Annotated in this window: 42 protein-coding genes and 2 tRNA genes (1 of these 44 cut by a window edge); 15 read left to right on the top strand and 29 right to left on the bottom strand. The window is 54.5% G+C overall.

Going from position 1 to position 40,865, the window contains the following annotated elements; all coding sequences use genetic code 11:
* Positions 1-120: 120 nt before the first annotated feature.
* The 6 genes from OGV50_RS22760 to luxS all read left to right on the top strand — a co-directional run bounded on the left by OGV50_RS22760 (position 121) and on the right by luxS (position 4,019).
* Positions 121-197 (top strand) — tRNA-Arg (locus OGV50_RS22760).
* 193 nt (positions 198-390) lie between these two features.
* Positions 391-467 (top strand) — tRNA-Arg (locus tag OGV50_RS22755).
* Positions 468-732: 265 nt separating this feature from the next.
* Entirely contained in the window at positions 733-1,299 is a 567-nt protein-coding gene (yqaB, locus tag OGV50_RS22750; RefSeq protein ID WP_012134803.1) for a fructose-1-phosphate/6-phosphogluconate phosphatase, read from the top strand.
* Complete coding sequence (locus OGV50_RS22745; RefSeq protein ID WP_012134802.1) at positions 1,296-1,724, top strand: YqaA family protein; 429 nt, start codon at positions 1,296-1,298, stop codon at positions 1,722-1,724. Before yqaB ends, OGV50_RS22745 begins: the two co-directional genes overlap by 4 nt.
* Positions 1,725-1,797: 73 nt before the next feature.
* Positions 1,798-3,354: a glutamate--cysteine ligase gene (gene gshA / locus OGV50_RS22740; RefSeq protein WP_012134801.1), complete on the top strand. Its 1,557-nt coding sequence runs from the start codon at positions 1,798-1,800 to the stop codon at positions 3,352-3,354.
* Positions 3,355-3,503: 149 nt separating this feature from the next.
* Complete coding sequence (luxS, locus tag OGV50_RS22735) at positions 3,504-4,019, top strand: S-ribosylhomocysteine lyase (RefSeq protein ID WP_012134800.1); 516 nt, start codon at positions 3,504-3,506, stop codon at positions 4,017-4,019.
* Here luxS and OGV50_RS22730 read toward each other — a convergent pair.
* The 15 genes from OGV50_RS22730 to OGV50_RS22660 all read right to left on the bottom strand — a co-directional run bounded on the left by OGV50_RS22730 (position 4,016) and on the right by OGV50_RS22660 (position 18,575).
* A complete protein-coding gene (locus OGV50_RS22730) occupies positions 4,016-4,303 on the bottom strand; it encodes a hypothetical protein (RefSeq protein WP_200092756.1) in 288 nt (95 codons plus the stop codon). The genes luxS and OGV50_RS22730 overlap by 4 nt on opposite strands.
* Positions 4,303-5,841 carry a multidrug efflux MFS transporter permease subunit EmrB gene (emrB, locus tag OGV50_RS22725; RefSeq protein WP_012134799.1) on the bottom strand — a complete coding sequence of 513 codons (1,539 nt, stop codon included), beginning with the start codon at positions 5,839-5,841 and terminating at the stop codon, positions 4,303-4,305. Before emrB ends, OGV50_RS22730 begins: the two co-directional genes overlap by 1 nt.
* 16 nt (positions 5,842-5,857) lie before the next feature.
* Positions 5,858-7,030, bottom strand: coding sequence for a multidrug efflux MFS transporter periplasmic adaptor subunit EmrA (emrA, locus tag OGV50_RS22720; protein ID WP_024130884.1), 1,173 nt, complete (start codon positions 7,028-7,030; stop codon positions 5,858-5,860).
* A gap of 128 nt (positions 7,031-7,158) precedes the next feature.
* Positions 7,159-7,689: a transcriptional repressor MprA gene (gene mprA, locus OGV50_RS22715; protein WP_012134797.1), complete on the bottom strand. Its 531-nt coding sequence runs from the start codon at positions 7,687-7,689 to the stop codon at positions 7,159-7,161.
* Between the two features lie 90 nt (positions 7,690-7,779).
* Positions 7,780-8,115 carry an L-valine transporter subunit YgaH gene (gene ygaH / locus OGV50_RS22710; protein WP_047461737.1) on the bottom strand — a complete coding sequence of 112 codons (336 nt, stop codon included), beginning with the start codon at positions 8,113-8,115 and terminating at the stop codon, positions 7,780-7,782.
* Positions 8,105-8,842 carry an AzlC family ABC transporter permease gene (locus tag OGV50_RS22705; protein ID WP_200092758.1) on the bottom strand — a complete coding sequence of 246 codons (738 nt, stop codon included), beginning with the start codon at positions 8,840-8,842 and terminating at the stop codon, positions 8,105-8,107. Before OGV50_RS22705 ends, ygaH begins: the two co-directional genes overlap by 11 nt.
* A gap of 124 nt (positions 8,843-8,966) precedes the next feature.
* On the bottom strand, positions 8,967-10,151 hold the full coding sequence (locus tag OGV50_RS22700; protein WP_286488793.1) for an MFS transporter: 1,185 nt from the start codon (positions 10,149-10,151) through the stop codon (positions 8,967-8,969).
* A 191-nt stretch (positions 10,152-10,342) separates the two neighbouring features.
* A complete protein-coding gene (proX, locus tag OGV50_RS22695) occupies positions 10,343-11,338 on the bottom strand; it encodes a glycine betaine/L-proline ABC transporter substrate-binding protein ProX (RefSeq protein WP_012134793.1) in 996 nt (331 codons plus the stop codon).
* 189 nt (positions 11,339-11,527) lie between these two features.
* Positions 11,528-12,592, bottom strand: coding sequence for a glycine betaine/L-proline ABC transporter permease ProW (gene proW / locus OGV50_RS22690; RefSeq protein WP_047461746.1), 1,065 nt, complete (start codon positions 12,590-12,592; stop codon positions 11,528-11,530).
* Entirely contained in the window at positions 12,585-13,787 is a 1,203-nt protein-coding gene (proV, locus tag OGV50_RS22685; protein WP_012134791.1) for a glycine betaine/L-proline ABC transporter ATP-binding protein ProV, read from the bottom strand. The genes proW and proV overlap by 8 nt, the downstream gene beginning before the upstream one ends.
* Before the next feature lie 354 nt (positions 13,788-14,141).
* On the bottom strand, positions 14,142-15,101 hold the full coding sequence (gene nrdF / locus OGV50_RS22680) for a class 1b ribonucleoside-diphosphate reductase subunit beta (RefSeq protein ID WP_012134789.1): 960 nt from the start codon (positions 15,099-15,101) through the stop codon (positions 14,142-14,144).
* A 10-nt stretch (positions 15,102-15,111) separates the two neighbouring features.
* A complete protein-coding gene (nrdE, locus tag OGV50_RS22675) occupies positions 15,112-17,256 on the bottom strand; it encodes a class 1b ribonucleoside-diphosphate reductase subunit alpha (RefSeq protein WP_110493910.1) in 2,145 nt (714 codons plus the stop codon).
* Complete coding sequence (gene nrdI / locus OGV50_RS22670) at positions 17,229-17,639, bottom strand: class Ib ribonucleoside-diphosphate reductase assembly flavoprotein NrdI (protein WP_198448580.1); 411 nt, start codon at positions 17,637-17,639, stop codon at positions 17,229-17,231. The genes nrdE and nrdI overlap by 28 nt, the downstream gene beginning before the upstream one ends.
* Positions 17,636-17,881, bottom strand: a complete 246-nt coding sequence (gene nrdH, locus OGV50_RS22665; protein ID WP_024130882.1) for a glutaredoxin-like protein NrdH — start codon at positions 17,879-17,881, stop codon at positions 17,636-17,638. The genes nrdI and nrdH overlap by 4 nt, the downstream gene beginning before the upstream one ends.
* Positions 17,882-18,143: 262 nt before the next feature.
* Positions 18,144-18,575, bottom strand: a complete 432-nt coding sequence (locus tag OGV50_RS22660; protein WP_024130881.1) for a carboxymuconolactone decarboxylase family protein — start codon at positions 18,573-18,575, stop codon at positions 18,144-18,146.
* Positions 18,576-18,678: 103 nt separating this feature from the next.
* On the opposite strand from OGV50_RS22660, the gene pdxR reads away from it, so the two are divergent.
* Positions 18,679-20,031, top strand: a complete 1,353-nt coding sequence (gene pdxR / locus OGV50_RS22655) for a MocR-like pyridoxine biosynthesis transcription factor PdxR (RefSeq protein WP_286488792.1) — start codon at positions 18,679-18,681, stop codon at positions 20,029-20,031.
* Between the two features lie 33 nt (positions 20,032-20,064).
* Here pdxR and OGV50_RS22650 read toward each other — a convergent pair whose 3' ends face one another.
* Positions 20,065-20,391, bottom strand: a complete 327-nt coding sequence (locus OGV50_RS22650; RefSeq protein WP_024130880.1) for an ElaB/YgaM/YqjD family protein — start codon at positions 20,389-20,391, stop codon at positions 20,065-20,067.
* Between the two features lie 162 nt (positions 20,392-20,553).
* Between OGV50_RS22650 and OGV50_RS22645 the strand changes: the two genes are divergently transcribed.
* The gene (locus OGV50_RS22645) at positions 20,554-20,910 is read left to right on the top strand and encodes a DUF2002 family protein (protein ID WP_012134782.1); all 357 of its coding nucleotides are present in this window, start codon (positions 20,554-20,556) and stop codon (positions 20,908-20,910) included.
* 39 nt (positions 20,911-20,949) lie between these two features.
* Here OGV50_RS22645 and alaE read toward each other — a convergent pair whose 3' ends face one another.
* On the bottom strand, positions 20,950-21,399 hold the full coding sequence (gene alaE, locus OGV50_RS22640; RefSeq protein ID WP_024130879.1) for an L-alanine exporter AlaE: 450 nt from the start codon (positions 21,397-21,399) through the stop codon (positions 20,950-20,952).
* Between the two features lie 508 nt (positions 21,400-21,907).
* Here alaE and stpA point away from each other — a divergent pair.
* Positions 21,908-22,309, top strand: a complete 402-nt coding sequence (stpA, locus tag OGV50_RS22635; RefSeq protein ID WP_114848685.1) for a DNA-binding protein StpA — start codon at positions 21,908-21,910, stop codon at positions 22,307-22,309.
* A gap of 107 nt (positions 22,310-22,416) precedes the next feature.
* Here the strand turns inward: stpA and OGV50_RS22630 are convergent, their stop codons facing one another.
* Positions 22,417-22,944, bottom strand: coding sequence for a rhodanese family protein (locus OGV50_RS22630; protein ID WP_286488791.1), 528 nt, complete (start codon positions 22,942-22,944; stop codon positions 22,417-22,419).
* Positions 22,945-23,134: 190 nt separating this feature from the next.
* On the opposite strand from OGV50_RS22630, the gene lysM reads away from it, so the two are divergent.
* Entirely contained in the window at positions 23,135-23,584 is a 450-nt protein-coding gene (lysM, locus tag OGV50_RS22625; RefSeq protein ID WP_012134776.1) for a peptidoglycan-binding protein LysM, read from the top strand.
* Between the two features lie 6 nt (positions 23,585-23,590).
* Here the strand turns inward: lysM and csiR are convergent, their stop codons facing one another.
* The 6 genes from csiR to glaH all read right to left on the bottom strand — a co-directional run bounded on the left by csiR (position 23,591) and on the right by glaH (position 30,923).
* A complete protein-coding gene (gene csiR, locus OGV50_RS22620) occupies positions 23,591-24,283 on the bottom strand; it encodes a DNA-binding transcriptional regulator CsiR (RefSeq protein WP_047461758.1) in 693 nt (230 codons plus the stop codon).
* A 56-nt stretch (positions 24,284-24,339) separates the two neighbouring features.
* Positions 24,340-25,740: a GABA permease gene (gene gabP, locus OGV50_RS22615; protein WP_024130878.1), complete on the bottom strand. Its 1,401-nt coding sequence runs from the start codon at positions 25,738-25,740 to the stop codon at positions 24,340-24,342.
* Positions 25,741-25,869: 129 nt separating this feature from the next.
* Positions 25,870-27,153 (bottom strand): 4-aminobutyrate--2-oxoglutarate transaminase, encoded by a 1,284-nt coding sequence (gene gabT / locus OGV50_RS22610; protein ID WP_286488790.1) that lies wholly within the window; start codon positions 27,151-27,153, stop codon positions 25,870-25,872.
* 24 nt (positions 27,154-27,177) lie between these two features.
* Entirely contained in the window at positions 27,178-28,626 is a 1,449-nt protein-coding gene (gabD, locus tag OGV50_RS22605; RefSeq protein WP_286488789.1) for an NADP-dependent succinate-semialdehyde dehydrogenase, read from the bottom strand.
* Between the two features lie 23 nt (positions 28,627-28,649).
* Positions 28,650-29,918 carry an L-2-hydroxyglutarate dehydrogenase gene (gene lhgD / locus OGV50_RS22600; RefSeq protein WP_200092769.1) on the bottom strand — a complete coding sequence of 423 codons (1,269 nt, stop codon included), beginning with the start codon at positions 29,916-29,918 and terminating at the stop codon, positions 28,650-28,652.
* A 27-nt stretch (positions 29,919-29,945) separates the two neighbouring features.
* The gene (gene glaH, locus OGV50_RS22595) at positions 29,946-30,923 is read right to left on the bottom strand and encodes a glutarate dioxygenase GlaH (protein WP_200092771.1); all 978 of its coding nucleotides are present in this window, start codon (positions 30,921-30,923) and stop codon (positions 29,946-29,948) included.
* A gap of 254 nt (positions 30,924-31,177) precedes the next feature.
* Between glaH and OGV50_RS22590 the strand changes: the two genes are divergently transcribed.
* On the top strand, positions 31,178-32,653 hold the full coding sequence (locus OGV50_RS22590; RefSeq protein ID WP_227657325.1) for an alpha/beta hydrolase: 1,476 nt from the start codon (positions 31,178-31,180) through the stop codon (positions 32,651-32,653).
* 36 nt (positions 32,654-32,689) lie between these two features.
* Here OGV50_RS22590 and OGV50_RS22585 read toward each other — a convergent pair whose 3' ends face one another.
* Genes OGV50_RS22585 through OGV50_RS22575 form a run of 3 tightly spaced genes read right to left on the bottom strand, consistent with a single transcriptional unit; the run spans position 32,690 to position 35,638 of the window.
* Complete coding sequence (locus tag OGV50_RS22585) at positions 32,690-34,204, bottom strand: tripartite tricarboxylate transporter permease (protein WP_047461771.1); 1,515 nt, start codon at positions 34,202-34,204, stop codon at positions 32,690-32,692.
* Between the two features lie 10 nt (positions 34,205-34,214).
* Positions 34,215-34,649 (bottom strand): tripartite tricarboxylate transporter TctB family protein, encoded by a 435-nt coding sequence (locus OGV50_RS22580; protein ID WP_175479745.1) that lies wholly within the window; start codon positions 34,647-34,649, stop codon positions 34,215-34,217.
* Positions 34,650-34,660: 11 nt separating this feature from the next.
* Positions 34,661-35,638, bottom strand: coding sequence for a Bug family tripartite tricarboxylate transporter substrate binding protein (locus tag OGV50_RS22575; protein ID WP_012134765.1), 978 nt, complete (start codon positions 35,636-35,638; stop codon positions 34,661-34,663).
* 152 nt (positions 35,639-35,790) lie between these two features.
* Here OGV50_RS22575 and tctD point away from each other — a divergent pair, with 152 nt between their 5' ends.
* Positions 35,791-36,459 carry a transcriptional regulator TctD gene (gene tctD, locus OGV50_RS22570; protein ID WP_286488788.1) on the top strand — a complete coding sequence of 223 codons (669 nt, stop codon included), beginning with the start codon at positions 35,791-35,793 and terminating at the stop codon, positions 36,457-36,459.
* Complete coding sequence (locus OGV50_RS22565) at positions 36,446-37,858, top strand: sensor histidine kinase (RefSeq protein ID WP_200092774.1); 1,413 nt, start codon at positions 36,446-36,448, stop codon at positions 37,856-37,858. The genes tctD and OGV50_RS22565 overlap by 14 nt, the downstream gene beginning before the upstream one ends.
* Before the next feature lie 91 nt (positions 37,859-37,949).
* Here the strand turns inward: OGV50_RS22565 and OGV50_RS22560 are convergent, their stop codons facing one another.
* Complete coding sequence (locus tag OGV50_RS22560) at positions 37,950-38,306, bottom strand: KPN_00521 family repetitive protein (protein ID WP_012134762.1); 357 nt, start codon at positions 38,304-38,306, stop codon at positions 37,950-37,952.
* Positions 38,307-38,579: 273 nt separating this feature from the next.
* Here OGV50_RS22560 and OGV50_RS22555 point away from each other — a divergent pair, with 273 nt between their 5' ends.
* Entirely contained in the window at positions 38,580-39,881 is a 1,302-nt protein-coding gene (locus tag OGV50_RS22555; RefSeq protein WP_200092778.1) for an AAA family ATPase, read from the top strand.
* A 15-nt stretch (positions 39,882-39,896) separates the two neighbouring features.
* Positions 39,897-40,583, top strand: coding sequence for an RloB family protein (locus tag OGV50_RS22550; RefSeq protein WP_024130874.1), 687 nt, complete (start codon positions 39,897-39,899; stop codon positions 40,581-40,583).
* A 126-nt stretch (positions 40,584-40,709) separates the two neighbouring features.
* Here the strand turns inward: OGV50_RS22550 and OGV50_RS22545 are convergent, their stop codons facing one another.
* Positions 40,710-40,865: the final stretch of a MurR/RpiR family transcriptional regulator gene (locus OGV50_RS22545; RefSeq protein ID WP_047463948.1), read on the bottom strand. Its footprint extends 678 nt past the window's final position; the window shows 156 of its 834 coding nt (coding positions 679-834); its start codon lies beyond the right edge, outside the window — the gene reads right to left on this strand; the stop codon is at positions 40,710-40,712.

Genomic DNA, 40,865 nt, shown 5'->3' with positions numbered 1-40,865 from the left:
GATAGAGTACTCGGCTACGAACCGAGCGGTCGGAGGTTCGAATCCTCCCGGATGCACCATCTCTTACTTGATATGGCTTTTGTAGCGGTATCAATATCGGCAGTAAATAAGTTTCCCAATGCATCCGTAGCTCAGCTGGATAGAGTACTCGGCTACGAACCGAGCGGTCGGAGGTTCGAATCCTCCCGGATGCACCATCTTCCCCGATATAACAGCTACGCTGTTGTTTCATGGTCTGCGAAGTTATCGCAAGCACCAGGGAGGATAACGTTGCTTCAGCAACGGCCCGTAGGGCGAGGCGCAGCCGAGTAATCCTCCCGGATGCACCATCTCTTACTTGATACGGCTTTAGTAGCGGTATCAATATTGGCAGTAAATAAGTTTCCCGATGCATCCGTAGCTCAGCTGGATAGAGTACTCGGCTACGAACCGAGCGGTCGGAGGTTCGAATCCTCCCGGATGCACCATCTTCTCCGTTATAACAGTTACGCTGTTGTTTCATGGTCTGCGAAATCGTCGCAAGCACCAGGGAGGATAACGTTGCTTCAGCAACGGCCCGTAGGGCGAGGCGTAGCCGAGTAATCCTCCCGGATGCACCATCTTCTTCTCCACCATCTTCTCCTGAATACCTCCATTACCTCTCTACCCTGAACAATCCTCATTTCTCTGTCAGCGACAAAATCAGTCAATTACGATAAAGTAACATCTGGTCATTTGGTTTGTGAGAACACGATGTACGAACGTTATGCGGGTTTGATTTTTGATATGGATGGCACCATCCTGGATACCGAGCCGACGCACCGTAAGGCGTGGGACGAGGTATTAGGGCGCTATGGTCTTCGCTTTGATCTGCAAGCGATGGTGGCGCTTAACGGTTCTCCAACCTGGCGTATCGCGCAGTCGATTATCGAACTGAATCACGCCGATCTTGACCCTCATGCGCTGGCGCAAGAAAAAACTGATGCAGTGAAAAGCATGTTGCTGGATAGCGTAGAGCCTCTGCCGCTGGTTGAGGTGGTCAAAGCCTGGTATGGCCGTCGACCTCTGTCGGTGGGAACGGGCAGCGAAAGCGCAATTGCCGAAGCGCTATTGACCCATCTGGGGCTGCGTCGTTATTTTGATGCAGTTGTCGCTGCGGATCATGTTCTGCACCACAAACCCGCGCCGGACACGTTCCTGCTGTGTGCGGAGCGTATGGGCGTTGTGCCGACGCAATGCGTCGTGTTTGAGGATGCGGATTTCGGCTTGCAGGCAGCACGCGCGGCGGGAATGGATGCCGTGGACGTTCGACTATTGTGAGTGACGGGCTGTCGCTCCTGTCACTGTTTGCCAGCAGTTTTCTCAGCGCCACGCTGTTGCCCGGTAATTCCGAAGTTGTTTTAGTTGCCATGTTAGTCTCCGGGGTAAGTCATCCCTGGGTCTTAGTCTTAACAGCAACAATGGGTAATAGCCTTGGAGGGTTAACTAACGTTATCCTTGGGCGTTTTTTTCCGTTGCGCAAAACATCGCGCTGGCAGGAAAAAGCCACTGGCTGGCTTAAGCGCTACGGTGCAGTCACACTATTATTAAGCTGGGCGCCGGTTATCGGTGATTTGCTGTGCCTGTTAGCGGGATGGATGCGCATCTCGTGGGGGCCAGTGCTCTTTTTTTTATGCCTTGGTAAAGCGTTGCGTTACGTTATCGTCGCAGCCGCTACGGTTCAGGGCATTATGTGGTGGCACTAATTGTGGGATAGACATTTACCGTCACCATTACAATTATGCTAATTAAAACGATTTTGACAGGCGGGAGGTCAATTTGATCCCGGACGTATCACAGGCTCTGACCTGGCTGGAAAGGCATCCTCAGGCACTAAAGGGGATTCAACGCGGGCTGGAGCGCGAAACGCTGCGTGTTAACGCTGATGGCACGCTGGCAACCACGGGTCATCCTGACGCGTTAGGCTCGGCGCTGACGCACAAATGGGTCACGACAGATTTTGCTGAAGCCCTGCTGGAGTTTATTACCCCGGTAGACGGCGATATTCAGCATATGCTCACATTGATGCGCGACCTGCATCGCTATACGGCCAGAAATTTGGGTGATGAGCGAATGTGGCCGCTGAGTATGCCTTGCTATATTGCTGAAGGGCAGGATATTGAGCTGGCGCAGTACGGTACGTCAAATATTGGTCGTTTGAAAACGCTTTACCGGGAAGGGTTGAAAAACCGTTACGGCGCGTTGATGCAAACCATCTCCGGCGTACACTACAATTTTTCGCTGCCGATGGCATTCTGGCAGGCGAAGTGTGGCGTCGTGGACGGGGAAGATGCGAAAGAGAAAATTTCCGCAGGTTATTTCCGCCTGATCCGTAACTATTACCGTTTTGGGTGGGTCATTCCGTATCTGTTTGGCGCCTCTCCGGCTATTTGTTCCTCATTCTTGCAGGGCAAACCCACCACGCTGCCGTTTGAAAAAACGGACTGCGGTATGTACTACCTGCCGTATGCTACGTCGCTGCGTTTGAGCGACCTGGGTTATACCAATAAGTCGCAAAGCAATCTTGGAATTACGTTTAACGATTTGCATGAATATGTGGCAGGATTGAAGCGCGCGATCAAAACGCCGTCCACGGAGTATGCGGAGATCGGTCTGGAGAAGGACGGTAAACGCCTGCAAATCAACAGTAACGTGCTACAGATTGAGAACGAGCTGTATGCGCCGATCCGCCCTAAACGCGTGACGCGTAGCGGAGAAACGCCGTCAGATGCGCTTCTGCGCGGCGGGATTGAATATATCGAAGTGCGTTCGCTGGATATTAACCCGTTCTCGCCCATTGGCGTGGACGAGCAGCAGGTGCGTTTCCTGGATCTGTTTATGGTCTGGTGCGTACTGGCCGATGCGCCGGAAATGAGCAGCGACGAGCTGCTGTGTACGCGCACAAACTGGAATCGGGTGATTCTGGAAGGGCGTAAACCGGGGCTGACGTTAGGGATTGGCTGTGAAACCGCGCAGTTCCCGCTGCCGAAAGTGGGTAAAGATCTGTTCCGCGACCTGAAACGTGTGGCGCAAACGCTGGACAGCATCCACGGGGGAGAGGATTATCAGAAGGTATGTGATGAACTGGTTGCCTGTTTCGACAACCCGGAGCTGACGTTCTCAGCGCGTATTCTGCGCTCGATGATTGATACCGGGATTGGCGGCACTGGCAAAGCGCTGGGCGAGGCTTATCGCAATCTGCTGCGCGAAGAACCGCTGGAAATTTTGCGTGAAGAGGACTTCATTGCTGAGCGTGAGGCGTCAACGCGTCGTCAGCTTGAGGTTGAAGCGGCGGATACCGAACCGTTTGATGCGTGGCTGGAAAAGCACGCCTGACAGAAAAGAAAAAGGCCACTCGTGAGTGGCCAAAATTTCATCTCTGAAAACAGGGATGATGATAACAAATGCGCGTCTTTCACATACTCAGACTCGCCCCGGAACGAAGAGTTCAGTTTATTTTAAAAAATATTATCGGAGGTGGCTAAATGCCGTTGTTAGATAGCTTCACAGTCGATCATACCCGGATGGAAGCACCAGCAGTCCGGGTCGCGAAAACGATGAACACCCCGCATGGCGATACCATTACCGTGTTTGACCTGCGTTTCTGCATCCCGAATAAAGAAGTGATGCCTGAGAAGGGTATCCATACGCTGGAGCACCTGTTCGCTGGCTTTATGCGTAATCATCTGAACGGCAACGGTGTTGAGATTATCGATATCTCCCCGATGGGCTGCCGTACCGGTTTCTACATGAGCCTGATCGGTACGCCTGACGAACAACGTGTGGCAGACGCCTGGAAAGCCGCGATGGCTGACGTGCTGAAAGTGAAGGAGCAGAATCAGATCCCGGAGCTGAACGTTTATCAGTGCGGTACGTATCAGATGCACTCTCTGAGCGAAGCGCAGGATATTGCACGTCATATTCTGGAACACGACGTTCGCATCAACAGCAACGAAGAGCTGGCCCTGCCGAAAGATAAATTGCAGGAACTGCATATCTAGTCGAATGCAATGCCCGGTGGCACGATGCTTACCGGGCCTACAATGTGCGTGTTCTGTAGGCCGGATAAGGCGCCGCCGCCATCCGGCGTTATGCCCGGTGGCGCGATGCTTACCGGGCCTACAACGTGCGTGCTCTGTAGGCCGGATAAGGCGCAGCCGCCATCCGGCATTATGCCCGGTGGCGCGATGCTTACCGGGCCTACAACGTGTGTTCTGTAGGCCGGATAAGGCGCAGCCGCCATCCGGCAAAAAAAAGCCAGTTCATCATGAACTGGCTTTTTCATTAATGCGCGCCTCCGCCGCCGCCGCCCGCGCCGAAAGGTGGTTTGGCGAACCAGACCAGCCCAAGCAGCACGAGGAAGATCCCGGCCGACATCCAGAAGATCTCATTGGCGGAAATAATCAGCCCCTGATTGGTAATCTGCTGGGCGATCCAGCCTGACGCCTGCTGCTGCGTCATCCCCAGCCCCTGTAGCTGATCGTACATCGCCTGGGCATTGGGGTTGTATGGGTTCACCGACTCGGTCAATTGCGAATGGTGCATCGCCTCACGGTTGGTCCACATGGTGGTGGTGATTGATGTACCAATTGACCCCGCCAGCGTTCGCGTAAAGTTAGACAGGCTCGACGCCGCCGCCAGACGTTCAGGCGGCAAGCCGGAGAGCGTGATGGTGGTGAGCGGCATAAAGAAGCAGGCTACGGCGAAGCCCTGAATAAACTGCGGCCAGGCCGATGCGCCGAAATCCATACCCGGTTCAAACGTCCACGCACGCCAGTAAAAGCAGACGGCATACATGATAAAGCTGAACGTGACCAGCCTGCGCATATCCAGCTTGTGGGCGAAACGTCCGATAATCGGCGACAGGATCACCGGGATTACCCCGACCGGCGCTGAGGCCAGGCCGGCCCACGTCGCGGTATAACCGTATACCTCCTGCAATAGCTGCGGTAACAACACAATCGCGCCGAAATAGAGCATATAGGCGAGACTGATACACAAACAGCCAATCGTGAAGTTACGCGACTTGAACAAGGAGAGGTCAACGATTGGGTTATCGTCGGTCAGCTCCCAGACAATCAGGAAACTGATGGCAATGACGGCGACCACGGTCAGGATGATAATCTCTTGCGAGGCGAACCAGTCCAGCTCTTTCCCGCGGTCAAGCATGATCTGTAGACTGCCGATACCAATCACCAGCAGCGCCAGGCCGATAGCGTCGATACGTCGCTGCTCGGTGCGGGTCTCGCGACCGCGCAGGGTTTGCAGCGTCATCAGCACGACCGCAACCCCAATCGGCACGTTAATGAAGAAAATCCAGCCCCAGTGATAGTTATCGCTGATGTAGCCGCCCAGTATCGGGCCGCAGATCGGCGCGACAATCACCGTCATCGACCATAGCGCCAGCGCGATAGAACGTTTTGCGGGAGGATAGTTATTCAGCAACAGGCTCTGTGAGAGCGGGATTAACGGCCCTGCGACGACACCCTGAACCACGCGGAAGAAGATCAGCATGTTCAGACTGTTGGAGACCCCGCACGCCCATGACGCAATGGCAAAGGCGACGGTTGACCACATGAACAGCTTCACTTCCCCGACGCGTTTCGCCAGCCAGCCGGTAATCGGGATGGAGATCGCGTTCGCCACCCCGAATGAGGTGATAACCCATGTCCCCTGGCTCAACGATGAGCCAAGGTTCCCGGCGATGGTGGGGATCGCCACGTTAGCAATGGTGGAGTCCAGCACCTGCATGAATGTCGCCAGCGACAGCGCAATCGTCATAATGACCAGCTGCGCGCCTTCCAGCGGTTTTTGCTGTTGCATTACACGCACCTCAGGATTATCCCGCGTTGGCCTGCACAATCTCTTCGATCAGCTTATTGACCGGAGCGAGATTAATTTCTCGTGCGTTACTCTCAGAAACCGGGGTACTACGAACCTGGCTTGCCAGCACCTGTCCGTCGCGGTTCGACGTATCCACGGTGACGAGGGTTGATAAACCGATACGCAGCGGATGCTGCGCCAGTTGCTGCGCATCCAGTTCAATACGTACAGGCAAGCGCTGCACGACCTTGATCCAGTTACCGGTCGCGTTTTGCGCCGGAAGCAGGGAGAAGGCGCTGCCTGTCCCCATATCCAGACCGACAACCTTACCGGTGTATTTCACGTCATCGCCGTAAATATCGCTGATGACCGTTGCCGGTTGGCCGATACGCATATGGGCGAGCTGCGTCTCTTTGAAGTTCGCGTCCACCCACAGGTTGGTGGCAGGCACGACCGCCATCAGCGGCGTGGTCGGGCTAATCTGCGCGCCAGGCTGTACGGCGCGGCGGGAGACGTAGCCGGTCATCGGGCTGACGATTTTGGTACGCTCCAGCGCCAGCCAGGCGTTGCGCACTTCCGTGGCCGCCTGTTGCACGGCAGGCTGATCTTCCAGCTTGCTGCCGAGGATCATCGCCTGGTTTGCGTTATATTGCTGAATAGCCACATCCAGCTGCGCCTGCGCGCTGGCGACGGCATCACGCGCGTGTTGCAGCTCTTCGCGACCGATCAGGTTCGCATTGCCCAGCGGCACGCGACGATTAAAGTCGCTTTGTGCCTGCGCCAGTGCGGTTTTCTGCACTTCAATGCTGGCCTGGAGCTGCTTGCTATTGATCATTAACTGGTGCGTCTGGCGAACGCTGGAGGCCAGCGCCGTTTTCGCTTTTTCGAATGCCTGTCTGGCATCCGTCTGGTCGAGCGTGACCAGCACGTCGCCCTGTTTTACAAAGTCAGTGTTATCAGCCCAGACTTTCGTCACGCTGCCTGATACCTGCGCCATGATTTGAACCTGGTTCCCTGCCACGTACGCATCATCCGTTTCTTCGATATGACGCAGTACTAAAAACCAATAAATCCCATATGCCACGGCAATTGCGATAAAGAGCAAGGTTAAAAGGATTAGCGCGCTTTTACGTTTGCCATTCTTCTTAACCGGTTGCTGCGGGGTTTGAGTCTCCGCATTTGCGCTCATGTTGTTCTCCACGATCTTATTTTTCATATCGGCTGGGCCGACGTTTTTGTCAGAAAGGCCAGCAGTATGACGTGCTGGCCTGTCAGTTTTTTCTTTTATAAATCTGGATGATTGAGCGTGTCGACGCGTTAGCGTAGCGCCTCAAGAACGGCGCCATCCTGATCCATCTGATCGAGACGCGTCAGGAGCTTACGAGTGATGTGCTCAAGTTGATCTTTTTCGGCGGTGCTGAGAGAGGACCATAGCTGGTGCAGGCAGTGATGCTGAGGCGGTAACACCTCGCGCAAAAACGCGTGACCTTTCTCAGTCAGTTGCAGATGCAGGCAGCGACGGTCGTTATCGCTTTCACGACGTTCGATCCAGCCGCGTTTCTCTAACTCATCTGCGATACGTGTTGCGTTGGTACGGGACGAGCCCAGCGCGCAACTCAGTTCAGATGGCTGAATACTGTGGTTTTCCTGAGACTCCAGCGTAATCAACGCCATAAACAACGTCTCGTTAATCCCTTGAGCTTTCAGCATCTTATTGCGGTTTTCCAGCAGTTTGCCTTGCATATGCATGCAAAGGCGGGTCAGAAGGATCTCCTGGTAAGGAAACTCTTCGTGGCGGCTGGCGCGAAATTTTAGCATTTGTTCAATGGGCGTAAACGAACTATCCATTTGGGCATGACCTCATTAATTTCAGCCGATATAGTAACGACAGTGACAAATAAAGTAAATGTATTATTAATTTAAAATGATTCTTTTGGGTTATAAAATGACCCCTATCTTCCAGGCGAGTCCATAGCCCAGAGCGCTCAGTAGCGTTGGGATGATGATGCTGCGCGTCTTGTAGAAACTGACGCCCAGGACGGCAAACCCGACCAGCGTCGGAATGAACCGGCTGGCGTCGTGCATCACCTCGGGAGCCGTAGACACCACCAGCAGGGCGCAGATGGACGCGATGCCAATGGTGTCGAGCAACACGCCCGTTGCCCCGCGCCTGGCGGGGCGGGTGTTTCCCATTCGCAGACGAAGCGGTAAATAACGAAAACAATAATTGGCGCAGCCGACCAGCAGCCCCAGCAGCAAAACCTCATAACTCATCGGGCGCTCCTTGCCAGAACGACTGGATCAAGGCGGTCAGACACCCGCTGGCGATACCCGCCAGGATAGCCGCAGGAATGGAAAACAGCGTGACGCCTGCCAGCGCGCCGATTAACGCCGCCGTGACGCACAGCGTTTGTTTGCGTTGAAAAGAGGCGAGCAAAAAGCTCATAAACAGGGCTGGCAGCATAAAACCTAATGCCGCCTCAACGGCGGGGAAGCCTTTCAGCAATCCGCTCCCGGAAAATGCGCCAATGACCGTGCCGAGCACCCAGGAGACCCAGGAGCAGAACGCGATGCCGATCATCCAGTTTTCACTCCAGCGGCGGTTATCCCGTACCAGTTTGGCCGTGGCGGCAGCAAACACTTCATCGGTGAGGCCAAATGCCCACAGGGCGGTTTTAGGTTTACTGAGCCGTTGGCTGATGCGACTACGCAGGGAAGGGCCGTACAGCACATGGCGTACGTCCATCGCCATCACGGTCAGCGCGGCGACCCATAATGTGCTGCCCGCCGCGAGCATGGTGGTGATGACGAACTGGCTGGCGCCTGCGTAAATAATGCAGGAGAAAAAAACGCTTTCGAGGGGAGTAAAGCCCAGACGGGTGGCGTTAAGGCCAAACGCAAACGCCACCGGAATATAACTTATGACTATCGGTAAACTGTCTTTGAATCCTTCCGTTAATGTTGCCGGACGGGGCTCAGACTGGGGTGCAGGGCTTTCCATAAGATTATCTGATTCGTCACCGATGTTAAAATAACCAGCATAAATGAATCATATAACCTTAACAGAGTGGGGGACGCCTTAACACCCTGGGGAGCTCAATCAAAGGTAAACGCTTGCCATCTGCTTAATTTGCGGCTTCTTGTCGGTGAAAACCTCGCCACCAGACCAGCAGATTGAGCGCGGCGACGGTGGTACCGGCCAGACAAACGCCGGCCCAGCCGGCATGCTGCCAGGCCGATGCCGAAATCAACGAACCGGCGGCGCCGCCGATAAAGTAGCTGGTCATATACCCGGCGGTGAGCCGGTTACGCGCATCCGGGTGGACGCGGTAAATCACCGTCTGATTGGTGATATGTACGCCCTGCACGGTGAGATCCAGCACCAGGATGCCAATAATCAGCGCCAGCACGGAGCTGTGTCCGTACCAGATAGCCAGCCAGGAGAGCAACAGCAACAGCAGGCCGAAAGTCGTGGTGAGATGGGACTTCCCTTTATCGGCAAAACCGCCCGCCGGACGTGCGCCCAGCGCGCCAGCGACTCCCGCCAGACCAAACAGCCCAATCATCCCTTCGGAATAGTTAAACGGCGGCGCGGCCAGTAAAAAGGCCATCGATGTCCAGAGAATGCTGAAGTTGGCGAACGTCAGGCAGCCTAACAACGCGCGGGTGCGCAGGAGGCCGTCGTGGATAAACAGGCTGAACACGGAACCCAATAGCTGCGGATAGTTAAGATGCGTTTCTGATTTCACCTTTGGTAAACCGCGCCACAGCGCGACGGCCATCAGCGCCATCAGCACAGAAGCGACCCAGAAGACGGTGCGCCAGCCGCCAAGATTCGCCAGCAATCCGGCAACGGTACGCGCCAGTAAAATCCCCAGCAGCAGGCCGCTCATGATGGTGCCGACCACTTTGCCGCGCTTATCCGGCGTGGCGAGCGTCGCCGCCAGCGGCACCAGGATTTGCGCCACGACGGAGAACAGCCCGGTGAGCGCCGTGCCGAGAATCATCATGCCGAGCGACTGGCTGCTGGCGGTAATCAGCATGCCGCCTGCGGCCAGCAGCGTCATGGAGACGATGAGCGTCCGGCGTTCGAACATATCGCCCAGCGGCACCAGAAAGAGCAATCCGGCGGCATAGCCCAACTGAGCGGCGGTAACGATAAAGCCCGCCGAGCTGGCGGAAAGCGAGAAATTGTTTGCGATAGTATCGAGCAGCGGCTGGGCGTAATAGTTACTGGCGACGGCCAGACCGGTTGCCACGGACATTAAAACAATCAGCGCCGGGCTAAGCCCGTGAGTGGATTTGGTCATTATTTTGAGTCAGATATGATTTCCTGGGGTATCAATCATAGCGGATGTTTATGAATGTGAGTGGTTTGTTGAGTGATGGATTGTGCGGTTGGGGGAGGGCGTATAGGCCGGATAAGGCGCATCGCGCCACCATCCGGCATTGGTGTGGTTACTGCGCCTGATGGCGCGCAGCTTTAAGGCCGACGAGTAGGTTATTTCTGCGCGGCCAGCGCTTCTTTTACCCAGCCGTCAAACTGCTGCTGGTGGGCTTTGATCCAGCCGTCAACGTGACCCTGAACATCGGCCTCGGACGATTTGCCTTCATGCATCATCGCGTTCTGCGCGTTGATATCCGCCAGCGGTACCTTCATGATGGCGAACAGCTTCGCCGCTGCCGGGTTTTTCTCTGCCCAGGCTTTGTTGGCGACAATGTGCATGGTGTTCACCGGGAAGCCATAGTTCGCGCCGTTCGGCAGTTTAGTATCAATGTCTTTCTGCTCGCCCGGCAGGGAAGAGAACGGCACCTGTAACCAGACAACATCTTTACCCGGCTTCATCACGTCGCTCACCCAGTACGGCGTCCAGGTGTAGTACAGAATCGGCTTGCCTTCTTTGAAGCGGGTGATGGTGTCGGCCATCATCGCGGCATAGTTACCGTGGCTGACGTCGACGGTTTTTTCCAGATCGAACGCTTTGTTCTGGTGGTTAATCACCGCTTCACAACCCCAGCCTGGCGAACAACCCATCATGTCAGCTTTGCCGTCGCCGTTGGTATCAAAGATTTTGGCGATTTTCGGGTCTTTTAACTGGGCGAGGTTAGTGATCTTGTACTGCTCAGCGGTTTTCTTGTCGATCAGATAACCCTGCGCGGCGCCCGTCACGAATACCCCCTCGCGATAGAACTTTTTGTCTCCGCCCGCAGCGGCGTACATATCATCATGCAGCGGCTGCCAGTTCACGGCGGTAAAAGTTGCATCGCCAGAGGCAATGGAAGTGTAACCGACGTTGTAATCAACTTCGCTTGGCTTATTGACGGTATAACCCAGTTTCTCCAGCGCGCGGCTGACCAGCAGCGTCTGGAAGGTTTCTTCGGTGATGGTGCTCTGCACCGGCTGTACGGTAACGCCTTTGCCCGGCAGGTCGGCAGCGAATGCGCTGGTAGAGACAAGGGTGGCAAACGCTGTGGCAAATAGAATGTTATGTCGCATCGTTGTTCCTTATTACACTTCATCTTTCAGGCTGCCTCTTTGTTGGCTGCACTCATGCACCCCGGTCACGTACTGCGTGTACGCTCCTGGGGATACATTCGTTTGCCGCCGCGATGCAACTTGAACGATTTTGTGTAAGCTAATGAATTGTAGACCCGGTAAGCAATGCGCCACCGGGCAACGGGTGAATTACTTAACGAAAGGGCGAGTGATAAGCCCAACGGGACCGGTGGTATACCAGCGGCGGTTGCCACGGCTGCGTGAGTCGCGACCAACGGCCTGGGTCAGGCGGTCCAGAATGATAGCGAGGATCACAATACCGACCCCGCCGACGGTCGCCAGCCCCATGTCGAGGCGGCCAATACCACGCAGCACCATCTGACCAAGCCCGCCGACGGCAATCATAGAGGCGATTACTACCATGGAGAGGGCAAGCATGAGCGTCTGGTTAACACCCGCCATAATGGTGGGCATGGCCAGCGGTAGCTGTACTTTAAACAGCATCTGACGCGGACTGGCGCCAAATGAGCGTGAGGCTTCGATCAAATCTGCCGGAACCTGGTTAATCCCCAGAATGGTCAGACGCACAATCGGCGGCAGGGCAAAGATAATGGTCACTACCACCCCCGGCACGTTACCGATACCGAACAGCATCACTATTGGCACCAGATAGACGAACGCAGGCGTTGTTTGCATCGCATCCAGCAACGGGCGGACAATTTTCGCCGCACGCGGACTGCGCGCCAGCCATATCCCCAGCGGCAAACCGATGACCACGCAGAACAGCAGGGCGGTCAGCACCAGCGCCAGGGTAATCATCGCCTGTGACCAGGCGCCAATCGCGCCGATGGCAATCAGGGACACCAGCGTGGCGGCCCCCATCCCCAGGCCGGAGATCTGCCAGGCGATCAGTGCGAAAATGATAATCGCCACCGGAGCTGGCATACCCAGCAACAGCTGCTGGAAGCCATTGAGAATGTAATCCACCGGTACACGGATGCCCTGGAAAACGGGGCGGAAATGCGTAACGACCCAGTCGATCCCTTCAGTGACCCAGCTGTCCAGCGGGATCAGCGTCTTATGGAACGGGTCCATAATATTAAAATGTTCTGGCGCAGGCGCGGGAGCGCTGGTCAGCCAGTCTGCGCCGCCGCCATCGGCAGGCGCGCCCGAAGGCGTTCCCCAGGCGTCGGCGGATTGTGCGGCGCTATCCGCCGCTGGCGCGGTATCCCACGGATTAGTTTGTTCAGCCATTGTTTGCCCCCTCGCGATCTAAAGCCTGTAGCAGCATGCGTTTTGAAATAATGCCGACATACTGTTGTTCCTCGTCGACAACCGGCACCGCACAAGGCGCCTGGCCAACATGAGAGAGCAACTCGCTAAGAGGTGTTTGCGCATCCACCGCCAGTGACTCGTCAATAAGCGCTGCTTCAATACCTTGTGCCTGGCTTAATGCCGCTTTTAATGAGTCGATGGAAACAATGCCGACAAACTTATTACCGCGTTCAATCACATAACCAAATTCACGGTCTTCATCCTGCAATAATTTCAGTGCGGAACGCGGACCAAAACCTGGCGTTTTACGAATTAATCCCACCGGGCTGCGGCGGGCAATATCTTTGGCGCTGAACACCTGGCTAATATCGACCCCACGGAAGAAGGTGCGGACATAATCATTCGCCGGGTTATTCAGAATTTCATCTGGCGTTCCCACCTGAACGACTTCGCCGTTTTGCATAATGGCAATACGATCGCCAATACGCATCGCTTCATCGAGATCGTGGGAAATAAAAACGACGGTACGCTGATGTTTTGCCTGTAGTTTTACCAGTTCATCCTGCATCTCGGTACGAATTAAGGGATCGAGCGCCGAGAAGGCCTCATCCATTAACAGAATGTCAGGGTTGATCGCTAATGCGCGGGCCAGACCGACACGCTGGCGCATACCGCCGGAGAGTTCATCCGGGTAGCCGTGCGCATAATTCTCCAGCCCCACCTGGCGTAAGGCATCCAGCGCTTTTTCACGGCGCTCTTCAGCGGCAACGCCGGCTAATTCCATGCCGAATGCCGTATTATCCAGTACGGTCATGTGCGGCATTAATGCAAATGACTGGAAAACCATCGCAATTTTCTTTCTGCGCACCTCGCGAAGCTCGGCGTCAGATATTTTTGCAATATCAACGCCGTCGATCAGCACTTGCCCGCGGGTGGGTTCAATCAGGCGATTGAGAAGGCGTACCATTGTGGATTTACCCGAACCGGATAATCCCATGATGACAAAAATCTCGCCTTCTTCAATGGCCAGACTGGCGTCTTTAACGCCAAGCGATAGCCCTGTTTTATCCAGAATTTGCTCTTTCGAAAGTCCTTTTTCAATATATTTGAAAGCTCGCTGCGGATGCTCACCAAATATCTTATAGAGATTCTTAACTTCTAATTTAATTGCCATGCAATAGAAAGATTCCTGTTATTTATTATGTCGATACGATACCTGATAGAAATAGTCACCTTTTTCTACCCTAACATACTGAGAATCTGAGACAACCCTGAATTTTCCTCAGACACAAATATTGCCGGAGGCCATTTGCCGGGATTTCCCATGATATAAGGGCTGAGCGGGAGTGGGGGGAGAGCGATATTTTTTGTAACGACCACCGAAAATGCGCCTGAATTGCTGAAATTCAGGCGAATAATGTGGCAGATATTGAGTGTAGATCACACAGAAATAATTGTGTGATAAAAACGTGATCCCGTTAAAATATTATCGCGGAAGTGTGATCGATATTTACCGCGATAATCGCCGTCAAAAATTCCAGTCTTCGTCTTCGGTTTCGATGGCTTTTCCCATCACATAGGAGGAGCCTGAACCGGAGAAGAAATCATGGTTTTCATCCGCATTCGGTGAAAGCGCAGCAAGTATGGCAGGATTGACCTCCGCCATTTCTGCGGGGAATAACGCTTCGTAGCCCAGGTTCATCAACGCTTTATTGGCGTTGTAACAGAGAAAGGCGTTAACGTCTGCCACCCAACCGGTTTCGGCATACAGTTCTTCCGTATAGCGAGACTCGTTGTCATACAGCTCCATCAGCAAATCAAGGGCGAAATGTTTCAATTCGTCGCGTTCGGATTCCGACAGTTTCTCCAGCCCTTTTTGGTATTTATAGCCGATGTAATAACCATGTACCGCTTCGTCACGAATAATCAGACGAATCAGGTCGGCGGTGTTGGTCAGCTTGCCCCGGCTGGAAAAATACATTGGCAGCCAGAAGCCGGAATAGAACAGGAAAGATTCCAGGAATACGCTGGCGATTTTCTTTTTCAGCGGATTGTCGGCGGTGTAATGTTGCAGGATAATCTGCGCCTTGCGTTGCAGCGGCGCATTTTCCTCACTCCAGGCATAGGCCGCGTCTACGTCTTTCGTCTGGCAAAGCGTAGAGAAAATCGAGCTGTACGAGCGGGCATGTACCGCTTCCATAAAGCTGATGTTTGACAGCACCGCCTCTTCATGCGGCGTCAGCGCGTCCTGCATCAACGCGGGGGCCCCGGCGATATTCTGAATGGTGTCGAGCAGCGTTAATCCGGTAAACACGCGGATGGTAAGCTGCTGCTCGGCGGCGCTCAGCGTCTGCCAGGCGGGGATATCATTGGAAAGCGGCACCTTTTCCGGCAGCCAGAAGTTGCTGGTCAGGCGGTTCCACACTTCCAGGTCTTTATCATCCTGAATCTTGTTCCAGTTGATGGCGCTCACGCGTGATAGTTTCATCCTGCTCTCCTTATAGCGCGCATGATACGCAGCCTTCTATTTCAGTACCTTCCAGCGCCAGCTGACGCAGACGGATGTAATACAGCGTTTTGATCCCTTTTCGCCACGCGTAAATCTGGGCTTTGTTGATATCGCGGGTTGTCGCGGTATCCGGGAAAAACAGCGTCAGCGACAGTCCCTGATCAACGTGGCGTGTGGCTTCGGCATAGGTATCAATGATTTTTTCCGGGCCGATTTCATAGGCGTCCTGGTACATGTCCAGGTTCTCATTGGTCATAAACGGGGCCGGGTAGTAAACGCGCCCGGTTTTTCCTTCTTTGCGGATCTCTATCTTCGACACGATCGGATGAATGCTTGACGTCGCGTGGTTGATATAGGAAATGGAACCGGTCGGCGGCACCGCCTGTAAATTCTGGTTATAGATGCCGTAGCGCATCACCTCATCCCGCAGCCGTGCCCACATTTCGCGGCCCGGAAGCGTAATGCCGCTACGGGCAAAGAGCGCACGAACCGTGTCGGTTTTCGGCTGCCAGTCGCCCTGCAAATATTGTTCGAAATACTCGCCGCTGGCATAGCGCGATTGTTTGAATCCGGCGAAGGTTTTACCGCGTTCACGCGCCATCATCATTGAGGTATTCAGCGCGTGCCAGGTCACGGTGTAGAAATAGAGGTTGGTGAAATCCAGCGCCTCCGGGCTGCCGTAGGCAATGCCTTCTCGCGCCAGATAACCGTGCAGGTTCATCTGCCCCAGGCCAATCGCGTGTGACGCGGCGTTTCCGGCTTCAATTGACGGTACGCTGCGGATATGGCTCATATCCGATACCGCCGTCAGGCCGCGAATCGCCGTTTCCACCGTGCGGCCAAAATTCGGGGAGTCCATCGTATGGGCGATGTTCAGCGAACCGAGGTTGCAGGAGATATCATGCCCGGTCTGCGCGTAATCCAGATTTTCATCATAGGTGGAGGCGCTGTTGACCTGCAAAATCTCCGAGCACAGGTTGCTCATGTTGATGCGACCGGCAATCGGATTCGCGCGGTTTACCGTATCCTCGTACATGATGTAGGGATAGCCTGACTCAAACTGGATTTCCGCGAGCCGCTGGAAAAATTCGCGCGCGTTGATGTACTGCTTGCGTACGCGTTCGTCGGCGAGCAGCTCATCGTACCGTTCGCTAATGGCGATATCTCCGAACGGTTTGCCGTAAATGCGTTCGACATCGTAAGGCGAGAACAGCGCCATCTGCGCGTTTTCTTTCGCCAGACGGAACGTTACGTCCGGGATCACCACGCCCAGCGACAGCGTTTTAATGCGGATCTTTTCATCGGCGTTTTCGCGTTTCGTGTCGAGAAAACGCAGGATATCCGGGTGGTGCGCGTGCAGATACACGGCGCCCGCCCCCTGACGCGCCCCTAACTGATTAGCGTAAGAAAAGGCGTCTTCCAGCATCTTCATTACCGGGATCACGCCCGAGGACTGGTTCTCAATACGCTTGATCGGCGCGCCCGCTTCACGAAGATTCGAGAGCAAAAACGCCACGCCGCCGCCGCGCTTGGAAAGCTGTAGCGCCGAGTTAACCGCCCGGCCAATGGACTCCATATTGTCTTCAATGCGTAACAGGAAGCAGGAGACCAGCTCGCCGCGCTGTTGTTTGCCGCAGTTTAAGAAGGTCGGCGTGGCTGGCTGAAAGCGCCCGGAGAGGATTTCATCGGTAAGCTGCATCGCCAGCGCTTCATTGCCCTGCGCCAGCGTCAGCGCCACCATTGTCACCCGGTCTTCAAAGTCTTCAAGGTAGCGTTTGCCGTCGAACGTTTTCAGCGTATAGCTGGTGTAATATTTCCACGCGCCAAGGAACGTCTGGAAGCGAAAACCGCTGGCGTGGGCGTGAGCAAACAGCTTCACCACGAAAGCGCGATCGTAGCGGGTTAAAACGCTTTCGTCGTAATAGCCTTCGCGAAGCAGATATTCCAGGCGCTCGTCCTGGCTGGCAAAGGAGACGGAATTGGGGCGGACATGGGTGGCAAAGAACACCTCTACCGCCTGCCGATCCTTGTCGAACTGAATATGGCCTGCTTTATCGTACAGATTCAGCATGGCATTCAGCGCGTGATAATCCATCGTTTCTTGCTTCACACGTTCTGCGGTTGTCGTTGCCAAAATTCGCTCACTCCTTTTCGGACGTTGTCGATGTCGCTTTGCGTTCCCATCAGTTCAAAGCGGTACAGCCAGGGGACGCCGCATTTTTGTGAAATGACCTCGCCAGCGCGACCGTAAGCCTCGCCAAAGTTACGGTTGCCGGAGGCGATCACGCCGCGAATTAACGCCCGGTTATGTTCATCATTTAAAAAGCGGATCACCTGTCGTGGAACCGCGCCTGCCGTACCGCCGCCGCCGTAAGAGGGGACGACCAGAATGTAAGGTTCGTCTACCCTGATTCGCTCGCGTTCATTAAGCGGAATGCGAATAGCGGGCAGCCCCAGACGCAGCATAAAGCGGTGCGTATTTTCGGAGCTGCTGGAAAAGTAGACGAGTTGGCTCATGCGCTGGCCACGCGCGCATCAGGATGCAGACGGTTGATCATATCCGGGCGGAAGCCTGACCAACTGGTATCGCCCGCGATGACCACCGGCAGCTGGCGAAAACCTTTTTCCCGCAGGGTGTCTGCCGCGTCGGGAACCAGATCGACGTTCACCATCTCAAAGTCAAATCCACGGCTTTCCATCGCCCGTTTGGTGGCGTGGCACTGAACACAGTCGTTACGAGTGTAAATAGTAATGCGCATGATTCGTATTTCCATTTAAAATGAGAGAACGGCGCAATGATATGCGTCGGGTTGTGTGTGTCTTGATAGAGAGAATACTAGATGTAGATGAATAAAGTTTCAACCACACAAGATATGGGAAATATCGATTAATTTGCTTCTGCTGATTAGCTCAGCGGGAATGGGGGGGTATGGTTAAACGTCGCCCGATGGCGCTTACGCTAACCGGGCCTACGGTGTAGGCCGGATAAGGCGTTTACGCCGCCATCCGGCAATAGCGGGTTTACATCCGCATCCCAACGGCCAGTCGGTTGAAGCAGTTCATCAGACTGATAGCGAAGGTCAGATCGCTGATTTCACGGGCGCTGAAACTTTCGAGTAGCGGCAGATACGCGTCATCTTCGGCATGCGTTCTTGCGATATCCGTGACGGATTCCGCCCAGGCCAGCGCCGCACGCTCCTGTTCGCTGAAGTGATGGCTTACCCGCCACCCGGCCAGTGCATCCAGTTTGCTTTGCGCCACGCCGGATTTACGCAGGGCTTTGCTGTGCATCTCCAGACAAAATGCGCAACCGTTGATCTGTGAGATACGCAGATAAATCAGTTCCATCAGCGTGGTGTCCAGCGCGCTGTTTTCCAACGCTTTTTTGGCCTGGCCCAGCGCACTATAGACTTCAGGGCTAAGTTCATAATAGGGCTGACGTAATGTCGTCATCATACTTCTCCTCGTTTAGACGTCAGCAATGTAGCACTATAATGGACTGCTAAAGAGAGCCATATTTTTATGAAAAAAGCAGACCATAAAGGATCGTTCACCTGTGCCACGCTACCAGCAAATCGCCCGTCAGTTAAAAAACGCCATTGAGCATGGCGAACTCAAGGCCGGGGCGCGTTTGCCGTCCAGCCGGACATGGTCGCAAGAGTTAGGCGTTTCACGCTCGACGGTCGAAAACGCGTACGGCGAGCTGGTGGCGCAAGGCTGGCTGGAGCGGCGCGGGCAGGCCGGTACGTTTGTCAGCGGGCATGTACGTCCAGAAAAAACGGTCGCTACGCCTGCCGTTTTCGCCGGAGAAAGCCAGACGCCCGATCCATTTCAAATGGGATTACCTGCGCTGGATCTTTTCCCGCGTGAGATTTGGGCGCGGGTGATGGGGCGTCGCCTGCGTACGCAGACCCGTTTTGATCTCGCGTTGGGCGACGTCTGCGGCGAAGCGGTTTTGCGCGAGGCCATTGTCGATTATCTGCGGGTGTCGCGCAGTATTGAATGCCTGCCGGAACAGGTGTTTATCACTTCCGGCTATGCGTCCTCAATGACCCTTATCCTGCGCGCGCTGGCGAAACCTGGAGAAGGCATGTGGGTTGAAGATCCCGGGTTTCCCCTTATTCGCCCGGTGATTGCCCAGGAAAATATCGGGCTGATGCCGGTTCCGGTCGATGATCATGGACTGAATGTGGCGGCAGGCATTCACGATTACCCGCAGGCGCGTTTTGTGTTGTTAACGCCGGCCCACCAAAGCCCGCTCGGCGTGGCGCTCTCTTTAACCCGTCGCCGCCAGTTACTTGAATGGGCGGCGAGCGCGCAGGCATGGGTTATCGAAGACGATTATGACAGTGAATTTCGTTACCACGGCAAGCCGCTTCCGCCGCTGAAAAGCCTCGATGCGCCGCAGCGGGTGATCTATGCCGGAACGTTCAGCAAGTCGCTGTTCCCGGCGCTGCGTACCGCATGGCTGGTGGTTCCGCTTAATCAGGTGGCGCGTTTTCGTCAGCTGGCGGGGCTGATGGCCTGTAGCGTGCCGGTACTGTGGCAGCAGACGCTGGCGGATTTTATCCGCGATGGTCATTTCTGGCGGCATTTGAAAAAGATGCGCCAGCATTACGCCAGGCGACGGCTTTGGATGGAAGAGGCGCTGCGTGAGCAGGGATTCGCCGTTGTCCCGCAGGAAGGCGGCATTCAGCTGGTTGTTGCGGTGGATGCTGATGACCGGTTGCTGACGGCGAAAGCCAATCAGGCCGGATTAGCGGTGCAGGCATTGAGCCGCTGGCGGCTTAAGTCAGAAGGAAGGGGAGGACTGCTGTTGTCGTTTACCAACATCACTTCAGCGGAAATGGCAAAACAGGTCGCACGTCAGCTTCGGGAAGCCATAACCGACACGCCGTCGGCCGGATAAGACGCTCTGCGTCGCATCCGGCAAGATTCCCCGTTAACGGCGTAAACTTAACAGCGCCCCGACAACGATGCCGACAGCGGCGGCTGTCCCCATGCTGCACCAGGGTTTTTCTCGCACAAAGGTATCCGCACATCCCACGGCATCACGCGCCGCCTGTTCTACTCGCGTGCGGCCATGCATACGGGCACGGGTTTCTTTCAGCAATGCCTGCGCTTTGCGCCGCGCGGTTTCCGCTTCATCTTTGGCATCGCTTCCCCATGATTTCAGCACGTCTTCAAGGGTATCGGCTAATTGACTGACATCGTTCTGAATATCCTGAACATTTTCATCGGCGTCTTTTCGGCTCGGTCGGTTAAACATATGATCCTCCATTGATTTCGATGTGAACTTCAGTGTAGTCCATATTTTTTATCTTCTGAGGCGCGTCACGGTATATTCGCGAGTTTATGGATTTTTCTGAAAGCGTTGCTAATGCTGGATCGGGTAAGGTAAGCCCGCAGTAAAGGATAACGAGGATAAAATATGTATTTACGACCCGATGAGGTGGCGCGCGTACTTGAAAAAGTGGGTTTTACCGTAGATGTGGTAACACAGAAAGCATACGGTTATCGACGTGGCGAAAATTATGTGTACGTTAATCGTGAAGCGCGTATGGGGCGTACCGCATTAGTGATTCATCCGACGCTAAAAGAACGCAGTTCTTCACTGGCAGAACCCGCTTCGGAAATTAAAACCTGCGATCATTATCATCAGTTCCCGCTTTATTTAGGCGGAGAAATTCACGAACATTACGGCATACCGCACGGCTTTAGTTCACGGATTGCGCTTGAGCGCTATTTGCATGGACTGTTTGGCGAAGCAAAACCAAATTCAAACTAATGAAGCGACTGGCCTTGCCAGTCGCGAAGAAAGCGGGTCTCAGGCTTTGGCCTGGTGGTAGCTGCTGACTTTGAACAGGCGGCGGCAATAATCAAGGAAGTAGCCGTAAACCGCGCCCATCAGCATGGATATCACGATATTCGAACTGACTGCCGCTGTAATCTGGTGCCAGTCTGCGCCGACCGTCAACAAAATCGCGACATAAACCGGAGACTGGAAGGTGACGTAAGCCAGTACATCCGCCAGATTCTTCACCCAACTCGCCGGGCTCGCCTTACGCGCGACGCGCATAATCGCATCACGATACATTCCATAGGGCCACGCGATCAGAATATTGACCGGAATGGCGACCAGACGGGAAGACAGCGACTGTTCAAAGGTCATTCCAGAGAGGAATATCTCGATCAACATGTTCACGACAGAACAATAAACAACCATCGCGAACGTGTCTGCGACTGCATGACGCAAGCGTGACTGCGGTGAGAACATGTTAATGCTCCTTGTAAAAGGGTAAAAATCGCCATTGAACGTGTGGTTGTAGTGATTTAGCGTAGTGCTTTCGCTAATGCATAGCGTATATCTCTATATAATAACTAGCAACTAGTGTAAAATTTTTATTTATTGTCTTTTTGTCGATAAAATACTCTGCCAGTGTCTGTTTTTTGTTCGTTTCGGGATTTTCGTTGTCCGCCGTGACTAATGTTTTCCAAATCAATGGGTTAACTTTTATTGGTTTTTTCGGCGTTTTGCGCAAGCGAGGCGGGAGCGAAAGGGCATCGACGGCTGCTGTTGTGTTCGCCGGGGAGGGGCCGCTTTTTTAATTTTTCAGGCGTGCGTTATTCAGGCTGAATATATAACGGCGAAGGCGAATAAATATAAGCGGCGGTGTGCAGGCCGGATATTGCTGTATATCCCACTCTCTGGAAATATAATCAATAATCGAATATACTTTCTGGCGTAATACTTGTTTTCCCCTGCGTTAAAAGGTTTTATTGTTATGACTTTGATGTTACAGAATTTAAATAATATCCGTACACTGCGCGCAATGGCCCGCGAATTCTCCATTGACGTTCTTGAAGAAATGCTCGAAAAATTCAGGGTTGTCACTAAAGAAAGACGCGAAGAAGAAGAAGAGCAACAGCGTCTGCGCGCTGAACAGCAAGAGAAAATTAATACCTTTCTGGAGATGATGAAAGCCGACGGCATCAAGCCAGAAGACTTATTAAATATGGGGGCGGCAACGCCGCGTTCAGGTAAAAAACGTCAGCCGCGCCCGGCGAAATATCGTTTTACCGATTTTGATGGTGAGACGAAAACATGGACCGGTCAGGGGCGCACGCCTAAGCCGATTGCCCAGGCGCTGGCGGCGGGGAAATCTCTGGATGATTTTCTGATCTAATTTCGCGGTATTTTGCCGGATGAGACGGTGCTTATCCGGCTGATATCAACCTGGTCAGTACAAACCACCCGGCCCGACGGGGGCTGCGGCGATTCTGGCGCTACCGCTTAATGCGTTCGCCGGTTCCAGGGCATCTTTTCGAGCAGTCGCGCCATGCCGCAGAAACCCGTGAATCCCGCCAGCATTAACCCGGCGCCAACAAAGCCGCTGATCAGGAAGAAACCGCTACTGACGGTGTAACCCAGCGCAACGCCCAGTAGAACCAGCCCTCCGGCGGCAATTTGCACCTGACGCATCAGCGGCAGCGGCTGAGACTTATCTTCCGCCACGGGCAGGCCCGCAGCTTTCCAGCCTTCGATTCCCCCCTCCAGCAGCCAGACTTCTGCGGGGGCGGCGACCGCCTGGAGCGTTGCGGCATTGCCGCTGGTACGCCTGCCTGACTGACAGTGAAAGATGATGCGTTCAGCCCGTAACGCCGCCGGAAAAGCGCCGTGCTTAAGCGTGGAGAGCGGCGCCAGCTGCGCGTCGGGAATATGTTCGCGCAGGTATTCATCGGCGTCACGGATATCAATCAGCGTTGCCCCTTGTGCTATCAGCGCCTGTGCTTCGCGCGGGGAAATCGTCCCGGTTGTCATGGTTTCTCCTGGTGGACAATACGGTGTATTTAGCAGCGTAAATCAGCTTCCTGGCAGCGTAAAGGGTGTAAATGAGGAATGTCTTGTTCGCCTTACAGTTTGCGCCAGCAATATGTCATGCCGTTTCCCTGTTAAGCCGCTTCCCTCTGCTACACTCTCTGGGTGTCTATTGTGTACAACCGAGGTAAATATGGGTCTCTTCAATTTTGTGAAAGATGCGGGCGAAAAGCTCTGGGATGCCGTAACCGGAAATCATGATAAAGATGATCTGGCGAAAAAGGTGCAGGAACACTTAAACAAAACCGGTATTCCTGACGCCGATAAAGTCAATGTGCAGGTGACGGACGGTAAAGCGACGGTAACGGGCGACGGTTTAAGTCAGGAAGCGAAAGAAAAAATCCTCATTGCGATCGGGAATATTTCCGGGATCGGCAGTGTGGAAGATCAGGTTAAAACGTCAGCGCCTGCGGCGGAGAGTCAATTTTATACGGTGAAATCAGGCGACACGTTGAGCGCTATTTCAAAACAGGTTTACGGTAATGCCAACCTGTACAACAAAATCTTTGAAGCGAATAAGCCGATGCTGAAAAGCCCGGATAAAATATATCCTGGGCAGGTTTTACGTATCCCGGAAGAGTAACCGGACTCAGCTCTGTTCCTGCTGAAGTTTACCGGCCATCGCCTGTTGAATAATCGGAATTGGCGTCAGTAAATGCTGGCGCATTAATTCGCTGGCGCGTGCGGCATCGCGCGCCAGAATAGCCTCCATAAGCGCCCGATGCTGAATATGTTTATCTTCGAGCATTTCAACGGACAGAACCGTTTTGCGCAGCCAGATAAAACGGTAGCGTGCCGCCAGATCGAAAAGTCGCTCGCGCATTTGCAGCAGATAATGTGAGCCGCAACCGGCAACAATAGCCGTATGAAATGCCTGATGGCGCTGATCCCACTCATCCAGCATACGTTCGCTGGCATCGCTCGATTCCAGTTTGTTGAGCATATGCGCCCTGGCGAGAATATCGGCTTCCCACTCATCGCCGCCACGCTCAATAGCCAGTTGCACCAGCATGGCTTCCATATTGGCGCGGGCATCGAAAATATCGAGCAGTTCCTGCTCCGACATCGACGCCACGCGATAGCCTTTCTGGTTCACCACCGTGACCAGCCGTTCCGCCACCAGTTGAGAAAGCGCTTCCCGCAACGGCCCCACGCCTAACTCATAGCGTGATGTTAACAGACTCATGCGCAGCTTCTCATCGGGCTGATAAACGCCGCGAATAATATCGTTTTTGAGCCATCGGTATCCATCTATGGCCGTCGGTTGGGCAGAGGCGGTCATGGTACAACTCCTGAATAGCATTGGGCTGATATCCCGGCGCGCGCCGGGACACAGGTCTAACGCGTATTTTGCAACGGCGTTTTTTGCCACAATACCAGTTTTTTCCAGCGGGACATAATCGGCACGGTACAAATGATCCCCAGTCCTAACAGCCCGGTAGAAATCACCTCCAGCTGTTGCGCCGGTCGGAATAGCATCACCACCAGCACAAAGCAGATAAAAGCGATAACCAGCCAGGTCAGCCACGGATAGAGCCACATTTTCAGCTTAATTTCGCTCCCTTCCGCCAGCAGGATTTTCCGCATTCTGAGCTGGGAAACCGCAATCACCAGGTAGACGAGCAGGGCGATCGCGCCGGAGCTGTCGATCAGGAATTTAAACACTTTCGCCGGGGCGTAATAATTTACCACCACCGTGAGAAATGCCGCCCCTGTGGATAACAGCACCGCCACATACGGCGTCCTGCTGCGGTTGAGTTTGCCCATAACGGCGGGCGCATCGCCACGACGGCTGAGGGAGTAGAGCATTCTCGACGCCGTATACAGCGCGGAATTCAGGCAACTGGTGACTGACAATAAAATCACGCAGTCCATGATCGCTTTGGCATAAGGAATATTCAGCAATTCCAGTACCGAACGGTAGGAACCAACGTCTTTGAGTCCCGGCATGTTCCACGGGATGAGCGCGACCACCACGAAAATAGAGCACAGGTAGAAGATTGAAATACGCCAGATCACCGAGTTGGTGGCGCGCACGATATGCTTATCCGGCGTGTCGGACTCGGCGGCGGCAATCGTGACAATCTCTGCGCCCATAAATGAGAACATGGTGATCAGCATCGCGCTCAGTACCGCGCCGAAGCCATTGGGCATAAAGCCGCCGTGATCCCACAGGCGTGAAACGCCGCTCACGTCTGCGTAGGGATAAAAGCCGCTAATTGCCGCCGCGCCCAGCGCGATAAACGCCAGAATGGCAATCACTTTGCACAGCGCCAGCCAGAATTCGAACTCGCCGTAATTTTTGACGCTCAGCAAATTACTGCCGGTTAATGCGATGGTTATCGCCAGAGAGAACAGCCAGATGGGGACGCCCGGTATCCATGAATGCAGGATGATGGCGGCAATATTGGCCTCCAGCGGGATAACCAGCACCCAGAACCACCAGTACAGCCAGCCGATGGTGTAGCCCGCCCAGGGGCCGATGGCTTTATCCGCATAGGTTGAGAAAGAGCCGGTATCCGGCGTGGCGACGGCCATTTCGGCCAGCATTCGCATAATCATAACGACCAGCAACCCGGCAAACAGGTAAGCCAGCAGTACCGCAGGCCCGGCTTGCGCAATCGCGACGCTGGAACCGACAAACAGACTGGCGCCAATGACGCCGGCGATAGACAGCATGGTGACGTGGCGGGATTTCAGTCCGCCACCTAAAGCATGTGATTCTGACAATTGCCCCATCTTCTTACCCCGTTATTGTTATTGAAGCTGTTGGCTGCTCTTGATGCGTAGGCCCGGTAAGCGGAGCGCCACCGGGCATCACAACATTGCCGGATGGCAGCGCAAGCGCCTTATCCGGCCTACAACGACCTAACCTTGCTTCGCCTCATCAAAACACTGGGCGATAATGTCCAGCCCTTGCTGAATTTGCGCTTCTTCGATAGTCAGCGGCACCAGAATGCGCAGTACGTTGTAGTACGGCCCGCAGGAGAGCAGGATCAGCCCTTTATCACGGGCGCGGGCGACGATGTCGGCGGTCAGCTTCGCGTCCGGTTTGCTGCGATCGCCATTTTCAAACAGCTCAATGGCGATCATCGCTCCCGGGCCGCGCACGTCGCCAATCTCGCGGTGCGTTTCAGCAATATTCAACAGCCCTTTACGCAGGGTTTGCCCCAGGTCTTTGGCTTTTTGCAGCAGGTTTTCCTGCTCGAAAATGTTCAGTACCGCCAGCGCGGCAGCGCAGGCGAGAGGATTACCGGCGTAAGTGCCGCCCAGACCGCCCGGCGGGATGGCGTCCATCACATCGGCGCGACCGGTTACTCCCGCCAGCGGAAAGCCGCCGGCAATCGATTTGGCGAAGGTGGTGAGGTCCGGGGCGACGCCCGTCTGCTCCATCGCGAAAAGCGTACCGGTACGCCCCGCGCCGCTTTGCACTTCATCGGCAATGAGTATGATCCCGTGTTCGTCGCAGAGTGCGCGCAGACGCTGCATAAAAGCGGGCGAGGCTGCATAAAAACCGCCTTCTCCCTGTACCGGTTCTATGATGATGGCGGCAATATCTTCCGGCGCGGCATCGTTTTTAAAGATGCGCTGGATGCTGGCAATCGCGTCATCATCACTGATGCCGTGCAGGGCGCAAGGGTAGAGCGCGCGGTAAACGTGGCCTGGCATCAGCCCCATTCCGGCAGAGTAGGGATTGACTTTTCCGGTCAGCGACAGGGTGTAGTGGGTACGGCCATGATAAGCGCCGCTAAAAGCGATGGCGCCGCTACGCTTTGTCGCCGCACGGGCGATTTTCACCGCGTTTTCCACCGCTTCGGAACCGGTAGTCACCAGCAGGGTTTTCTTCGCGAAATTGCCCGGCACCTTCTGGTTCATGAGTTCGCACAGCTCCAGATACGGCTCGTAGGCGAGCACCTGAAAACAGGTATGCGACAGCTTTTTCAGTTGTGCTTCGACCGCCGAGACGATCTCCGGGTGCAGGTGCCCGGTATTCAACACCGCAATACCGCCTGCAAAATCGAGATACTCGCGGCCTTCCACATCCCAGACCCGGCAGTTTTCCGCGCGATCGGCAAAAATAGGGTGGATCTGTCCTACGCCGCGAGGGACGGCGTTACTGCGGCGATGCATTAATTCTTTATTGCTGCTCATCAGGTGTTCTCCAGTATTGTTTTTTTAAAGGCCGATGCACATGTATTTGATTTCTAAATAATCTTCGATGCCGTACTTAGAACCTTCGCGGCCAAGACCGGAGGCTTTAATCCCGCCGAATGGCGCGACTTCGTTGGAGATAATGCCGGTGTTGATGCCGACAATGCCGTACTCCAGCGCTTCACCGACGCGAAACACGCGGCTTAAATCGCGGGCGTAGAAATAGGCCGCCAGACCGAACTCGGTATCGTTCGCCTGCGCGATCACGTCAGCTTCATCTTTAAAGCGGAATAGCGGGGCGAGGGGGCCGAACGTCTCTTCTTTAGCCACTTTCGCGTTATTGGGGACGTCCACCAGGATGGTGGGCTGGAAGAAGTTGCCGCCGAGCGCATGCGCCTTACCGCCGCAGAGCACTTTTGCGCCTTTCTCCAGCGCGTCGGCGATGTGCTCCTGCACTTTGGCTACCGCTTTTTCGTCAATCAGCGGCCCGGTGGTGACGTCTGCTTGCAGGCCGTCGCCGAGATGCAGCTTGCTCACCGCCTGCTGGAGTTTTTCCGCAAAGCGGTCATACACGCCGTCCTGCACATACAGGCGGTTAGCGCAGACGCAGGTCTGCCCGGCATTGCGAAACTTAGAGGCCAGCGCGCCTTCCACGGCGTTATCCAGATCGGCGTCATCAAAGACGATGAACGGCGCGTTGCCGCCCAGCTCCAGCGACACCTTTTTGATGTCTTTCGCACACTGTTCCATCAGTTGACGGCCAATTTCGGTTGAGCCGGTAAACGACAGTTTGCGCACCAGCGGGTTGCTGGTCAGTTCATTGCCGACCGCTCCCGCAGAACCGGTGACGACGTTAAAGACGCCTGCGGGAACCCCGGCGCGGTTCGCCAGTTCAGCCAGCGCCAGGGCGGAAAACGGCGTCTGGCTGGCGGGTTTCAGAACCATCGTACAACCGGCCGCCAGCGCCGGGCCGGCTTTGCGGGTAATCATCGCCGAGGGGAAATTCCACGGCGTGATGGCGGCGGTAACGCCAATCGGCTGCTTGATAACGATCAGGCGCTTATCGGCCTGGTGGCCTGGAATCGTGTCGCCATAGATACGCTTACCCTCTTCGGCAAACCATTCAATAAAAGAGGCGGCATAGCTGATTTCTCCTTTTGCCTCCGCCAGCGGCTTCCCCTGTTCCAGCGTCATCAGGCGGGCGAGATCGTTCTGGTGCTCCATCATCAAATTGAACCAGCGACGCAGAATATTCGCCCGCGCTTTGGCGGTGAGCGCGCGCCAGGCGGGCAGCGCGCGGTTAGCGGCGTCAATGGCTTCGCGGGTCTCTTCTGCCCCCATTTTCGGTACGCTGCCTAACGGCTGGCCGTTCGCTGGGTTGGTTACGGCGATTGTGTCGCCGCTTCTGGCGTCGCGCCATTGCCCCTCAATAAACGCCTGCTGGCGGAACAAGGTGGGATCGTTAAGTTGCATGATTGCTTCCTGTCTTAAAAGGGTTAACGGGTGAATGCGGCGTTTAATGAGTCCACGCGACGTGCCGCACGTAGCGTGCGTCCGGGATGACTCTGGCTTGCCAGCAGCGTCTGCACTTTGCTGACGATATGCGCCCCGATGGGAATGGCTGATGTGGCCGCCGGAGAGGGCGCATTGCAGGTGTGAATGGATCGTGGCGTGGTAACAAACAGGAAATCGTCGATCAGCTTGCCATCCGGCGACACCGCCTGCGCCCGCACGCCAGCAGACCACGGCTGCAAATCTTTTAAGGTCAGGCTGGGGCAATATTTTTGCACCAGCCGCAGATAGCCGCTTTTGCACAGTGAGTTCTTCATCTCGCCAAGCCCTGAGCGCAGATTGTTTTGCAGCACGCGGCGGATGCCGGACGAACCGAAAATTTCCAGCGTATCGGATAATGAAAAATCGCCTTTCCGGTAGCCTTCTCGTTTAAAAGCCAGCACGGCGTTAGGCCCGACGGTAACGCTGCCGTCGATCATCCGGGTGAGGTGGACGCCCAAAAACGGCATCGCCGGATCGGGAATGGGATAGATCAAATGGTTAACGATTTGATTATGCTGCGACGCCAGACGGAAGTATTCGCCACGGAACGGGCAGATGATAAAACCGGGATCGACCCCCAGCATTTTAACCAGCCGGTCGGCCATCAGCCCGGAACAGCTAATCAGGGTTGAGGCTTCGTATATCTGCCCGCCCCGGGTTGTGATCACCACGCCCGCCGCATGTTCCTTCAGCGCGCTGACCTCCGCGTTGTAGACAATCTCACCGCCTTTGGCCTGGAAGATTTTCGCCATCGCCGCCGTCACGTCCCGGTAGCTGACAATTCCGCTGGAGGGGACAAAAATCCCGCCCAGACCGGTGATGTTCGGCTCCCGCTCCCGCAGTTCCGCCGCGCTTAACCACTCGCGTTCCAGGCCGTTTGCCGCCGTGCGATCCCACAGCGCCCGCATCCGCGTCATTTCCAGTTCGGATGTCGCCACCAGCATTTTTCCGCAGGTGTCGTAGCGAATGCCGTTTTGATCGCAAAAGGCTTTGGTGGCGCGATTTCCGGCGAGGCAAAACTGCGCTTTGAGGCTACCGGGAGTGTAGTAGACCCCGGCATGGATCACGCCGCTGTTGTGACCCGTCTGATGACAGGCCGGTTCGGACTCTTTTTCCAGCAGGGCGATGCTGGCGTCTGGATACACATCAATAAGCTGCATGGCGGTCGACATGCCGATAATGCCGCCGCCAATAATCACAAAATCATACATCCGCTTAATTCCTTCGTCTGACCGCGCTTATTGATGAGTCTGGTAGCAACGGGTGGAATAAGCGAAATAACCGCGCTGGCGCATCAGTTCACGGCGCAGATCCGGGTGTGGCGTAAAACGATCGCGCCCGTGCAGCCAGAACAGGTTGTTAATCAACAGGAATTTACCGACCGGCACCGGAACAGAGAGGATGTTTTTGCTGGTTTCCAGCGCATCGGAGAGATCGCTGAGCCAGACGCCCTCTTCAAAATCTTTTGGCTGGACGAACTGGTCGATATAGCGCATGACCGGGCGCCCCTGCTGGTCAACGTCAAATACCGGATGATAAACATCGTGGCTGACGTTTTTGCTCGGCGGCGCGGCAAAACGCATGGAGCGACGCGCCAGCGGGTGGCTGAAAAAGCGCTCCAGATGCTCCCAGTCATCAAGGTGTAGCAACAGTGAATTTCCGCCCGCCATATTTTGTTCGTCGATTTTCATCATCAGCACGTAGTCGGTAACTTCCTCAACGTAGGTGCCGTCGTTATGCAGCTCCATCACGCGGTGCGGTTGTCGCAGGTAGCTGTCTGAATTATCGACGTTCTTCACCACAAAGCGCGCGTAGTACTGGCCGCTCATCGCATCGTAATTAGAGCGCCCGATAAGGTGCGCCACCGCCGTCGCCAGCTTGACCATCTCGTCAGCCTGTTCTACGTTGTCGATCCCTTCGGCGTTGATCAGCAGTGCGCCTTCGGCGCGGTTCAGCAGCGTTTTAATAAGCAGCGGCTGTAGCTGGTTGCCACATAAGGCGTCGAGGATCTGACCGACCTTAAAACGTAAAAAGGATTTGTATTCCAGCGCCTGTACCGGCCACTGTTCCACCTGCTGCAAAAATTGCGCCGTCGTTTTTGCGCTAAAGGTCAGTTCCAGCAGACGCGGCGACTGTACGGAAGGGGCGAAGGTAAATCCGGCGTCGCTGCGGGTGACACTATCAGCATTTGTTTTTACGGCGGTCAGTGCATTCATCAGAATCGATCCTCTCAGTAAATGGTCAGGGAGACATGGCGATGCTCATTTCGTAGCCATAAACTAAAAATATCTACATTTTTTATAAACGCATACAAAACTGACGATTTGTTTAATTTTTGTGATCAAAAACAACAAATATTTAACATTATAAATATCAGGGATTAAGAAATGAGACAGGATTTACATCCGCAACCTAAACTGATTCTGTTTGTGAAATAGCAGATGAGCGGGAGACAGGGATTAAGCCATTGATAAAAAATCTATTCCGACGCCTTAAATGGATGAGTACCGGACTGGCATCGCTCATCAGGCATGTGGCGTTGACGCTGCTTGTGGTCCTGATCGTTTTTCTTGGCGTGCGGGTTTACCAGACAGAAAGCGGGCCCGATCTTCATCTCTGGCATACCTGGACCGGTAGCGAAATGTCTGCCAAAGCGCTGGATAAGGCCACTTTTTCGCAGTACCTGGCGCGGGAAGAGGCGCTGTTTAGCCATCTGAAAACCGGGGTGACGGATAAGCTGAAGCCGGATGAGCAGACGCCCATCAACCGTTTTTACCATAACAGCCGGGTCTGGCCGCCGCAGTTTTCGCCTAACGGCAACCGCTCGTACGTCCTCATGCCGCAGGGTAAACCGCGTGGCGTCGCCGTGTTACTGCATGGCTTAACGGATTCGCCCTACAGCATGAAATACGTTGCTAAGGATTATCAGCAGCGTGGCTTTATCGCCGTTGTGCCGCGTCTGCCTGGGCACGGCACTGCGCCCGGCGCGTTAACGGCGGTGGAGTGGGAACAGTGGCTTGCCGCCTCGCGGCTGGCGGTTCGGGAAGCGACGCGGCTTGCGGGGCGAGATGTGCCGTTGCATCTGGTGGGCTACTCAAACGGTGGGGCGCTGGCGCTCAAGTACACGCTGGACGCGCTGGAAGACAACACGTTGCGGCGTCCTCAGCAGCTTATCCTGCTGTCGCCGATGATCGGCGTGACGGCATTCGCCCGTTTTGCCGGACTGGCGGGTTTACCTGCGCTCTTTCCAGCGTTTGCCAAAGCGGCGTGGTTGAACGTCACGCCAGAATATAATCCGTTCAAATATAACTCGTTTCCGGTTAACGCCGCGCGTCAGTCTTATCTGCTGACAAAAGCATTACAACAGCAGATTTCGCGGGATGCGCGAAGCTCCCGCCTTAACGAACTGCCGCCGGTGTTGACCTTCCAGTCAATTATGGATTCCACGGTGAGCACCCGTGCGGTGGTGGCGTCGTTCTATCGCTGGCTGGGCAATAACGGCAGTGAGCTGGTGTTGTTCGATATCAATCAGGCCGCCAGTCTGCGTCCGCTGTTGCGCACCTCATCGTATACCGCCATTACTCAGTTGTTACCGCCTGCGCCGCGCAACTATCGCACGACAATTATCACGAATGCGACGCCGGAAACGCTGAATGTCGTGGCGCGCGATACCCCGGCCGGGGAGCATGTGGAGCAGGTTCAGCCGTTACCGTTGGCCTGGCCGCAGGAGATGTATTCGCTGTCGCATGTGGCGGTGCCGTTTCCGCTCAGCGATTCGCTGTATGGTCTGCAACCGGACGAACTGAACCGCTATGGAATCAGTATCGGGACTATCGCGCTGCGCGGGGAAACGTCCACGCTGGCGGTGGGGCTGGATACGCTGATGCGCGTGACGTCGAATCCTTTCTTCCCGTATATGCTACAGCGGATTGAGGCGCGACAGTGATGATTGCCGGATGGCGCAACACCATCCGGCAATCCGTTAGCCGATATCCACCTGCGGCTTGCTGTTGCGCTTGCGAATAAGGCGCAGCAGCGGCGGGATGACAATCACCGCTATCGCCATCGTCAGCAGCGCTTTCGTCACACCGCTCTCCCATAAAATCGCCATATTGCCGTTGCTGATAGAGAGCGCGCGGCGCAGGTTCTGCTCCAGCATTTCGCCCAGCACAAAGCCGAGGATCAGCGGCGACATGGGGAAGTGCATTTTGCGCAGAATGTAGCCCAGTATGCCGAGCGCCACCATCAGCACCAGATCGAACGTAGTGCTGTGTACCGCGTACACGCCGACCGCAGACACGGCGGCAATCGCCGGGACAAGGAACCACAGCGGGATGGTCAGCATGCGGGTGAACATGCCAATCAGCGGGATGTTCATGACCAGCAGCATCACGTTGGCGATCAGCAGCGCGGCGATCAGACCCCAGACGATATCCGGCTGTTCGGTGAACATCGCAGGCCCTGGCGTGATGTTATACAGCGTCAGCGCTCCCATCATTACCGCCGTGGTGCCGGAACCCGGTACGCCGAGGGTCAGCATGGGGATGAATGAACCGCAGGCCGACGCGTTGTTCGCGGCTTCCGGTGCCGCCACGCCACGGATATCGCCTTTACCGAAGTTGTCGCTGTTGCCGCTGATCTTCTTCTCGGTCATGTAGGTGATGGCGCTGGCGATGGTGGCGCCTGCGCCCGGCAGCACGCCGACGAAGAAGCCAATCACCGATGAGCGTAACGTTGCGCCCACGCACTGCGCCCCTTCTTTGGCGTTAAACAACATGCGCCCGGTTTTGCGTACCAGTTTCTGGCCGCTGCTGGTATGTTCCAGCATTAATAGAATTTCTGAGACAGAGAACAAACCGATCACCACCACGATGAACTGCACACCGTCGGAGAGATGTACGCTGTCAAAAGTAAAGCGATAAACCCCGGTGTTGGCGTCTACGCCGACGGTTGCCAGACCCAGACCGATCAGCGCTGCCAGAAATGATTTCAGTGGATTTTGCGCCATCATGCTGCCGAGGCAGGCGATGGCAAAGACCATCAGCGCAAAGTATTCCGCCGGGCCAAACGCCAGCGACCATTGCGCCAGCAACGGCGCGAACAGGATGATCCCGCCGATGGCGATAAGCGATCCAAAAAACGAACTGACCGCCGAGATGGAAAGCGCGACGCCGCCGCGCCCCTGTTGCGCCATCGGATAACCGTCGAGCGCGGTCATGATCGCCGCCGCATCGCCGGGCACGTTGAGCAGAATCGACGAAATACGCCCGCCGTATTCACAGCCGATATAAACCGTAGCCAGCAGGATCAGCGCGGACTCCGCAGGCAGATGCAGGGCGAAAGCCAGCGGCAGTAAAATCGCCACGCCGTTAATCGGGCCAAGACCCGGCAGCAGGCCGACAATGGTGCCGACGAAGCAGCCGATCAGCGCGATCACCAGGTTTTCCGGCGTCATTGCCACCGCAAAACCCTGAGAAAGATATATCCAGGTATCCATCGTTTCTCCGTTAACTCAGCCAGGCGCCGAGAGGTAAGGTGACGTCAAGCAGACGGTCGAAGGCATACCACAGCAGGATGCCGAGAACCGCGCCGGAAATACCCGCAGCCGGGATTGTTGCGCCGAACAGAATGCCGATGACCAGGGTGAGAATGGCGGTGGCAATCGGGAAGCCCAGCCACTCAAATCCCCAGGCGTACATCAGCAGGACAATCACCATCGTGAGCAGCTTTTGCAGCACATGGTGGTGAGGCCAGCTAACGGTATCGGGATGACGCAATAACAGCGCCAGCGCGCAGAGCGCCATCAGACCGATAATGCCCAGCGGAAACGGGCGAGGGCCGACCGGTTCGTAGCTGTATTCACTCTGAATCTGCCAGGCGATGAACAGCCCGGCAACGCAGAGCAACAGCCAGATACCTGCAAAAATACGATCGCTCATGATTGCCTCCAGGTTTATTTTGCGAGGCCGAAGGCTTTCGCCTGCTCGCGGTAATCGGCGACCTGCTTTTTGACGTAGTCGTCAAGCTGCTTGCCGGTCATGTCGAATGCAAACAGGCCGCGCAACTCACGCTGCTTTTTAAACTCGTCGGTCTGCTGGAGCTTTTGGAAGGTCTCTACCCACCACTGGTAGTCGGCATCGCTGACTTTTGGCCCCACGTAGAAGCCGCGAATGATCGGCCAGACCAGGTCGTATCCTTGCTCTTTGGCGGTCGGGACGTTGGCTAACTGACCCGGCAGGCGTTCTTCAGAAAATACCGCCAGCACGCGAATTTTATCGCCGCTCAGGTAAGGCACCATTTCACTGAGATCGCCGGAAACCACCTGCACATGGTTGCCCATCAGCGCAGTGACCGGTTCGCCGCCGCCTTCAAACGCCACGTAGCGCATCTTGTGCGGATCGACATTGGCCTTTTGCGCCAGCAGCGCCGACTTCATCCAGTCCTGGCTGCCAATCGATGCGCCAGCGCCAATCACCACGCTGTCAGGATTTTTCTCCATCGCGGCGAGCAGATCTTTTAGCGACTTCCACGGGGAGTCGGCGCGCACGGCGATCATGCCGTAATCAGTACCGGCGCTCGCCAGCCAGCGCACGTCATCCACGCCGTAACGACCAAATTTCCCCTGCGACAGATTAAGCAGCGAGCCGCCGGAGAAGGCGACGACCGTCCCCGGTTCGCCAGGTCGCTGGGCGACGATAGCGTTATAGGCGACCGCGCCGACGCCGCCCGGCATGTAGGTGACGCGCATCGGTTTTTCGATAGCGCCGGTTTCCATCATGCTCACCTGAATCAGCTTACAGGTGAGGTCAAACCCGCCGCCGGGTTTGGCCGGGGCGATACACTCAGTACGCGACGGCGCGTCCTGCGCCAGTACAGCGGTGCTCATCAGTAAAACGCTTGCAGTAAGGGCACGAAGTAATTGTTTTTTCATTGTTTATCCTCACGCGGACGTCCGAGTTTTCAGATACGGAAGAAGATTTTTGTGATTATGTGAGCCGACATGTAGCAGTTCGGTTGCGTGATTGTTAAAACAATAACCTTTCAATTCCCTTTCAATGCGGCAGAAACTTTACAGGATGTGATATGCGTCTCTTATTAGCGGAAGATAACCGTGAACTGGCTCACTGGCTGGAAAAAGCGCTGGTGCAGAACGGTTTTGCCGTGGACTGCGTATTTGATGGCCAGGCGGCCGATCATCTTCTGCACACTGAGACCTATGCGCTGGCGGTGCTCGACATCAACATGCCGGGGCTGGACGGACTGGAAGTAGTGCAGCGCCTGCGCAAGCGTGGACAAACGCTGCCGGTGCTGACGGCGCGCAGCGCGGTGGCGGATCGGGTGAAAGGGCTGAACGTCGGAGCGGATGACTATCTGCCAAAACCGTTTGAGATTGAAGAACTTGATGCGCGGCTGCGGGCATTACTGCGGCGCAGCGCGGGTCAGGTGCAGGAGTTGCAGCAGCTTGGCGATCTGGCGTTTCACGATGAAGGTTACTTTTTGCTTCAGGCGCAGCCGCTGGCGCTGACCCCGCGTGAGCAGGCGTTGCTGACGGTATTGATGTACCGCAGAACGCGACCGGTGTCGCGCCAGCAGCTGTTTGAACAGATCTTCAGCCTGAGCGATGAGGTCAGCCCGGAGAGCATCGAACTCTATATCCATCGTCTGCGGAAAAAATTGCAGGGCAGTAACGTGCGGATCACCACCCTGCGTGGGCTGGGTTACGTGCTGGAGTGCGGCGATGAGGTGGGCTAAACCCCAGTCGCTGTACCTGCAACTGTTGTTGTTCCTCGGATTGCCGCTGGTGCTGTTGTGGGGATTGTCGGCATTTAACAGCTACGTTAGCGCGCTACAGGCCGCGACGCAGGCTTATGACAGGACGCTGCTCTCTTCTGCGAGAACGGTGGCGGAACGGCTGGTGGTGCGCCACGACAAGCTGGAGGTGAATGTCCCCTGGGTGGTGCTCGACAGCTTTGAACTCAACATGAACGACCGTCTCTATTACAAAGTCGTGGACCCGGGCGGCAAGGTGATCTCCGGTTATGACGATCTGCCCGCGATGCCGCCTTCCACCTCGCGAACCCGGCTCTACCCGGCGCTGGCGTGGTTTTATCACACCCAGTATCGCGGACAGGCGATCCGCGTGGCGCGTCTGCTCCAGCCGGTAAATGAAGGGGCGATATTCGGGATGGCGGAGATCTACGTTGCCGAGACGCTACAGTCCCGGCGCTATCTGGCCGGGCAACTGCTGTTCTCCTCATGGGTGTCGCAAGGGCTGCTGGTGCTGCTGACATTGATTCTCGTTGGCTGGCTGCTGCGACGCATTCTGAAGCCGATGCGCCAGCTCTCCTCGCTGATGGTGCGTCGTGAACCGGGCCTGCTGACGCCCTTGCCGGAACTGTTGCCCTGGTCAGAGACCCGGCTGCTGATCGTCGCCTTTAACCGCTACATTGATCGCCTGCGCGCGCTGATCTCCCGTCAGGAACGCTTTAGCGCCGATGCGTCCCATCAGTTAAAAACGCCGCTGGCCGTGTTGAAAACGCAGGCGGCGGTGGCGTTAGCCAGTCAACAGCCGCAGCAGTGGCACGAAAGTTTGCGGGCGATGAGCGCGACGCTGGATAGCACGATTTTGCTGACGGAGCGGCTGTTGCAACTGTCGGCGGTGAAACGTAAAGAGCAGGGGGAGCGACAGTTCTTGCCGGTTAATCTGTATGAGGTGGTGCAGATGAGCTGTTTTAGCCGTCTGGCGCAGGCGCGCAGCAAGGCTATCGATCTGGGGTATGAAGGTGAGCAAAAGGCGGTGTGGATTGAAGGGGATGACGTTTTGCTCGGCGAGCTGTGCGCGAATTTGCTGGATAATGCGCTGAAATATACGCCGTCGCAGGGAACGGTAACGGCACGGCTATTGCGGGATGGCGAGGCTGTTGTTCTGGTGGTGGAAGACAGTGGGCCAGGGATTGACGCTGAGCAGATCCCGCAGGCGCTGATGCCGTTTCATCGGCTTGCTAACGTGGGGAATGAGAGCGGGGCGGGGATCGGTCTGGCGCTGGTCAACGACATCGCCCGCCTGCACCGTACCCATCCACAGCTGTCGCGCAGTGAAACGCTGGGCGGTCTGCGTGTGCGGGTGCGGTTTTTAACGACGGCGCAGTAAATAAAAACGTCATCATCGCAGGCCGGATAAAGGGTGATTCGCGGGAATAAAAAAAGCCGCATTAGCGGCTTTTTTCTCATGTCAGGCAAAATTATTCGCTGACTTTTTTCTCAAGTTCTGCTGCGCCTTCTTTGGTTTTGTTCCAGCCTTTCTCAGCACCTTCTTTCGTGGCATTCCAGCCTTTTTCGGTGCCTTCTTTGGTCTTATTCCAGGCCTTCTGCGAGCCTTCGCTCACTTTACTGCTCAGGTTGTCGCTTTTACCTTCAGCGGCATGTTCAGATTTCAGTTTCAGCTCTTCACCCTGATTCTGCGCCTGGTGCAGTTTCTCTTTGGCGGTATTTGCGCTTTCATGAGCGGCTGCAACGTCGTTATCGGTCGCGTGTGTGGTCGCAGCAAAAACAGGGGAAGCCAGCAGAAGTGCAGATAAGGCGATCATTGTTTTTTTCATAAGAACCTCGCTTAACGTTATCAGTTATATGCGTGGTTAAGCATGACACGGCAGAAAGGCGGTGGCTTTAGGAATAAACTGTAATTGAATCAATGAGGTCTGACGGCGGGAGAGACGGGGGCTCCGTAGGGGGTTGTGAATATTGTAGAAACTGCCGTGATAAGCGGTCATATGGGTTGACAATCAGACAACGTTGATCTGGCAATCGGGAAGGTTGCGTGATAGGCTTTAACCGGAAAATTTGTGATTTTTTCACAAAAAAAGGAGTTATAAATGCTTATTGAATTTTCAGTGCAGAATTTTAAAGTTTTTAGCCAAAAACAAACTTTATCGATGGCTGCTAAAAAATCTTATAAAGAGCATCCAGAGACGACGGCAACAGCTGAGCATTTTGATGATCTGCTGATTAATAAGGTCGCAGTCATTTATGGTGCTAACGGCGCGGGCAAAAGTAGTTTTGTTGAAGCTTTAGATTTTCTGCAATCCTACATCCTTAGAGGATTTGCTGATAGTTCACAGAATGATTCAATAAGAACGCGGTTTATCGACAGAGAAATACCTAAATTTATTTTTGATGAGGAACAGTTAACCGCGCCTACTGATTTTGAGATCAGTTTTATCGGCACGACCGGTGAACGATATCAGTATACGTTATCTATCGGTACAGACGCGATAGAAGCTGAAGGTTTATGGGTTTACTCAAAAAAAGGGGTAAGACCGAAGACGATTATCTCCAGAGTATATAATGCTGAAACCAATGAATTCGAATACTACTGCCCATCGTTGCAGATAGATAAAAAAACGTATGAAGTGGCGATAGAAAAAGCCAATAACAGCAAACGCTCGCCATTCGTATCCATTCTGCATGCTTATGATGTCTCACAACTGGATGAGTTTATTAACTGGTTCAGAGGCGATTTAATTGTATCCAGTAATCGCAATGATGATGTTTTCCGAATGGCATCCAGATACTCTTTTTTAGACGATCTGGCTGATGGCGATGAACAGAAAAAAAATAAAATACTTGAGTTTTTAAACAAGTTTGATCTTTCTATTTCTGATATTTCGGTAACGAAAAAGAATGTGACGTTACCTGATGAGATGCCAGAAGAAATGAAAAAAATGATATTGAGCGATGTCGGTTTTCAAATTGTTTTAGAACATACGACGTCCAGCGGTATCAAGAAAAACATCCCTTATGAAAGATTATCTTCGGGAACGAAGAAGTTATTCGATCTATCAGGCATTCTTTTACTGTGCTGTGAGGTCGGTGAAAAAAGCGTACTGGTTCTTGATGAGTTTGAATCATCGCTCCACCCTTATATCGTCAGAGCGATTTTTGAGTTAATGGTCAAACACTCTGAACGTCTTTTGCAGCTGATTCTCACAACGCATTCAAACGTTCTATTAGATACGGAAAAACTCGTCAGACGGGATCAAATATGGTTCCTGGAGAAAAATAGCGAGCTTGAAACCGTGCTTTATCCACTGAGCGATTTTGCCCCCAGGTTTGAGGACTCTATTATAAAAGGCTGGGATTTGGGTAAATTTGGTGGCGTTCCTTTTTTGGGGTGAATGATGGCCAGGAAAATGAAAGAGTTAATTTCTCCTTCTGCATTGAAAAAACGAGGCAGCGGTAAAGTTAAATCTGAGCGTAAGAAAACCCTGATCGTTTGCGAAGGTACGGAGACCGAACCAACCTATTTTAAGGATATGGTTAAAGACCTTAAAATAGCGAATACAGACGTTTATATTGAACCTGGGCGCCATTCAAACCCAAGTAGCGTTGTACGCACCGCCATTGATCTTTATGAGCAGGATCTTGAATTTGAGCTGATTTATTGCCTAATTGATACGGATGAGTTTGGGAAAGATATTGACCTGGCATCCAGTATGTTAAAAGAACATACTTTTTCACGGCGTAAAAAGTCCCTTGGTGGCGACCGGTATCCTCAGGCGAAGATCCTGCGTTCTGATCCCTGCATCGAGGTCTGGTTTTTACTCCATTATGAAGTGTTAAGACGGCCATTTGTTAAAGCAAATAAAAGCGCGGCACAGAACTGCAAGGAATACCTTAAAAATACGCATTTGAAAGATTATAGCGAAAAGTATAATGGACTCTATAGCCTAATAAAGAAAAATGGTCTTAAGGCGTGTGAGGAAAGCGCCAGGCTCAGAGCATGGCTTGAGAAGAACGATTGTATCAATCCGTTTACGCAGATTGATGAGTTATATCTGGATTTACATGAAAAAGTTTTCGCGCCAGCGAAAAGATAAATAAAGAGTAACACTGCACACGAAAAGCATTGCGTTTGTGCCCCTGTAAAGGGGCATATTGAATTAACGCATGATCAAAAAATAACGCTATTTTAAGCAATATTATCTTCGTCCACGCCTTAACGATTATTTATGACTGTTTCCCTGCCTGTAAGCCAGAGCGACAACCAATGACTGCACCAGACAAAGCGTCGCGGATTGTGAGCGAAAAGCGTCTACCTGCGCTTCTTTGACTACAAAGCAGAGATCGCTGAAGGTCGCCAGTGGGCTTATCTGACTGTC

Origin of the sequence: Citrobacter sp. CK180, from assembly GCF_030333655.1 — a bacterium.
GTDB classification, from domain to species: Bacteria; Pseudomonadota; Gammaproteobacteria; order Enterobacterales; family Enterobacteriaceae; genus Citrobacter_B; species Citrobacter_B koseri.
This window is presented reverse-complemented; position numbering and strand designations above follow the sequence as displayed.

What these genes read in the sequence shown, in the direction of transcription:
- yqaB (WP_012134803.1), top strand. Translation starts at nt 733, where the DNA reads ATGTACGAACGTTATGCGGGTTTGATTTTTGATATGGATGGCACCATC.
- luxS (WP_012134800.1), top strand. Translation starts at nt 3,504, where the DNA reads ATGCCGTTGTTAGATAGCTTCACAGTCGATCATACCCGGATGGAAGCA.
- OGV50_RS22730 (WP_200092756.1), bottom strand. Translation starts at nt 4,303, where the DNA reads ATGAAAAAGCCAGTTCATGATGAACTGGCTTTTTTTTGCCGGATGGCG.
- emrB (WP_012134799.1), bottom strand. Translation starts at nt 5,841, where the DNA reads ATGCAACAGCAAAAACCGCTGGAAGGCGCGCAGCTGGTCATTATGACG.
- emrA (WP_024130884.1), bottom strand. Translation starts at nt 7,030, where the DNA reads ATGAGCGCAAATGCGGAGACTCAAACCCCGCAGCAACCGGTTAAGAAG.
- mprA (WP_012134797.1), bottom strand. Translation starts at nt 7,689, where the DNA reads ATGGATAGTTCGTTTACGCCCATTGAACAAATGCTAAAATTTCGCGCC.
- ygaH (WP_047461737.1), bottom strand. Translation starts at nt 8,115, where the DNA reads ATGAGTTATGAGGTTTTGCTGCTGGGGCTGCTGGTCGGCTGCGCCAAT.
- OGV50_RS22705 (WP_200092758.1), bottom strand. Translation starts at nt 8,842, where the DNA reads ATGGAAAGCCCTGCACCCCAGTCTGAGCCCCGTCCGGCAACATTAACG.
- OGV50_RS22700 (WP_286488793.1), bottom strand. Translation starts at nt 10,151, where the DNA reads ATGACCAAATCCACTCACGGGCTTAGCCCGGCGCTGATTGTTTTAATG.
- proX (WP_012134793.1), bottom strand. Translation starts at nt 11,338, where the DNA reads ATGCGACATAACATTCTATTTGCCACAGCGTTTGCCACCCTTGTCTCT.
- proW (WP_047461746.1), bottom strand. Translation starts at nt 12,592, where the DNA reads ATGGCTGAACAAACTAATCCGTGGGATACCGCGCCAGCGGCGGATAGC.
- proV (WP_012134791.1), bottom strand. Translation starts at nt 13,787, where the DNA reads ATGGCAATTAAATTAGAAGTTAAGAATCTCTATAAGATATTTGGTGAG.
- nrdF (WP_012134789.1), bottom strand. Translation starts at nt 15,101, where the DNA reads ATGAAACTATCACGCGTGAGCGCCATCAACTGGAACAAGATTCAGGAT.
- nrdI (WP_198448580.1), bottom strand. Translation starts at nt 17,639, where the DNA reads ATGAGCCAACTCGTCTACTTTTCCAGCAGCTCCGAAAATACGCACCGC.
- nrdH (WP_024130882.1), bottom strand. Translation starts at nt 17,881, where the DNA reads ATGCGCATTACTATTTACACTCGTAACGACTGTGTTCAGTGCCACGCC.
- OGV50_RS22660 (WP_024130881.1), bottom strand. Translation starts at nt 18,575, where the DNA reads ATGACGACATTACGTCAGCCCTATTATGAACTTAGCCCTGAAGTCTAT.
- OGV50_RS22650 (WP_024130880.1), bottom strand. Translation starts at nt 20,391, where the DNA reads ATGTTTAACCGACCGAGCCGAAAAGACGCCGATGAAAATGTTCAGGAT.
- OGV50_RS22645 (WP_012134782.1), top strand. Translation starts at nt 20,554, where the DNA reads ATGTATTTACGACCCGATGAGGTGGCGCGCGTACTTGAAAAAGTGGGT.
- alaE (WP_024130879.1), bottom strand. Translation starts at nt 21,399, where the DNA reads ATGTTCTCACCGCAGTCACGCTTGCGTCATGCAGTCGCAGACACGTTC.
- stpA (WP_114848685.1), top strand. Translation starts at nt 21,908, where the DNA reads ATGACTTTGATGTTACAGAATTTAAATAATATCCGTACACTGCGCGCA.
- OGV50_RS22630 (WP_286488791.1), bottom strand. Translation starts at nt 22,944, where the DNA reads ATGACAACCGGGACGATTTCCCCGCGCGAAGCACAGGCGCTGATAGCA.
- lysM (WP_012134776.1), top strand. Translation starts at nt 23,135, where the DNA reads ATGGGTCTCTTCAATTTTGTGAAAGATGCGGGCGAAAAGCTCTGGGAT.
- csiR (WP_047461758.1), bottom strand. Translation starts at nt 24,283, where the DNA reads ATGACCGCCTCTGCCCAACCGACGGCCATAGATGGATACCGATGGCTC.
- gabP (WP_024130878.1), bottom strand. Translation starts at nt 25,740, where the DNA reads ATGGGGCAATTGTCAGAATCACATGCTTTAGGTGGCGGACTGAAATCC.
- gabT (WP_286488790.1), bottom strand. Translation starts at nt 27,153, where the DNA reads ATGAGCAGCAATAAAGAATTAATGCATCGCCGCAGTAACGCCGTCCCT.
- gabD (WP_286488789.1), bottom strand. Translation starts at nt 28,626, where the DNA reads ATGCAACTTAACGATCCCACCTTGTTCCGCCAGCAGGCGTTTATTGAG.
- lhgD (WP_200092769.1), bottom strand. Translation starts at nt 29,918, where the DNA reads ATGTATGATTTTGTGATTATTGGCGGCGGCATTATCGGCATGTCGACC.
- glaH (WP_200092771.1), bottom strand. Translation starts at nt 30,923, where the DNA reads ATGAATGCACTGACCGCCGTAAAAACAAATGCTGATAGTGTCACCCGC.
- OGV50_RS22585 (WP_047461771.1), bottom strand. Translation starts at nt 34,204, where the DNA reads ATGGATACCTGGATATATCTTTCTCAGGGTTTTGCGGTGGCAATGACG.
- OGV50_RS22575 (WP_012134765.1), bottom strand. Translation starts at nt 35,638, where the DNA reads ATGAAAAAACAATTACTTCGTGCCCTTACTGCAAGCGTTTTACTGATG.
- tctD (WP_286488788.1), top strand. Translation starts at nt 35,791, where the DNA reads ATGCGTCTCTTATTAGCGGAAGATAACCGTGAACTGGCTCACTGGCTG.
- OGV50_RS22565 (WP_200092774.1), top strand. Translation starts at nt 36,446, where the DNA reads ATGAGGTGGGCTAAACCCCAGTCGCTGTACCTGCAACTGTTGTTGTTC.
- OGV50_RS22560 (WP_012134762.1), bottom strand. Translation starts at nt 38,306, where the DNA reads ATGAAAAAAACAATGATCGCCTTATCTGCACTTCTGCTGGCTTCCCCT.
- OGV50_RS22555 (WP_200092778.1), top strand. Translation starts at nt 38,580, where the DNA reads ATGCTTATTGAATTTTCAGTGCAGAATTTTAAAGTTTTTAGCCAAAAA.
- OGV50_RS22550 (WP_024130874.1), top strand. Translation starts at nt 39,897, where the DNA reads ATGAAAGAGTTAATTTCTCCTTCTGCATTGAAAAAACGAGGCAGCGGT.